Source organism: Ekhidna sp., assembly GCF_965221965.1.
Classification (GTDB): Bacteria; Bacteroidota; Bacteroidia; order Cytophagales; family Cyclobacteriaceae; genus Ekhidna.
In genome coordinates this window covers 1037932-1095602 of the sequence record NZ_OZ244926.1, presented here as the reverse complement: position 1 = coordinate 1095602, position 57671 = coordinate 1037932, and the positions used below count along the sequence as shown (strand labels likewise).

The 57671-nt window shown below is 41.3% G+C and carries 51 protein-coding genes (2 of these 51 only partly in view); 26 read left to right on the top strand and 25 right to left on the bottom strand.

Going from position 1 to position 57671, the window contains the following annotated elements; genetic code table 11:
• Positions 1–2123: the 5' portion of a PD-(D/E)XK nuclease family protein gene (locus ACOQON_RS05385; RefSeq protein WP_420577901.1), read on the bottom strand. 742 nt of this gene lie to the left of the window's left edge; only the first 2123 of its 2865 coding nucleotides appear in the window; it begins with the start codon at positions 2121–2123; the stop codon falls past the left edge of the window.
• A 76-nt stretch (positions 2124–2199) separates the two neighbouring features.
• Between ACOQON_RS05385 and ACOQON_RS05380 the strand changes: the two genes are divergently transcribed.
• The 5 genes from ACOQON_RS05380 to ACOQON_RS05360 all read left to right on the top strand — a co-directional run bounded on the left by ACOQON_RS05380 (position 2200) and on the right by ACOQON_RS05360 (position 6332).
• Positions 2200–2928, top strand: coding sequence for a methyltransferase domain-containing protein (locus ACOQON_RS05380; RefSeq protein WP_420577900.1), 729 nt, complete (start codon positions 2200–2202; stop codon positions 2926–2928).
• Positions 2929–3081: 153 nt separating this feature from the next.
• Entirely contained in the window at positions 3082–4302 is a 1221-nt protein-coding gene (locus tag ACOQON_RS05375) for a hypothetical protein (RefSeq protein ID WP_420577899.1), read from the top strand.
• Between the two features lie 249 nt (positions 4303–4551).
• Positions 4552–5739, top strand: a complete 1188-nt coding sequence (locus ACOQON_RS05370; protein ID WP_420577898.1) for a DEAD/DEAH box helicase — start codon at positions 4552–4554, stop codon at positions 5737–5739.
• A gap of 18 nt (positions 5740–5757) precedes the next feature.
• Positions 5758–5973 carry a cold-shock protein gene (locus ACOQON_RS05365; RefSeq protein WP_420577897.1) on the top strand — a complete coding sequence of 72 codons (216 nt, stop codon included), beginning with the start codon at positions 5758–5760 and terminating at the stop codon, positions 5971–5973.
• 2 nt (positions 5974–5975) lie between these two features.
• Positions 5976–6332, top strand: a complete 357-nt coding sequence (locus ACOQON_RS05360) for a hypothetical protein (protein WP_420577896.1) — start codon at positions 5976–5978, stop codon at positions 6330–6332.
• A gap of 175 nt (positions 6333–6507) precedes the next feature.
• On the opposite strand, the gene ACOQON_RS05355 is transcribed toward ACOQON_RS05360, so the two are convergent.
• The 3 genes from ACOQON_RS05355 to ACOQON_RS05345 form a co-directional block, all read right to left on the bottom strand.
• The gene (locus tag ACOQON_RS05355; RefSeq protein WP_420577895.1) at positions 6508–7107 is read right to left on the bottom strand and encodes a hypothetical protein; all 600 of its coding nucleotides are present in this window, start codon (positions 7105–7107) and stop codon (positions 6508–6510) included.
• A 1-nt stretch (position 7108) separates the two neighbouring features.
• Entirely contained in the window at positions 7109–7324 is a 216-nt protein-coding gene (locus ACOQON_RS05350) for a hypothetical protein (protein ID WP_420577894.1), read from the bottom strand.
• Positions 7325–7416: 92 nt separating this feature from the next.
• Entirely contained in the window at positions 7417–8424 is a 1008-nt protein-coding gene (locus ACOQON_RS05345; protein WP_420577893.1) for a S41 family peptidase, read from the bottom strand.
• A 400-nt stretch (positions 8425–8824) separates the two neighbouring features.
• Here ACOQON_RS05345 and ACOQON_RS05340 point away from each other — a divergent pair, with 400 nt between their 5' ends.
• The 5 genes from ACOQON_RS05340 to ACOQON_RS05320 all read left to right on the top strand — a co-directional run bounded on the left by ACOQON_RS05340 (position 8825) and on the right by ACOQON_RS05320 (position 17671).
• Positions 8825–9862 (top strand): hypothetical protein, encoded by a 1038-nt coding sequence (locus tag ACOQON_RS05340; protein WP_420577892.1) that lies wholly within the window; start codon positions 8825–8827, stop codon positions 9860–9862.
• 461 nt (positions 9863–10323) lie between these two features.
• Positions 10324–11394 carry an efflux RND transporter periplasmic adaptor subunit gene (locus ACOQON_RS05335; RefSeq protein ID WP_420577891.1) on the top strand — a complete coding sequence of 357 codons (1071 nt, stop codon included), beginning with the start codon at positions 10324–10326 and terminating at the stop codon, positions 11392–11394.
• Position 11395: 1 nt separating this feature from the next.
• Complete coding sequence (locus tag ACOQON_RS05330; RefSeq protein WP_420577890.1) at positions 11396–14455, top strand: efflux RND transporter permease subunit; 3060 nt, start codon at positions 11396–11398, stop codon at positions 14453–14455.
• Positions 14452–15747, top strand: coding sequence for a TolC family protein (locus tag ACOQON_RS05325; RefSeq protein ID WP_420577889.1), 1296 nt, complete (start codon positions 14452–14454; stop codon positions 15745–15747). The genes ACOQON_RS05330 and ACOQON_RS05325 overlap by 4 nt, the downstream gene beginning before the upstream one ends.
• Positions 15748–15820: 73 nt before the next feature.
• Positions 15821–17671 carry a cystathionine beta-synthase gene (locus ACOQON_RS05320; protein ID WP_420577888.1) on the top strand — a complete coding sequence of 617 codons (1851 nt, stop codon included), beginning with the start codon at positions 15821–15823 and terminating at the stop codon, positions 17669–17671.
• Positions 17672–17695: 24 nt separating this feature from the next.
• On the opposite strand, the gene ACOQON_RS05315 is transcribed toward ACOQON_RS05320, so the two are convergent.
• Complete coding sequence (locus ACOQON_RS05315; RefSeq protein ID WP_420577887.1) at positions 17696–18103, bottom strand: hypothetical protein; 408 nt, start codon at positions 18101–18103, stop codon at positions 17696–17698.
• An 85-nt stretch (positions 18104–18188) separates the two neighbouring features.
• Here ACOQON_RS05315 and dinB point away from each other — a divergent pair, with 85 nt between their 5' ends.
• Complete coding sequence (gene dinB, locus ACOQON_RS05310) at positions 18189–19265, top strand: DNA polymerase IV (RefSeq protein WP_420577886.1); 1077 nt, start codon at positions 18189–18191, stop codon at positions 19263–19265.
• Positions 19266–19291: 26 nt separating this feature from the next.
• Complete coding sequence (locus tag ACOQON_RS05305) at positions 19292–20164, top strand: cation diffusion facilitator family transporter (RefSeq protein ID WP_420578680.1); 873 nt, start codon at positions 19292–19294, stop codon at positions 20162–20164.
• Here the strand turns inward: ACOQON_RS05305 and ACOQON_RS05300 are convergent, their stop codons facing one another.
• The 7 genes from ACOQON_RS05300 to ACOQON_RS05270 all read right to left on the bottom strand — a co-directional run bounded on the left by ACOQON_RS05300 (position 20165) and on the right by ACOQON_RS05270 (position 25223).
• Positions 20165–21394: a caspase family protein gene (locus ACOQON_RS05300; protein ID WP_420577885.1), complete on the bottom strand. Its 1230-nt coding sequence runs from the start codon at positions 21392–21394 to the stop codon at positions 20165–20167.
• An 85-nt stretch (positions 21395–21479) separates the two neighbouring features.
• Positions 21480–22523: a saccharopine dehydrogenase family protein gene (locus ACOQON_RS05295; protein ID WP_420577884.1), complete on the bottom strand. Its 1044-nt coding sequence runs from the start codon at positions 22521–22523 to the stop codon at positions 21480–21482.
• Positions 22524–22554: 31 nt separating this feature from the next.
• Positions 22555–23265, bottom strand: a complete 711-nt coding sequence (locus ACOQON_RS05290) for a cell division ATP-binding protein FtsE (RefSeq protein WP_420577883.1) — start codon at positions 23263–23265, stop codon at positions 22555–22557.
• A 9-nt stretch (positions 23266–23274) separates the two neighbouring features.
• Positions 23275–23478, bottom strand: coding sequence for a fructose-6-phosphate aldolase (locus ACOQON_RS05285; RefSeq protein WP_420319313.1), 204 nt, complete (start codon positions 23476–23478; stop codon positions 23275–23277).
• Positions 23479–23529: 51 nt separating this feature from the next.
• Positions 23530–24186: a fructose-6-phosphate aldolase gene (gene fsa / locus ACOQON_RS05280; protein ID WP_420577882.1), complete on the bottom strand. Its 657-nt coding sequence runs from the start codon at positions 24184–24186 to the stop codon at positions 23530–23532.
• 177 nt (positions 24187–24363) lie between these two features.
• On the bottom strand, positions 24364–24513 hold the full coding sequence (locus ACOQON_RS05275; protein ID WP_420577881.1) for a hypothetical protein: 150 nt from the start codon (positions 24511–24513) through the stop codon (positions 24364–24366).
• 68 nt (positions 24514–24581) lie between these two features.
• A complete protein-coding gene (locus ACOQON_RS05270; RefSeq protein WP_420577880.1) occupies positions 24582–25223 on the bottom strand; it encodes an NUDIX hydrolase in 642 nt (213 codons plus the stop codon).
• Between the two features lie 71 nt (positions 25224–25294).
• Between ACOQON_RS05270 and ACOQON_RS05265 the strand changes: the two genes are divergently transcribed.
• Positions 25295–26011 (top strand): hypothetical protein, encoded by a 717-nt coding sequence (locus ACOQON_RS05265; protein WP_420577879.1) that lies wholly within the window; start codon positions 25295–25297, stop codon positions 26009–26011.
• Here the strand turns inward: ACOQON_RS05265 and ACOQON_RS05260 are convergent.
• From ACOQON_RS05260 to ACOQON_RS05250, 3 genes are all read right to left on the bottom strand, one after another.
• Entirely contained in the window at positions 25996–27009 is a 1014-nt protein-coding gene (locus ACOQON_RS05260; protein WP_420577878.1) for a tetratricopeptide repeat protein, read from the bottom strand. The two genes, ACOQON_RS05265 and ACOQON_RS05260, sit on opposite strands and share 16 nt — an antisense overlap.
• A 60-nt stretch (positions 27010–27069) precedes the next feature.
• Complete coding sequence (locus ACOQON_RS05255) at positions 27070–27816, bottom strand: head GIN domain-containing protein (RefSeq protein WP_420577877.1); 747 nt, start codon at positions 27814–27816, stop codon at positions 27070–27072.
• Between the two features lie 89 nt (positions 27817–27905).
• Positions 27906–28436, bottom strand: coding sequence for a thioredoxin family protein (locus ACOQON_RS05250; protein ID WP_420577876.1), 531 nt, complete (start codon positions 28434–28436; stop codon positions 27906–27908).
• A 52-nt stretch (positions 28437–28488) separates the two neighbouring features.
• Here ACOQON_RS05250 and ACOQON_RS05245 point away from each other — a divergent pair, with 52 nt between their 5' ends.
• The 6 genes from ACOQON_RS05245 to ACOQON_RS05220 all read left to right on the top strand — a co-directional run bounded on the left by ACOQON_RS05245 (position 28489) and on the right by ACOQON_RS05220 (position 38934).
• Positions 28489–28986: a metallophosphoesterase family protein gene (locus ACOQON_RS05245; RefSeq protein WP_420577875.1), complete on the top strand. Its 498-nt coding sequence runs from the start codon at positions 28489–28491 to the stop codon at positions 28984–28986.
• A 155-nt stretch (positions 28987–29141) separates the two neighbouring features.
• Positions 29142–30035 (top strand): ABC transporter ATP-binding protein, encoded by an 894-nt coding sequence (locus tag ACOQON_RS05240; protein WP_420577874.1) that lies wholly within the window; start codon positions 29142–29144, stop codon positions 30033–30035.
• Positions 30036–30059: 24 nt separating this feature from the next.
• Complete coding sequence (locus ACOQON_RS05235; RefSeq protein ID WP_420577873.1) at positions 30060–33677, top strand: M1 family aminopeptidase; 3618 nt, start codon at positions 30060–30062, stop codon at positions 33675–33677.
• 168 nt (positions 33678–33845) lie between these two features.
• A complete protein-coding gene (locus ACOQON_RS05230) occupies positions 33846–34187 on the top strand; it encodes a PadR family transcriptional regulator (RefSeq protein ID WP_420577872.1) in 342 nt (113 codons plus the stop codon).
• Complete coding sequence (locus ACOQON_RS05225; protein ID WP_420577871.1) at positions 34184–36787, top strand: ABC transporter permease; 2604 nt, start codon at positions 34184–34186, stop codon at positions 36785–36787. Before ACOQON_RS05230 ends, ACOQON_RS05225 begins: the two co-directional genes overlap by 4 nt.
• Before the next feature lie 77 nt (positions 36788–36864).
• Positions 36865–38934 carry a penicillin acylase family protein gene (locus ACOQON_RS05220; protein ID WP_420577870.1) on the top strand — a complete coding sequence of 690 codons (2070 nt, stop codon included), beginning with the start codon at positions 36865–36867 and terminating at the stop codon, positions 38932–38934.
• 140 nt (positions 38935–39074) lie between these two features.
• On the opposite strand, the gene ACOQON_RS05215 is transcribed toward ACOQON_RS05220, so the two are convergent.
• Together ACOQON_RS05215 and ACOQON_RS05210 are read right to left on the bottom strand one after the other, a co-directional pair.
• A complete protein-coding gene (locus ACOQON_RS05215) occupies positions 39075–39890 on the bottom strand; it encodes a DUF4382 domain-containing protein (protein ID WP_420577869.1) in 816 nt (271 codons plus the stop codon).
• Between the two features lie 398 nt (positions 39891–40288).
• Entirely contained in the window at positions 40289–41008 is a 720-nt protein-coding gene (locus tag ACOQON_RS05210) for a hypothetical protein (RefSeq protein ID WP_420577868.1), read from the bottom strand.
• A 103-nt stretch (positions 41009–41111) separates the two neighbouring features.
• Between ACOQON_RS05210 and ACOQON_RS05205 the strand changes: the two genes are divergently transcribed.
• The 5 genes from ACOQON_RS05205 to ACOQON_RS05185 all read left to right on the top strand — a co-directional run bounded on the left by ACOQON_RS05205 (position 41112) and on the right by ACOQON_RS05185 (position 47766).
• Positions 41112–41639 carry an RNA polymerase sigma factor gene (locus ACOQON_RS05205; RefSeq protein ID WP_420577867.1) on the top strand — a complete coding sequence of 176 codons (528 nt, stop codon included), beginning with the start codon at positions 41112–41114 and terminating at the stop codon, positions 41637–41639.
• Between the two features lie 47 nt (positions 41640–41686).
• Positions 41687–42610 carry a FecR family protein gene (locus tag ACOQON_RS05200; protein ID WP_420577866.1) on the top strand — a complete coding sequence of 308 codons (924 nt, stop codon included), beginning with the start codon at positions 41687–41689 and terminating at the stop codon, positions 42608–42610.
• 92 nt (positions 42611–42702) lie between these two features.
• Entirely contained in the window at positions 42703–45135 is a 2433-nt protein-coding gene (locus tag ACOQON_RS05195; protein ID WP_420578679.1) for a TonB-dependent receptor, read from the top strand.
• A gap of 100 nt (positions 45136–45235) precedes the next feature.
• Positions 45236–47155, top strand: a complete 1920-nt coding sequence (locus ACOQON_RS05190; protein WP_420577865.1) for an alpha/beta fold hydrolase — start codon at positions 45236–45238, stop codon at positions 47153–47155.
• 257 nt (positions 47156–47412) lie between these two features.
• A complete protein-coding gene (locus tag ACOQON_RS05185) occupies positions 47413–47766 on the top strand; it encodes a DUF1987 domain-containing protein (RefSeq protein ID WP_420577864.1) in 354 nt (117 codons plus the stop codon).
• Here the strand turns inward: ACOQON_RS05185 and ACOQON_RS05180 are convergent.
• Genes ACOQON_RS05180 through ACOQON_RS05170 form a run of 3 tightly spaced genes read right to left on the bottom strand, consistent with a single transcriptional unit; the run spans position 47756 to position 50614 of the window.
• The gene (locus tag ACOQON_RS05180; protein ID WP_420577863.1) at positions 47756–48613 is read right to left on the bottom strand and encodes a hypothetical protein; all 858 of its coding nucleotides are present in this window, start codon (positions 48611–48613) and stop codon (positions 47756–47758) included. The genes ACOQON_RS05185 and ACOQON_RS05180 overlap by 11 nt on opposite strands.
• The gene (locus tag ACOQON_RS05175; RefSeq protein ID WP_420577862.1) at positions 48606–49199 is read right to left on the bottom strand and encodes a hypothetical protein; all 594 of its coding nucleotides are present in this window, start codon (positions 49197–49199) and stop codon (positions 48606–48608) included. Before ACOQON_RS05175 ends, ACOQON_RS05180 begins: the two co-directional genes overlap by 8 nt.
• Positions 49196–50614, bottom strand: a complete 1419-nt coding sequence (locus tag ACOQON_RS05170) for a serine hydrolase (protein ID WP_420577861.1) — start codon at positions 50612–50614, stop codon at positions 49196–49198. The genes ACOQON_RS05175 and ACOQON_RS05170 overlap by 4 nt, the downstream gene beginning before the upstream one ends.
• Before the next feature lie 196 nt (positions 50615–50810).
• On the opposite strand from ACOQON_RS05170, the gene ACOQON_RS05165 reads away from it, so the two are divergent.
• Positions 50811–51830: a sensor histidine kinase gene (locus tag ACOQON_RS05165; protein WP_420577860.1), complete on the top strand. Its 1020-nt coding sequence runs from the start codon at positions 50811–50813 to the stop codon at positions 51828–51830.
• Entirely contained in the window at positions 51827–52501 is a 675-nt protein-coding gene (locus tag ACOQON_RS05160; protein WP_420577859.1) for a LytR/AlgR family response regulator transcription factor, read from the top strand. Before ACOQON_RS05165 ends, ACOQON_RS05160 begins: the two co-directional genes overlap by 4 nt.
• A 47-nt stretch (positions 52502–52548) precedes the next feature.
• On the opposite strand, the gene ACOQON_RS05155 is transcribed toward ACOQON_RS05160, so the two are convergent.
• The 5 genes from ACOQON_RS05155 to ACOQON_RS05135 all read right to left on the bottom strand — a co-directional run.
• The gene (locus ACOQON_RS05155) at positions 52549–54660 is read right to left on the bottom strand and encodes a M1 family metallopeptidase (RefSeq protein ID WP_420577858.1); all 2112 of its coding nucleotides are present in this window, start codon (positions 54658–54660) and stop codon (positions 52549–52551) included.
• Between the two features lie 82 nt (positions 54661–54742).
• Positions 54743–55099 carry a hypothetical protein gene (locus ACOQON_RS05150; protein WP_420577857.1) on the bottom strand — a complete coding sequence of 119 codons (357 nt, stop codon included), beginning with the start codon at positions 55097–55099 and terminating at the stop codon, positions 54743–54745.
• 76 nt (positions 55100–55175) lie between these two features.
• Positions 55176–56255 (bottom strand): BamA/TamA family outer membrane protein, encoded by a 1080-nt coding sequence (locus ACOQON_RS05145; RefSeq protein ID WP_420577856.1) that lies wholly within the window; start codon positions 56253–56255, stop codon positions 55176–55178.
• Between the two features lie 4 nt (positions 56256–56259).
• The gene (locus ACOQON_RS05140) at positions 56260–56829 is read right to left on the bottom strand and encodes a RidA family protein (protein ID WP_420577855.1); all 570 of its coding nucleotides are present in this window, start codon (positions 56827–56829) and stop codon (positions 56260–56262) included.
• Positions 56830–57021: 192 nt separating this feature from the next.
• Positions 57022–57671 carry the final stretch of a M28 family metallopeptidase gene (locus tag ACOQON_RS05135; protein WP_420577854.1) on the bottom strand. The gene runs 973 nt beyond the window's last position, so only the last 650 of its 1623 coding nucleotides appear in the window; the start codon falls outside the window, past its right edge — the gene reads right to left on this strand; it ends in the stop codon at positions 57022–57024.

Below are 57671 nucleotides of genomic sequence, written 5' to 3'. Positions count from 1 at the left end.
AGGTACTCAAGCGTCATGTGTAGCACGTTCCCGAAGTTTCGTTTGTCCAGCTCATCGCTCAGCTCATCACCAGAGAACAGTCGTAGCACATACTTGAAGTAGAATTGCAACTTACAATTGTAGTAGACATTCAAAGCAGAGGCTGAAAGTTTCTTTTGATCTTTGGGTGGAACCCTATCGGTATAGATCGATAACCGATCCAACACCTCCTGTGTCTTCTCTATGCTAATTGGAAGTCGCTCTTTGACCTGGATGGAATTGGAAAGTTTCTTTCGTTGAATCTTCAGCTCACTCTCTAGCTCCAGCTGTCGTATGAATCGGCTCACCTCTCCGCTCATTCCAAAATCTGCATACATGTTGTAGTAAAAAGACAACTGCTCAGACCGCTGAAAAAGTCGGTAAAACAGGTAGGCATAAATCGCATCCTGAACTTCAAAAGTTGGGAGGCCAAAAGCTTTCCTGATTCGGTATGGAATGAACGACCCGTTTCTCTGAGCAGCAGGAAATATATCCTCATTCATATTCAGCATAAAGACATGCTTGAAGTCCAGATTCCTGGTTTCCAAAACCCCCATAACCTGTAGGCCTTCCACCGGTTCTCCACTAAATGGAATCCTGACGGATCGGGTTGCTTTTCTAAACAGCCCTTTGAAAGTCTTCAAGTCAACTTTTTCCGGCTGCTTTTCCAGAATTTGATTGAGCCGACTCAATAATTGTTGAAAATGATACAGGTATTCGCGCTCCAGGCCGAAACGCTCCACGACCTGCTGCCCCAATACCTCTACAACGCTTCGAAGATATTTGGCATAATCTTCATCCTCATTCACCTGTCTGAAAATGGTGTTTAACAGCGTTGAGCCCACCTCCAGAATGTCAGACTGAAAAACCCGAACCTGATTTTTCTTCTTAATGTCTTTTATCAGTTTATCCAGAGGATTTTTTTCCTCCTTGTAGAGGTATGGATGACTGAGTACATCCAATGTCGGTTTATGATAAAAAGAAAGTCCATTTTCTGCCGAAAGCTGCATATGTTCCTGAACCTCAAGCGATGCTTCCAGCAACCCAAAAAGGGGTGTTTCCTTCAATGGATAACCCATCGTGACATTTAGCTTTTCTACTTGCTCTGGAATGGCATTGAGTACAGGGAAGAGCATATAATCCTGAGGAAGAATAATCACGATTTCCTCCGGAGAAACCCCCTGATCGATCAACTCCTCAACTTGCTCCCCAAGCGCTTTTGCCTGTCCGACCTCTAGTGATACGCCCGTCACGTCAACCTGCTTACCTTGATTGATGGTAGCTGGAACCACTTCCGGAAAACTTTTCCCAAAGACCGGATCTTTTTGATATTGTCTTAAAAAACCTCCCGCCTCCTGCACATCGTTTTCAAGGTAATACGCATCGATATCCCACAGTACTTCTGCGTCATGTTCCACCACAAAGTGTTTGATAAGCACTTCCTCCACGGGTGTAAGCGCATTAAAACCAGCAAATATCACAGGGCCATCAATCGACAATTGCTCATTCTGTATTCTTTCTGCAAGCTCACGATAAATATGAGATGTATATCCGATTCCATCCTTTTTTAGCCGCTCTTTAAAGCTTTGATACACCGAGTCCAGAATCTTCCAGGTCTCCACAAACTGCTCCTGTGATTTGGACGCAGATGGAAAAAATTCCTGCCAGAATTTCTGTATCAACCTTTCCTGCTCCTCGTCAAGGAAGTAAAAATCTTCAGCGATTTGCCTATCGCTTTTTATGTGATGAAAGAGCTGCTTCGAACTCACCAGGTAATGATCTACCTCTTCAAAATCTCGAAGGAGCATTTCTCCCCAGAAATAGAACGTCTCAAATCCTTCGCCACTCGATTGATGCTGCTTAAATGATTCATACAATTCAAAAACCAGCGTTAACGTATCCGCTTTCTTGGTATGCGAAAAACGAAATAAAAAATCTTCCAAACTCAATACCGTAGGTGACCAAACCGGTTTTTCTACCTTTTTTGATAGGTGCTTTTTCAGAAAAAGACCAGCTCTTCTGTTTGGAAACACTACAGTGCAATCACCTAAATGATTGGCATGTTTCGTCAATAAATGATCAGCTACTTCGGAAAGGAACGTCATGCGGCAAGGTTAGTGAATTCTATATAAATCCAACATATTTGAGGCTGATCGAATTTTCACCAGAAACCAACCAACCATGACTCAACTGAATATAACGTTTCCAGACAGTGAGCAATTAGATCAAAATGAGGAATACTTTATTTTAAACAGAGAGGAGAAGATCAAATTCCATGATTACATTAGAATATTCCAGACTCCTCACCTTTATGAAACGGTTTTTCATCAACACCTAAAGTGTCAGTCTCCCACGGTTATAGCCAATCTTTTATTTAAGCAGGTGAAGGCTAATGATTCCATCGAACAACTCAGAATTCTGGATTTTGGTGCCGGAAACGGGCTGGTCGCCAGGGCACTCTCCAAAGGCAATCCTGAACTTATCGTTGGTGTGGATATATTAGAAGAAGCCAAACAAGCAGCCCTTTGTGAACGAGATGATATTTATAAAGACTACCTCGTCGCAGACCTGACCAAGGCAGAATTGGATATCATAAAAAAATTAAGATCGCTTCACCTCAACGCGATGGTGACGGTTGCAGCATTAGGTTTCGACCACATCCCTCCTGAAAGCTTTATTAATGCTTTCAACCTGGTGGAACCCAATGGTTGGATTGCATTCAACCTGCGTGATCGGTTTCTATCCAATAGCGATGACTCAGGGTTTAAGGAAATTCTTGAAGGAAATCAGGATGACTGCATGCAGATTCTTGAAGAGAAAACGTATGTGCATCGATTGAATACGAAAGGAGAACCTATTCACTACACCGCGATTGTCGCAAAGAAATTAAAGGACATTAAACCGCTTTAGCAATTAAACATAGAAGGGCATGACCTGCATAAATAGGGATTAGAAGGCAGCAAGGTTATTATTTAGTAGAATTTTCTCCATACCTCAACTTTCTTTCCAGACTGTTTGTAGAATCATCATTTCAATTAACAAAATCCTCCGTTAGATTGAAATATGAATAAAATCCTAATTACTCTTCTAATCGTAATATTCGCACCCTTCCTTATTGCTGCGCAAAACCTGGATAGCCTTCTGTCCACAGAAATTTTTTCCTATCGAGACAGCAGCCGGATAATTTTAAAAAACGGAAGGCGAATGGTATTTAAATACATTGAGAAAGATCAACCAGAAAAAGTACATCGTCTACTTAACTATATGGATAGAAAACTAAACAGATCCATCTATCCTGTCTTTACAAATAATGAGAATACGCTTTTGAATTTTTATGTAGGTGAATATACCTCCACACTTAATGAACCAACTATCAGGCCCAATGACAGGCTCTATGGTGGTAGTTGTGGATGGAGTGCTGGTTATTCAAATTATGAATATGGAGGTGGTTACCCGGATGTGGACTACCGTTATCCTATCACTTTGAATGAGATTATTATCATGAAGGATGAATATATCCTCTCAAAAATTGATGATTCCAAACAAAGTGTAGAAGACAAAGAATTCCTTAGTTTATACTTTAAGTATTACATAGATCTTTGGAAAGACCATTCCATGGAAGCTGTTAAATTTTTAAATGCCTACCCAGACTATAGACACAATGATTTTATAAAGCGAAGAATCCGGAGTTGGTACATCAGGGGTGATGAGTCATGGAGTATTTATCTGGGAGGAGGAGCTCCACTATTTACAGATGGTATCAAGGAAACGCTTGACTATCGAGGGTCTGTTACCTATGGCATTGATGGCGTTTTCAATCGACTAATGATAGGTCTCCATGGCATGTCAAACTCCGGTGAAGTGATTCAACCATTTACGCATAATGGGGAATCCTTTGAAGAAAATTGGAATATTTATACATTCAATTATACGCTAAATATTGGTTTTTCCATTCTTGATTTTGACTTCCTTAGAGTTACTCCTTCAGTTGATTTTGGTGGGATTTATACTGGAATTCCATCGTTAAAAGAGGACGAATACGATGCAGACCCTTCGGTAGGGGCATTGGCCTATGGTTATGGAGGAGCTATTGATATTTTTCCCTTCTTAAAACCATCCAGTGGTTTTTATCATGATGTACTACATCGGGTAGGTATCCGCTTGCATGGTGGTCGCCTTTATAACCGGCTAGATCAAAAAGTTTCTGCTCTTACGGGTCACCAAGATTATTTTAGCATCTCACTAATTTACGATTTTGGTGAGATGGTTATAGATATGGAATAACACACTTTCAAAATAATATTTGGTAAAGATTATTCCCACGCAGAAAATAGTCGCTACATTTGCACCTCAATTCACAAGCATCTCGCTTAGCAATCCTTCCAAAAAGTATTTCTAATAGTTATCGGCTTTTGAATGACATGGGATGTCCCAGTATTTATGAAGCCGAAAAAGCAATGCATTATCCATTTGATAATGAAGCATCGATTTTATCAATCTGACAGATATCCCTTAGCAGAGAGATAAAATTATATGCATAAAACACACACAAGAAAAAAGAGAAACTTCTCAAAAGGAAAGGGAAGACCATCTCGAAGGAGACAGCAAAACACCCAAAAAGTGGATGTTTCCAGATTTACAAACAAAGGAGCAGTGAACAATGAGCGAAAAGCCTATGTCAACCAGAATTCCTTTGAGGATTTTGAGTTAGATGCTCAGCTCCTTTTCAAAATCAAAGAAAAAGGCTTCAAAACCCCATCAGAGATACAGGATAAAGCAATTTTACCTGCATTGGAGGGCAAGGACATTGTAGGTATCGCAGGAACAGGAACAGGTAAAACATCCGCTTTCCTTATCCCTATTATTCAGCACATGATCGAGCAAAAGCAGGAAAACTATGCCTTGATCATTGCTCCTACCCGAGAGCTGGCCACCCAGATCAACGATGAATTTCTATCATTAGCGAGAGGATTAAACATCTTTTCTACCTGCCTGATTGGAGGATCTTCTGTAGGTGAGAATATTAAGGCACTAAGAAGAAAAAATCATTTCATCATCGGCACACCGGGACGTATCCAGGATATGATGAAAAGGAAGATTTTGAAGTTGAATGACTTCAATGTTTTGGTATTGGATGAATTTGATCGTATGTTGGACATGGGATTCTCGAAGGAGATCCAGGAAATCAACAGACAGATGGTATCCAAAGATCAGACAATGCTATTCTCGGCCACCCTTGACCCAACTCAAAAAAAGCTGGTAGAGGAAATGACCAATGAGCCTGTTCATGTAAAGGCAGAGCAAGCAACGCAGGATACAAATGCAATTGAGCAGGAAGTAAGACATGTAAAGGGACAGGATAAGATCCAAATGGTAAAAGGGCTGATTGATGCGGAACTAAAGACCCGTACCATCTTGTTTTCAGAAACTAAGCGTAAGGCAGAGAAAATTTCCGAGCTATTGTGCAAGGCAGGTATTGCTGCTGACGCCATCCATGGTGATAAATCCCAACGGGCTAGAGAAATTGCTCTGCGAAAATTTAAGCGTGGACAAGTACACGTTCTAGTGGCTACCGACGTAGTAGCACGAGGTATAGATGTGAAGGATGTTGAGCTCGTTATTAATTACGAAGCTCCTCGTAACTATACCGACTATGTCCACCGGATAGGCAGAACCGGCCGTGCAGGAAAGACCGGTCGTGCTGTCACATTAATCGATTAATTCATTTAAAAAGTTTGTATGGCAAGATCCCAGAACAGTTTTATCAAAAATCAAAAAGCACAGAAAAAGAAGAAGAAGCGACAGGAAAAGCTTCAGAAAAAAATCGACAAGAAAGACCAGGAGACCAGTGGTAAGCTGGATGATATGATTGCTTACGTTGATGAATTTGGAAACATTTTGGATGAGCCGCCTGAAGAACCTAAAACGAAAAAAGAAGATAAAAAAAGTGATTGATTATGATTAGAACTGCAACGTACGAAGGGAAATACACACATCTTTGGCAAAAATATAAGCCGGTACTTTTGAAGCTGATGGTAGATGCGGAGAAAGAACCTCAAACGTACCAGTTTCAGCAACACGAGTTTTCAGACCTGAACAATCAGAAGAGAACAGGGTATACCTTTAAAATGGAGATCCACAAAAATCAGAAGCAAAATAAGCTGAGCTCCAGCGTAGCAACTGATCTTTTGAGTATTCTTCAATCCTCTGAGAAGTCGGACGAACTTACGCGTGAACACGCCTATCAATTTCAAATGGACAAGAAATTTGTCCTGGAGGTGAAGCGCCTCGATAAAGATGAGGAAGAAGAATAGCTTTTTCTGGAAGTATTAAACGAAAACTCCTTCTCAGTAATGGGAAGGAGTTTTTTTATTACCTCTTTATCTAGTCGTCCCACCACTTGAAGTGGTAGGACGACTGGCTCTCAATGTCGCAACAAAAAACCCTGACCATTGGCCAGGGCTTAAAATATCTAAGAAGCGCCAGAACTTACTGATCGTCTTCCTCTTCTTCTTTCTTTTGCTCCTCCACCATGGCTTTTGCTTTAGCTTTCTTCTCAGCAATTAACTTTTCCATAGCCGAGACACGCTCCTCTACTTTCTTGATTGCTTCTTCCTTTTTAGCGATTTCCTCCTCGGAAGTTTCGCCTTCCTCTTTCATTTTAGCTACTTTTTCTTTTGCAGTCGCCAGTCGCTCTTTACGCTCATTAAGCTTGGTCTCATTCTCAGCAATCTCTTCATCCAGTTTAGCTTTTTGTTCTTTTACTTTGTTGCGAGCTTCCTCTGAACGCAGCTTGCCGAATTCCTTACCGGACATGTCGCCTTTATTTTTTCCGTAAGCATTGCCGTTATTCGACTTATCCTTTTCGGCTTTTTCAGGCTTTCCTTGCTTCGCATCATCGTCATCCACTTCACCTTCCTTCATTTCATCCTCGTCATCGTCTTCATCCTGATCTTTATCCTTGGCCTTTTCGGCCTTCTCTTTCTTGTCTTTTCCTTTCCCTTTGTCATCGCTCTTACCCTGAGCGATTAGCTCAGAGGAGCCGAAGATCAAAAGGAACATTATCATAAACCCTATTAACTTCTTCATATTATTCTATGTCATTTAGTAATGAATCGATTTCGTTTAATGCCTCGTCGGCTGTGGCGTCCAGCTCCTGAGTTTCAGCTTCCAGATCCTCATTGATGGACTGGACAATTTCCTCCTCCTGCTCTGCAGACAGTTCCTCGTTTTGTTCGCTGGAGGAGCCTCCCCCACAGGCGGCCATAAACAGTACCGCCAATAATAGACTGATTGATTTTTTCATACGATTAAGTTTAGAAGTTTAACTAAAGGTAAGAAAACAGATAGAAAGATGGAAGAGGAACGAAATATCCATTAACAATTAAGAAGTACTACTTAATCTTCCAGTAGCTCAATGGCCTTTATGATCACCTGATCTTTGGTGGTATCTGTGCTTTCTATGTAAACGTCCGGCGGAATCCCTTTGCCTTCATAAAGCACCATATCTCTCGAATAGGTACGCTTATTTGAATAGTTAAGCCTCCAGCCGTTCTTCAGTTGCTCGGAAGCAACATGCGACATGGCACCCATGGTGGGCGTGCCTACGATGGTTACATTTTCTCGTCCCTTCAGGGAAAGTGTAAACACATCACTGGCGCTGGCTGTAAAGTCACTTGTCAGAAGAGTTATTGGCTTCAAAAACTGAAAAGGACCTTCGGGCTCCACTTGCCAGCTTCTCAATTCGGTGTATTCATCTCTCCCTGCCAGGCGTGTTTCTTTATAATGTGAAATGTAGGTCTCATCGACCAGTCGCCCTGCAATCCGATGCAAGGTCTCATCATTTCCCCCGGGGTTGAGTCGGATATCCAGGATAAGGCCATCTTTTTCCTTCACTTGCTCAAGCGCTTTGGCAAAACCCCAATATGTTCCGGCCATCAGGTTTAGTCGGATATATCCGATCTGCTCATTCCAACTCAGGTAGACATGCGCATCCATTTCAAGGAGTTCGTTAAAGGCATTTTCTTTTAACGTCGCGTCTGACACCTTCCAAAAGGCTTGCTTGCTTTCAAACGCCTTTAGTATCGCCGGAGAATTAGAAAAGCTAAAGCTGTTGCAACTCAAATCATTTTTTATGTCAATCAAAGAGGTATGACCGTCATGTAGCTCAGAGAGCATCTGACAACATAAGTCGAACAACTCATCCTCTGTATCAATATCCTTCAGCTTTTGTTCATACGTGCCTTTGACCTCTTGCCAGTCTACTCCACGTGCTTCAAAAAGTGAATATCGCTCATCCATTAGCGTCCACAATTCATTGAATGTCTCCTGATGGAGGTTTGGTTTTTGGGAACAGGAAAGGATTGGAATGAAAATTAGATAGATAGTGATTCTTATTAGGCGCATGATTTTTGAAAACGAGTTTGGTACTCATACGATAGAATGTTGCGATAGGTGCTACCGTTCGTGGAAATGGTAAATAATTGTTTGTGACGATCTCCTGCATCTCCTGCATCTACTTGGTATTGTAGAAACGAATTAATAAGGTGATTGTACATATTACTTTCTGAGTAACGTTCGCACTTGTGTATGTTTTTTTGAGTAAATTGAATAAAGCTTTAATGTTCACCACAATGAAAAAGTCAATATCAACTTTACCTCTAGTTCTTCTTTTATTATCAATGTTGCGTTCTAATGACAGCTGTTGTCCAACTTCTAATTGCAGCGACATTTTTTTACAGCAAGAAGTTCAATTTATGATTTTATCAGTGTGTTTGAATCAAACCATTACTAATTCATATCAATTATGGTAAATAAAAAGGAACGTTCATCAATTATTGAATCAATCAGTAATTGGCTTAAGCTTTTGGCCTTAATTGTATTAGTGGGAGAGGCTGTTATAATATATGCAATGACACAAACTACACCAAATAACGCTATTTATCCTATATATCCAATTATTATGATTTTCCTCCTTTGTCTAATAATTGTTGGACTGTTTGTTGATAGATATTGGGAAAGAAAATCAGAAAAACTATCAATATCTATTGAGAATAAAGATATTACCTTAGACCCATCTCATTCAAAGAGGCCACAAATAAGCGAATCAAATAACTATGCTGATAGCTTACTGGGTTACTCTTTTGAAAAGCCTGATGGGGAAGGTTGGGTTGAACCGTACAAAAGTTCTTACAAAGAGGTTATAAGCGATATTTTTCTTCTTGATCCAAATAAAATAAGTGATGAGGAATTGAAATCATTGGTGGGACTCAATCCAATAGGATTAGTTCTTGCAGAATCTGATGTATTAACTTTTGGGTATGAAGATCGGTCGGTTATCGAATTAGACGAACAGTCGACCACAGAACATGTTGAATATCTAATTGATCAATCAGTCAAAAAATCTATAGAGGATGGGCAGGAGTTAAGTGAAGAAGAGATTAATATTCTTCGTAAAAAACTAAACCAAACAGAAAACCTTTCAAACATTGGTTTTAGAGTGAATATGGTTATAGTTACCATAGATAAAGAATTACTAAAAAGAAACTACATTAATGGATTACCAAACTTATTTTTGAATATTTCCCTAGGAGCTAGAGAACCAATTGACTCTTTAAAATCGACTGATGATTTAATTCTGTGGACAACCAGCAATAAATTAAAGCATGTAAAAGTTGATGGAGAGTTCTACAACTCACTTAATATTTATAGACTATACCAAATATTGCAAAATGACAAATATGCTTTTTTTTGTCAAGCCCAATGGTCTCCACAAGTAGATGAAGCAGTGCTTACTTGGGAAAGTTTAAAAAGATCGTTTCAATCATTTCAAATAAAGGTTTAGGCTCCAAACTAACACATCCCCCAACCCAACAGCCTCGGTTCGAGTCCACACGATACGAAAGATAAGTGGTTTGTAAGGACACAAACCAAGGTATAGGAAATCCATTCACCTCTAAACTCTTCCGAAATACTCGTAGAACCACGAAAGGTCTTTTTTACTTCCAGCAGCACTAAGGATAGGTTTCAAGCTTTTGGAAAGTCTCAAACTTTCCAAAAGGTAACTTTAAATGTTGGGATGAAATTGCAACCAGCATCTATTAAAGAAATACTCAATGAGATGCTTAAACCCATTCATCTCTCAACTCTTTCCAAACCGCCGAACTCACATTCGCTTTTTACCACTCATCAAATTGCGGTTTTCAATCACTCTTTACTAATTGAAATTTATTGAACTTCACCGATCACAAATCCAGTTGTTAATCAATCAACACTTTTTGGTCCAGCTAATAATTAAGGCCCACAATGAAAAAACCTGTTAAAAGAATTCTTTATATCGTCATTGTACTGGTAATCATTGGCTTAATCGCCTATCCTAAACTTCCAAAGAATACCGGAGATGAAACCGACGCTGAGCAAGCTGCCTCATCGCAAAGCCAGGTGCTCACGGTTAATGCCATGGTGGTAAATGCCGAATCGCTCGAAAATAAGGTAAATGTGACCGGTTCACTCATCGCAGATGAGTCGGTTATTCTAAACTCAGAGTTGGCAGGGAAAATTGAAAAAATTTCCTTTTACGAAGGACAAAGGGTTAGTAAAGGAGCCACCATCGTTACCCTAAACGATGATGAAATACTGGCTGAAATTGAGAAGCTCCAGTACACCAAAAAGCTGAATGAAGACAATGAATACCGGCAGAAAGTCTTACTGGAAAAAGAGGCTATCAGTCGGGAGGAGTATGAAACCGCACTCACCACATTGAATACGGTAAAGTCCGAACTAAAAGTACTGCAAGCCAGACTTGAAAAACATTATATCAAAGCTCCGTTTTCAGGCATTACAGGTTTTAGGGATATCGCCGAAGGCAGCTACCTAAACCCCGGAGCTCGCATCACCGAACTATACAAAATCAACCCAATAAAGCTGGAATTCAATATTCCCAGTAAATACATCAGCCTGGTAAACAAAGGGGATCAACTATCTTTTGATGTGGATGGGTATGATGAGCAGTTTGCTGGTGAGATTTATGCGATTGAACCATTGATTGATCCGCAAACGCGGAGCATCAGTATCCGGGCCAAAGCAAAAAATGATGAAAGCAAACTTTACCCTGGTCAGTTTGCACGAGTGAGTCTCATCCTGGAGACCATCCCGAATGCCTTGATGATCCCGACCGAGTCAGTCATTCCCGAACTAAGTGGAAAAAAGGCATTTCTTTATAAAAATGGTAAGGTGAGCGCAGCGCAAATCACCACCGGTATTCGAACCGAGGATCGCATACAGGTCACCTCGGGTATCAGCAAAGGTGATACGGTAATTACGACCGGTATTTTACAGATCGGACCTGAAATGCCGGTAAATGTAACGATCAAATAATATGGCAAGTCTTTCCAATATCAGCATTGATCGGCCGGTTCTGGCGATTGTGATGTCCATTGTCATCATTCTTTTTGGAGTGATCGGCTTCAATTATTTGGGTGTAAGGGAATACCCCAGCGTAGATCCACCGGTGATTACTGTTTCCACCAGCTATACTGGCGCCAGTGCCGATGTGATAGAGACACAAATCACCGAGCCGTTGGAAGAATCGATCAACGGGATTGATGGAATCAAAACCCTTTCCTCTACATCTGCAGACGGACGGAGCACGATAACCGTTGAGTTTAATCTGGAAATCGACCTGGAAGCTGCTGCGAACGATGTTCGTGATAAGGTCTCCCGTGCCATCAGGAATCTGCCGCCGGATGCTGATCCACCGATTGTAACCAAAGCAGACGCAGACAGTAGCCCGATCATCGCCCTGAGGATTTACAGTGAGCAACGAAACCTGCTGGAAATGTCAGAGATTGCTGACAACCTGTTCAAGGAGACGTTTCAAACCATTCCCGGCGTAAGTGAGGTGCGAATCTGGGGAGAAAAGAAATACTCCATCCGATTGTGGATGGATCCGGATAAGCTGGCTGCCTACAAACTCACGCCACTGGACATTCTGAACGCGGTTGGTGATCAAAACATCGAGCTCCCTTCCGGCCGCATTGAAGGAAGCGCGACGGAACTTACTGTAAGAACTTTTGGTCGTCTCTCCTCTCCAGAAGAGTTCAATGACCTGATTATACAGGAATCTGAAAATGATATAGTCAGATTCAGAGACATTGGACGTGCCGAGTTCTACCCTGAGAACGAACGTACGTCACTACGCAATAACGGCATTCCATTGGTACTTAATGCAATCGTACCTCAGCCCGGCACGAATAATCTGGACATTGCGGAAGAGTTTTACAAACGACTGGAGGCACTGCAGAAGAACATCCCTGAGGATATTCAAACGGAAATAGCCTTCGACAACACGGAGTATATCAAAGAATCCATCGCTGAGGTAAAGCAGACCATTTTCATTGCTTTTGGCCTGGTGGTGCTGATCATCTTTGCCTTCCTTCGGGACTGGCGTACTACGTTTATTCCGGTGATCACCGTTCCCATCGCGCTGATCGGTTCATTCTTTGTCATGTACCTGCTGAACTTCAGTATCAACGTACTTACACTCCTTGGAATCGTGCTGGCCATTGGTCTGGTGGTGGATGATGCCATCGTGGTGCTTGAAAACATCTATTCCAAAATAGAAGATGGAATGGATCCGGAAGAGGCCGGAAAGAAAGGAACGAAGGAAATCTTCTTCGCAGTAATTTCTACCACAGTGGCGCTTACTTCTGTATTCTTCCCGATCATTTTCCTTCAGGGACTCACCGGTCGGCTTTTTAGAGAGTTTGGAATCACCGTGGCTGTGGCCGTGATTATTTCTTCCTTCGTGGCGCTAACTCTCACCCCCATGCTTTCCAGCAAAATGCTGAAAAAGAGAGAGAAGAAACAGTGGATTTATGAAGTTACAGAGCCATTTTTTGTTTGGCTTAATCGACAATACAATCAAGCACTGGATCGGTTCATGGGTAATCGATGGATCTCCGGCCTGATCATACTGGTAGCTGCAGGGTTGATTTACCTGTTTAGCACCGTTCTCCCATCGGAGCTTTCACCGCTGGAGGATCGGGGGCAGTTCAGAATATTTGCCACTGGGCCTGAAGGCGCCACATTTGACTATATGGACGGATATGCGACGGATATGACAAATATGCTGATGGAAAGTGTTCCCGAACATCAATCCATTATTTCCATAACCAGTCCCGGATTCTCTTCCTCTGCCGCCACAAACGCGGCTTTTGTTATCGTTAAGCTGAAGGATATTCAGAACAGGGACCGATCCCAACATGAAATTGTAGAAGATATTCGGCCAAAAGTCGCAAAGGACACGAGAGCAAGAGCCTTTATTTCTGAGCCCGAATCAATCGGAAGAAGTTTTGGAGGGCTGCCCGTAAGCTTTGTGATCCAGGCGCGTACCTTGGAACAATTAAAAGACGTGCTCCCTGAGTTTCTGGAGAAAGCACGTGCCAATGATGCTTTCAGCTACATTGACCTCAACCTCAAATTCAACAAGCCCGAGCTCGGCGTTCGCATTGATAGAGAAAAAGCACAATCGATGGGCGTTTCCGTTCGGGATGTGGCGCAGACATTGCAGCTAAGTTTGAGTGGAAACCGATTTGGCTACTTCATCATGAATGGCAAACAGTATTATGTCATTGGCCAGCTGGATCGATACAACCGAAACGAGCCGCTGGATTTGAAATCCATCTATGTGAAATCGAAAAACGGTGATCTTGTACAGCTGGATAATTTGGTGTCGCTGGAAGAACGCTCCACTCCTCCTCAGTTGTTTCACTACAATCGGTTCACCTCTGCTACTGTGAGCGCACAGCTGAGTGAGGGTGTTTCATTAGGTGAAGCACTTGACCAGATGGATATTATTGCCAACGAGGTACTGGATGATCGATATCAAACTGCCCTTTCCGGTTCTTCATTGGAGTTTCGACAAAGCTCCAGCAACCTTTACTTCGCATTTGCCCTTGCATTGGTGCTGATTTACCTGGTGCTCGCAGCTCAGTTTGAAAGTTTCAGAGATCCACTCATCATCATGTTTACTGTACCGCTGGCACTTCTGGGCGCGATGTTCAGCTTGTGGTACTTCAATGAAACACTCAACATCTTTTCGCAGATTGGGATGATCATGCTCATCGGTCTGATTACAAAAAATGGAATTTTGATTGTGGAATTTGCCAATCAGCAAAAAGCGACAGGTTTAGATATTATGGAATCGATTAAAAAAGCATCAAAAATGCGTTTTCGACCCATCCTTATGACAAGTCTATCTACCATATTAGGCATTCTTCCGATTGCATTGGCGTTGGGTGCGGGATCAGAAAGTCGGGTATCCATGGGGATCGCCGTAATTGGGGGGATGATCATAGCCACCTTCCTGAGTTTGTTTGTTATCCCTGCGATCTATTCATTTCTAACTAGCAAAGAAAAAAGACTGGCACGAGTATGATAAAGCTTCTTTTATTATTTACGTTGTTTCAGCCAGGAGACACTGTTCTTACTGAAGAGAAAGCCATTGAGCTTGCTTTGAAAAACAACTTTGATATCAGGCTGGAAAAGTACAACCTGGAGGTAGCTGAAAACAACAACACGATAGGTAATGCAGGAATGCTTCCGACTATTGGGGTAAGTGGCAGTGGACGACAGACCATTCAGGATACTGAACAACAGTTTATCAATGGTGAAGGGCAGAGCAGAGATGGTGCAAAAACCACTGTTTACAGTGCAGGTGCCAGCCTTGACTGGACACTCTTTGATGGCTTCAAGATGTTCGCAACCAAAGATCGGTTGGAAGAAATCAGCAAGCTTAATCAGATGGCCTTTAAAAACCAGGTTCAAAATGCTCTGTCTGATGTACTAAAAGCATTTTACAATACGGCTCTAGAGCAGGAAAGACTGGCATTGCTGGAAAGCACGCTTAAGCTATCTGAAGAGCGAGTTACCATAAGCAAGGAGAAGTATGAGGTAGGAAAGGCTAGCAAACTGGAGTATTTGCAAGCTCAGGTAGACTATAATTCTGATCAATCTGCGCTGGTCCGACAGCAAGAGATCATTGCGATTCAAAAACTTCAGCTGCTGCAACTCATCGGTGTACAGGAAGGATACGATTCGTTTGAGTTATCGTACACGCATGAAAGCTCTGAATTGCTGAAAGATCTGTCAAATATCGAAACGGAAGCGATTCAGCAAAACCCAATGCTACGGCAGCTTAGAAGTCAGCAGGAAGTGAGCATGCTCACGATCAAGGAAAACGAACGAGAACGACTCCCTACACTGGACTTTAACTTAGGTTACAATTACTCTAATCTGAGTGCGGAAGCAGGTTTCTTACAAAGCAATATTTCCAGCGGTGTAACGTACGGACTTACTGCTACGATGACAATTTTTGACGGAATGAACAGAAACAGAAGCATTCAAAACGCAAAGATTCAGAGTGAGCAATCCTATACTGCTTATGAGCAGGGCGAAGCTCAACTACGCACATCCGTAAGGTCCGGAATACTGACATTGCAAAATGCACAAACCCTCGCTAATTTGGAGCAAAAAAACCTGGCTGTAGCTGAGGAGAATGTAAGTATTGCGCTGGAACGCTATCGGGTTGGAAAGTCAAATCCCATTGAAATCAGGGAAGCTCAAAACAATGCTGTAGACGCTCAAATTCGATACATCGAGGCGCTGAACACCATCAAAATCGCTGAGATTGAACTGCTAAGGCTGACCGGTGGTCTCCTACAGGACTAGAAAGCAAGTTGGTTGGCAAAACCCATGGCATCACTTTAAAAATATTCTAGATTCGCGCCGATACACTTGCGAAATGATGGAAGAAAATAAGGTACTCAATTTCATAAAAGACATTCTGGATCATACCCCAGCCGACTGGTTGAATCTAACCACCCACCGTCTGGATATTTATCATGAAGATCTGGCTAAAACCGAATTCCTGGATCGTTTTGAGACCATGTATGAGAGTAATAAAGTCGAGACATCTGTTCTGAGCGAATTGCCTACTGCTTACGATTATATTCGCCTGGGTCATCCGTTATCTTCAGTATTGGAATGGACAATCGCTAAGCTCAACAATCTGCCATCGGAAAATATCATCTCCTTTTCATCCAGGACGATTCCCATCTTGGCAGTACTTCGAAAAAACCTATTCGAAAAGAAAAGTACTCGGGTTGTTTATACAGGAGAATTACCAAAGGAATTTGACGAGGAAACCATAAAAAAGGTATATGGCTACAACTTCGAATTAAGGCAAGTAGACCAAATAGAAGACATTTCTGCTTTTGATGGCAGCACAATTTTCGTCTCGGCCAAAGGTGATTTGAGTGCCTTTGACCTCCGCCACAATGTTGACTTTTTCATTAATCTTCATGCTGATTTTGGAAGTATTTTGTTGGTGAATGGTAAAAAAAACAGCCACTATGTTTCTGAAATACAGCATGTAAGAAGAAGAGAAACCATAGCCATGACGCCTGTCAATTGCTTTACAGCATTGGAGCAGATGGTGGGTAAGCCTTCACAAAAAAAGCAAAGCAATGTGGAGGCGGACAAGTCAGTTGTCATTGACACCATCAAAAATATCACCGGCACAAATACCAATGCGCTACTTGGCTCCGGCGGATTATCTGTGCAATACGCAATTATGATGGGGCTGATTCATCATGCGAATGAAAATCATCCCGGAAAAGACATCAAAATCATCATTCCTCCTAATTGCTATGGGGGTACAAACGATCAGGCCAGACGAGTAGCAGCTTGCCTGGATCATGTAGAGGTTCTGGATCTGCCCGTGGATGGTGAAAATGACATGGTGCAAAGCACCGATCGGGTGCTGGCGCAGGTTGCAAAAGAAGATGCTGTCCCGTACATCATCGTGGAAATCCCAACGAATCCCAGAGTGGAAGTTCCGGATCTGAAAAAGTTAAGAGATGTTTTAAGTGAAAAACGAAAAACGGACGCTGGCAATGTAGCTATTGATCCGGTTTTCATCATCGATCAAACATTTTGTCCAAACGTACGATTTCTGAGCGAAAATGGAATATTCGCTTCGATCAAAGCCCTCTCCTATGTAAGTGGGTCGAAGTTTCCAAGCGGGGGTAAATGTACAGCCGGCTATTGTGTGGCGAATGATGAAGCTGCGGATTTAATGGGGAAAATTGAAAAGCATCTTCGGCTATGCGATAACGAAGCTACTGATCTTCAGGTAGAAATATTAGCTGAGCAATTGCCTTCAATGAATCAGCGGATCAGTGATGCCTATAAAAACACGCGTGAATTTGTAAACTTCATCAAGGAAACCCTTCCATCAGCAAAAATCAATTTCGTTTCTGAAGAGCTGGCGGAAGAAGGGTTTACACCGTCGGTCTTTTCATTGGACCTCCCCACAAAAGGTGATACGGAAGAAGAAAGAGAAACTTACAAAAGGACCTTAAACAACAAGCTGATCAACCTTATGATCAGTGAAATCCCAAATGACAGCAAATACTGCGTAAGCTACGGTCAATTAAAAGGTTGTTATTGGACCATACCCGCCACCTCTACTCAGGGAACAACCAAAGAAGACGATAAAGACTACATCGCCCGTGTGGCTCTATCTCCAAATATGGACCTAGAACTCCATAAGAGAGTCTTTTTGAAGTTTGTAGAAGAGATTGATTCGTAAGTAAAACTAAGAGCCTTACTTCCTCTACTGCTCATCCTTTATTACCTTCAGCTCCTTTCTCACTTCTTTCATAGCCTTTTCTATCAACTCGTTATAGTTGAGGTTGTCGTTTAAGTTTATTTGCATCTCCTGAAGATCATTTTGCACATCGATACTGATATCAGTAAGATCAATCATAAAATCTTTATCAGCTAGTTCTGAGAGTTCCGCTAATTCAGATAATTCTGCCAGGGAGGACAGTTCAACCAGACTTCCTAACTCTGCCAAGTTCCCCAACTCAGCCAGGCTCGCCAGCTCACTTAAGCCAGCCAATTTCTCGAGATCATAGATTTCTGATCCTGAGATCTTTTTCAGTCCTTCGGTGCTTTTACTTTGAGCAAATAAAGAAGTGGCAAATACCATAATAGCGAGGGATAAAATCAGTCTTTTCATTTTTTCGTTTTTCTAAGGTTTAAACAAATTACTACTGGCAGATCGAAAGGTTACAACCTACCTTCATTTAATTTACCACATAGGTATGGCACACCGCAAGATCATACATATTGATATGGATGCATTTTATGCATCAGTAGAGCAGCTGGACAACCCGAAACTAAAAGGAAAACCAGTAGCTGTGGGCGGCAACTCCCAACGCGGTGTTGTGGCAGCTGCCAGCTATGAAGCCCGAAAGTTTGGAGTCAAATCTGCTATGCCTTCTGCTAAGGCAGCCAAGCTTTGTCCTAACCTGATCTTTGTACCGCATCGCTTTCCAAGATACCGTGAGCTTTCTCACATAATTCGAGACGTATTCTTCGAGTATACAGACCTGGTGGAGCCCTTGTCACTGGATGAAGCTTATCTGGATGTCACCGAAAATAAAATAGGACTGAACTCTGCAACCCTGATAGCCAAAGAGATCAAACACAAAATCAGGGAACGAACCGGATTGATTGCATCGGCTGGAATTTCATACAATAAGTTTCTGGCAAAAACAGCTTCAGACATGGATAAACCCGATGGCTTATTTGTCATCTTGCCGGAAGAAGCTGAAGAATTTGTGGCTAAACTACCCGTTCATCGCTTTCATGGGATTGGAAAGGTAACGGCTGAAAAGATGGTGAAAGCAGGCATCTTCACAGGGAAAGATTTACGGAAAAAGTCACTTGAGGATCTGAAGCTTCGCTATGGGAAATCAGGACTGTACTACTACAATATCTGTCGAGGTATTGATTACAGGGAAGTACAGCCCGTTCGTGAGACCAAATCGGTGAGTGCCGAGCGGACATTTGATCATAACATCTACGAGATGGAGGAGATTAGAGAAGAGGTGCAGCGCATTGCACAGATATCCTTCGATCGATATGAGCGAAGCAAGGCGAGTGATGGACATACCATCACTCTTAAATTGAAGTATGGGGACTTTCGTCAGATCACACGCAGCAAGACATTGGAAGAGGCTATCAATGAAAAATCAGCATATGTTTCTGTTGCCACACAACTGGCCACTGAGGATTTACTGGATGAGCAAGGCATCCGATTGATCGGGGTAGGAATTTCTAATTTTAGGAAGGAAGAGGAAGACTCAAAGGATCATCAACTAACGCTTTCCTTTTAAACCTTCCCAATTGAGTTAATTTCGCCATTGTGGATACACACTCGAAAGCAATACGCACAACCTACTTAAGTATTGCAGGAAGCTTTTTTCTTGCCCTCATCAAAGGGCTTGCTGGCTTCTTCGGTCATTCATATGCGCTCATTGCAGACGCAATTGAATCCACAACTGATATTTTTTCGTCCGCATTAGTCTTGTTTGGATTCAAGTATGCACAAAAACCAGCTGATGAAAACCATCCGTATGGTCATGGTAAAATAGAGCCGTTAGTTACGTTTGTTGTCGTCGCATTTTTAGTTACATCCGCTACCGTCATAGCTTACAAAAGCATTCTTAATATTCAAACTCCACATAAAGTCCCGGAATCATGGACACTTTGGGTGTTGGCTGTAATCATTGGCTGGAAAGAAATTTCGTATCGCGTGGTGATAAAAAGAAGCAAACAGCTAAATAGCTCTTCGCTCAAGGCAGATGCATGGCATCATCGAAGTGATGCGATTACATCCATCATGGCCTTTATTGGTATTTCAATTGCAGTCACCTTTGGTAAAGGCTATGAGACAGCTGATGACTGGGCGGCACTTCTTGCGTCAGGATTCATTCTCTACAATAGTTTCCTGATATTTCGTCCAGCTTTGGGAGAGATAATGGATGAACACTTGTATGATGATTTAATTAATGAAATTCGGACGAAATCATTAGAGGTGGAGGGTGTGAAAGGAACAGAGAAGTGCTTTATTAGAAAAGCTGGCATGTATTATCATGTGGATTTACATGTGATTGTAAATGGAGAAATCTCTGTAAAAAAGGGACATGAAATATCGCACCGACTGAAAGACTATTTGGAATCAAACATTTCCAATATTGGTCATATGCTCATTCACATAGAACCAGACAATTAATCATTCCTGTCTTTTGAGAAAGATGAAATCACCGCCTTCGTCTCCGGCCTGAGTTATTGGACCGTATTGTGGTACTTGTCCATTCGGACTATTGTTAATCACCGCCACTTTAAAGTTTCGAAATAGCTGATCAGCTGACATCAAGGGTGCCTGATTGTTTACGAGGTTTTTAAGCAGGTATTCAATGAATACGCTTTTATCTGGTACAGTCTTCAACGTGCCGCTGGTCATCGCCTTCCGACTGGGAAGCTTATACACCTCCAGGATGGCCCTGCTGTTTCCAAATACTGCCCGCTCTTTAAGGATGCCGCCACTGAAGCAAGCATCTGATATAAGCAGCGTGTGTTTTGATCGAATTCCTCCTACGTAATCACGCAATGTGCTGTTTGATAGCCAGTACGACTTGGAATCCAAGCTGGCATCACTGGGCAACCAATATCCCTGATTGAGTTGCTCATTCCAGATACCATGACCGGCATAGAAGATCAGGAGATTATCCTTTTCCGTTACCAACCCGGTCAGTTTATCCAGTGATTTAATTATCTCCTCCCTGGTTGGATTTTCAAGCACGGTCACATTTTCCTGATCAAACGAGTAGTGATACGTAAGCACACCTGCCAGTTGCTCTGCATCGTTGATAGGATTGTCCAGATCCTGTATTTCATCATCTTTATATTCATTAACACCAATAATGAGCGCATAGTATTTTCGCTTCCCTAACTCAGTGATCAACGCTTTCCCAACTCCATCTTCTTCAGCCACAGTTTTTGTGGTCATAACAGGTGATTGAGCAATTGAAACCGTTTCCTGCTGTAGAGATTCCCGAAACAGGGTGACAGTACCGGAAACCATTGGCGGACAGGTATTGAGTTTCATATCTCCCTTCCACTTTCCGATGAGGGTTTCATTTCCATTATTCATGCTGTACGAAAGTTCATTCTTCGCCATACATGCTATCCCGGATCGATAAATAATTTCCTTTCCTTCAAGCTTTACCGTTCCGTTTTTGAATTCTCCCTGAACCGTGGCTTTAATTGAATCTTGCTTTTCCAGGTTTTTAGCATATAAAAATCCGGTAATCATATTACCCTTTTGAGTAAGCTCATACTTTAGCTGGGTGTGTTCTTTAAGAAAAGTTGAACTTCCGATCCAGGTGCCTGTAAGATCAGGGGTTTGAGCCTGCATCTGAAAGCACCAAATGATCATTAGGGTGATTAACGTACGTTTCATAAAATGAATTTACGCATAATAGGTTTGAACGCTGTTTCCTTTCGATCAATGAAAAGCCGATAAACGATCAAAGGAGTGAAAACAACTATAAGAAGGTACAACCCTCCACTTCCATAATCAACCCTTCACCATAAGCAGAAGATGGCGTTTGAAAGCCGGATTTAAAATCACCCTCCATGATTTTTCGGGCAATAAGAACAGAGGTGAGTGCCGTCAGCGTATATCCGTTAGGGGTTTTCATGCGTGCTTCAATGGTCTTCTTACCATCACTAACTTGTCCCCAGAGATACATAGTAGCCTCTTCTCTTTTCTTCTCCTTCGGCCCATCGGGTCGTTTCTCCATTTGTCGCATCAAGAAGTTTTTGATTGTACGAGAACGAAGCATGAAAGACAACCGCATGGCGCGTTTCACTTTTGACAATTGTTGCTCTGTGGTCCCGGAAAAAACTTCAATATTCGGAATGCCGGTACTATGATAGGCGGTGGAAATATCTCCCCATGAAATCCCCATGGATATTTGCTTGAAATCCCCATAGTCAATTTCTCTGGCCGATTTCCCCATTGGGACCCCTTCATAGTCTCCATCTCTCCGTACCGTTTGTGGCTCTCCCAGATTCTCAATCATGGTCTTAGCCGTACCCCTGGACAGCTTCCCTCCTTTGCTCACAAAAGCCAGTTTCAAATCCGTAGCAGTGGGTAATTTATTGTGAAGATGTTTGGCCAGACAATCAGAAGGAACCACATCAAAACCTGCGCCAGGCAGCAACATAATTCCCTTTTCTTTGGCCTTTTCACCATACTCCTTTACAAGGTCAAAAACCTGGAACTCACCGGTAATGTCCAAATAATGCGTATTTGTGGCCAAGCAGGCCTGAACCATGCTTTTGGCTGTATGAATGAACGGTCCTCCACAATGTATGACCACCTCCCCTCGCTTTAGCCAGCTTTCTAGCTTTTCACGATCGGTGACCTCAAATACATCGTATTCCAATCCATGCTTATTAGCAAATTTCATTGCCTTCTCAGGATTTCGCCCGGCAATAATTGGCTTTATACCATGTTTTAAGCATTCTGCGACGATCAATCGGCCGGTGTACCCATAGGCACCATAGACTAGGAGGTTGTTCATTTCGTGAAGGTAATCATTAAGGAATTAAGCACTAAAACCAGCCGCTTAATTCAAACTTTTCTTTTGATGAATCAAGAATCCTGCCTTTTTCACATTTGAGGACACGATGTGGGAATTTTTCAATGAATTTGTGGTTGTGTGTGGCCATCAGAACGGCTGTACCACTGTTATTAATTTCCTCAAAAAGTTTTAAAATCCCTTCGCTTACATCCGGATCCAGGTTCCCGGTTGGCTCATCTGCGAATAAGATTTGTGGTTCATTGATCATCGCTCGTGCAATGACCACACGCTGCTGTTCCCCTCCTGAAAGCTGATGGGGCATTTTCGCAGAAATCGCACCTAAACCTACTCGCATCAGCACTTCTGCAATGCGATTTTTCATCTTGGCAGGATCTTTCCAACCTGTGGCTTTCATGACGAAAGTAAGATTTTCAGCCACAGATCGATCATAGAAAAGTTCGAAATCCTGAAAGATAATACCGATCTTCCTTCTGAGGTAAGGCACCTCCTTTGTCTTGATACTATTAACGGGGAAACCCACTACTTCTGCGTGTCCAAGCCGTAGCGGTAAGTCCGCATAGAGGGTCTTTAATAATGAGGATTTGCCACTTCCTGTACGTCCAATGAGGTATACAAACTCACCTTTATCAATGGTGAAATCTATCCCACTTAAGACCGTGTGGTCTTCTTGAAAAACAGATGCATTGGAAATTCGAACAATAGGTTCTTCAGAAAATGACATTTAGATTACTTATAACTCCAATTTTTGAAGCTTACCATAAGGCAGCTCCTGGATCAAATGCTTGAGCTCCTGATCCTTACCTTCAAGGCCGAACTTATCCATTCGTTTGAGTGGACGATCTGTTCTGAAATAAGCAACAAGAACAAAGTTCTGATCCCTGATCTGAATGTAGTCAGGGATTTTCGCTTTACCCTTTACCTTGATGATGTACATTTCTTCTAAATTAAGTAAATCTAATGCCTCCATCATCAACTACGTATTATCTTATTTGTTTGATTTTTTGTAATCTGCCAGAAACTTCTCCAGTCCTATGTCTGTCAACGGATGATTAAGCAGCCCGGTTATTACTTTTAGCGGACAGGTAGCTACATCTGCTCCTATCTCTGCACACTGTATCAGGTGCATGTTATGCCTGATCGAAGCGGCCAGCACCTCAGTCTCAAATCCATAATTATCGTAAATACCCACAATCTGCTCGATCAGTTGAAGACCATCGGATCCAACATCATCCAATCGCCCGATAAATGGTGAAACATAGCTTGCTCCGGCTTTCGCGGCTAGGATGGCCTGACCTGCATTAAATATCAGGGTACAGTTTGTTCGGATTCCCTCAGCAGTCAATGCTGAAATGGCTTTTACACCATCCTTGATCATCGGAACCTTGACCACAATTTTATCATCAATTTTAGCAAGCTCTCTTCCTTCAGCCACCATTTTATCAAACTCTGTGGCAATTACCTCAGCACTTACATTATCATCCACTATATCACAGATGTCTTTGTAGTGCTTCATGATATTCGACTCTCCGGTAATCCCTTCTTTGGCCATTAGGGATGGGTTGGTCGTTACACCGTCAAGCACGCCTAAATCTTGCGCCTCTTTTATTTCGTCAAGGTTTGCTGTATCAATGAAAAATTTCATCTGCTATGGATTAATGTGTAGAATCGGAAAGAAAAAATGGCAAACGAAGCATCGCACCGCTACGACCGCCTACCCTTGCTACCGTCAGGTCCTGGGGGATTCAGCAGGAGCTGGTCGTACCCGTTTGCCGCTGCAAAATTAGTAAATAGATTAGAAGGATGTATGGATTATTTTGGATTAGTATTCTTCCAGGTGACGGTAGAAATCTTCTTCCTCCTCTAAAGGTTCATTTTCGTCCTCATCCTCTACAATATTATCATCTTCTAACTCTAACCGATCGTCAAAGTCAGAAGTGTTGTCGTGATATTCTCGCTCTAAAGCATCCATGGTTCAAATGTACGTTAAAACCCACCTCAGGGTTGAAGTTGAGCGGTTAAGCTTCAGTGAATTTTATGTTATCGGACGGGGTATTCATTGAGGATATCAACAAACTCACTTAGCATCATGGCGGTTGCCCCCCACACTGTTCGACCTTCCAAATCAAAATATGGGCATATCATTTTGAAGCCACTCCGGACTGTCATTTCCTTTTCTTTCAGCCTGGAAGGATCGATGAGATGCATGACCGGCGGGGTAATAATATCATCCACTTCCCGTGGTTCAGGGATAAATGAAGGTTTATGGTCTATTTTGCCAATGACAGGCAGTACCATATGGTTACTGGCTGCAACAAAAAACTCAGACAAGCTCCCGATAATCTCTACTTTGTCTTTCTCCACTCCTATCTCTTCCTGGCTTTCTCTCAGTGCTGTATGAAATTGATCCAAATCTTCGTTTTCATACCTTCCCCCGGGAAGCGCCATTTGACCACTATGGATCCCTTCATAACTGGGGCGTTGAATAAGTGGAAATCGTACGCCTCCTTCATCTTCATATAATAATATGAGTACTCCTCCCTTTCGCGGTGGTGTGCTATGCTTCAACCGTAGGGGTGAGCCATCCGCCATTTTTGGCTTCATCCGCTGATGTGCAGCCTCACCCGGCATGGGTTGTTGCACACGCTTCTCCAAGAATCTGGTCAGTTCATCGAAATTCATTTAGCTGCAAATTAAGCATGTCTATTTCATTTCATTTTTCTACTTAAATTGGTGATTACACCCTGATCACAATGATGGAAGACATCCCTGGATATGTAGCCGGCACCTTTATCGCTATCGTAATAGCCGTTCTTGGCTTTATTTTCTATAGTGTCAGTGTTGCCACAAACGGTAAAAAGAATCTAACACCTTCATTTGTCCTTACGCTACTGATCGGATGGATATTTTTTGTATCTGTCCTTACCTTTAATGGTTACTTCACGAATCTTTCAGGTGTACCAAGGCTCCCAATGTTTGTTGGAATAGCTGCTGCCTTCATTTTACTTCTTTTCCTGTGGCCAAGAACCAGGTCAATTTTGATGAAAATGCCCATCACCACCCTTCATTATATTCATATTGTGCGTGTTCCTGTAGAAATGGTTCTCTGGTGGCTGGCAGTATCCAGAGCTATTCCTATGGATATGACATTCGAAGGAAGCAACCTGGATATTTTGTCAGGAATATCTGCACCCTTTGCTGCGGTTTTTATGGTAGGCTCTCGAAGTAAAAGTAAACTGGGTGCTATTATCTGGAATCTGATTGCGATGGCCCTACTGATCAACATTGTCTCCATAGCTATCAGCTATCTCCCGTATTTCTATACTCCAACAGGTGGTAAAGTAGGCAACCTGGGTGTATTTTATTTTCCTTACGTGCTTCTACCAACATTTATTGTTCCTGCCGTCCTATTCAGCCATCTGGTTTCACTCTACCAGCTAATCTTCAAAAAAGATCAATCGCAGTTTTGATCCAACATTTGCTTGCTTTGCATCTCATTCTGTTCTTCGCCCTTGCTCCAGGCATCACAGGCAGCTTCATTGTTTCCAAGCTCTAAGTGTGCATCACCTAAGTATGAATATAGTTCGTCAATAAACTCTCCAGTCTTGATCGCACGCTCAAATAGGTTGATGGCCTCTTGAAAATCTCCTTTCCTCATCTTATAGATTCCTTTATTTCGATATGCCCAGCCATTTTTTGGATTTAAAACAATGCTTCTGTTAATGTCTTCGATTGCTGCTTCCAGTGAATCCATTTGCAAATAGATATATCCCCGATTATTTAGAAAATAGGGCTCACCCGGAATAATATCCATGGCTCTGTTCACTTCCGTCAAGGCACTTTGGTAGTTCTTCTTTTCCAGCTCAATCAAACTCAACAGACTATATGCATTAGCATTTTCAGCACTCAGCTCCAAAGCTTTATCAATCAGGTTTACTGCTGTATCATAGTCTTCCTTGAAATAATAGATGGTAGCAATGTTGATGAGTGTTTCAGGGTTCATTGGGTTTAGCTCATCCGCTATTTGAAAGCTCTCTAATGCATCATCGTAGTTTTTCATTTTAGTTTGAACCAGACCCTTGTAGAAGTATACAAAAGCCGAATCATTGACTAGGGTTTGGATTGTATTGACATCTTTCAAAGCATTTTTGTATTGACCAATTTCTTCGTATGCATAGGCCCGGTTAAACAATGCATCCAAATAATTTGGATCAATTTGGATCGCCTGATTGTAATCTAAAATTGCTTCGTAAGGGTGATCGGATTCGATTCTTGCAACACCCCGATTATTCAGGGCCGGAGCATAGTTTGGTGTCTCTTTTAGGGATTGATTATAATACTCGATGGCTTGTTCATAATAGCCATCGTTCAGGGTTTTGTTTCCCATGTTGAAAAACCGCTCTCTTCGTTCCTCGGATGACTCACAGGCAATAAATAAAACAGAAAGAATTAGGATGAATTTTCTCATGGTTAAAACAAAAAAGCCTGCACAAATGTATGCAGGCCTTCATGTGTTTTTTTGAGAAAATCAGGATTTCTTCACTGATCCGCCACTACTGGAACTGGCGTCCAGATACTGTGGAGATCCTTTATATCTGATGGATCCGCCGCTACTCGCTCTAGCATCCAGTTTCTTACTTACGTTTACTTTGATGCCTCCACCGCTACTCGCGGAAGCATCCGCTTCTTCACTTTCTAGTTCATAGCCATCATAATCACCTGAGCTGCTAACCTCTACATCTTGTTTTCTGGCCCTTCCTTCCACTTCAATATCTCCGGCACTGGAAACATCGGCTTCAATTTCATTGCATGACAATTTTAATCTGGCATCTCCAGCACTTGAAGCATCAATAGTCACCTCATCTGCATTTTCAATAGTTGCATCAATATCTCCGGCACTGCTCACATCCACATCAAAATCTGATCCGCCCGCATCAATTATCCCTTCTGAGGTCAAAGAGGAAGCAGAAGAGGAAGAAATGGCTCTTATGGATTTGTAAGTCACATAAACTTCCACATCAATATTGTTATGATTGTTTCCTTCCAGATGGATCTTAAGTCTGCCTCCACTTACTTCTGTAAGTACCTCATCCAGATCATGGCTATCTGATACAATGCGTGCTTCTTCCTTATCTCCTTTTCTAATAAAAACGTCGATCCCTTCGTGAGCGGAAATTTCAGAAAAAGAAGACAGGTTTCTTGTTTCTTCAGATTGAGCAAAAGTGGCACCCGCTATCAGGATACCTAGTATGGTAATTAAGAATGATTTTTTCATAGTCCTTTTATTTTAAAGTTAGGTAAATATGAGGTCCATTTAAAGACTCACTATCCCTATAGATTATGAAAAAAAAGAAAGGTTGCAGCCTAGAGTGAAGATTTGTGATTTTTCTTAAAATCTTCAAAAGGAATCGTCTTAAAGTGATCCTCTCCAATAAATAGTAAGATGGGCTCCATCTGCTGGGGTTTCAGGTAGCCCGCGATCGGCTGTATGATTCGTAGCTCTTCATCCATAAAAACAGTGGTAGGATAGCTGAGCTTATTTCGGGTGAGTGCCGCAGCTAATTCATGAACTCCCCTTCTGCCCTGCGCGACAAATTCAAAGGTATGCCCCCTGAATTCAACGGGTTCCTTTTGCTCCGCATTAAATTTGACCGGATAGAAGTTCTCATTGATGTAATCAGCGATTTCTGCTTTGCTGTACGTTTCCCTGTCCATCACCTTACACCAGCCACACCAATCTGTGTAGAGGTCAATCAATAGTTTCTTAGGTTGCTTTTCGTGAAGTGCTATAGCCTCCTCAAATGTGAGCCATTTCACTTCAGCTTCCTCAACCGGTCGGAATGATGAAGCGATAATTATTATTCCGAAAACAAATAAATACTTTAGTGATCGCATGACCATTAAACGGATATGCCCATTGTTTTAGTTTCAATACAAAAATAATCGAATGAAGATAGGTCTGCTATCAGACACACATGGTTCCCTGGATCCTAAAGTTTTCAAGTATTTTGAAGCGGTAGATGAAATCTGGCATGCTGGAGATATTGGGACAATCGAAGTATTGGAAGAGCTCAGAAAGTTCAAACCAACTATTGCAGTGTGGGGGAATATAGATGGTGGAAAATTAAGACAAGAATGCAAAGAAGGTGAGATTTTCGAACGTGAAGGCGTTCGTGTCATGATTACACACATTGCTGGTAAACCTCCCAAGTACAATTCCAAGGTGTTGGGGTATGTAAAGCAGTATAAACCAAAGCTTCTGGTTTGTGGGCATTCCCACATTCTGAAGGTTATGCCTGATAAGCAAAACAACCTACTCTTTATGAATCCCGGAGCTGCCGGTAAAAATGGGTTCCATAAAGTCAAAACGCTACTTCGCTTTGATCTGGAAAATGGAGAGATCAAGAATTTGGAGGTGGTAGAGATGGGGCCGAGGGCAAAATAGTGGTAAGAACTATCAAGATGACTTGCTGACAAATCGAAGGTCATCCAACCCTACTCATCAACCGATCATCCTATTTGAAACCCTTGTATCATTTTTTTAAAATAAATTGATACCTGTACCTAGGTAACTGCATCAACTAGATAAAAAATAGCACTATGAATCTCATGATTAAAAATCTTTCTAAGACCTACTCAAATGGAGTAAAGGCTCTTAATGATGTTTCACTGGATATTCCAACCGGAATGTTTGGATTACTGGGTCCCAATGGAGCCGGTAAATCAAGTCTCATGCGCACCATTGCCACGCTACAAGAACCAGATACCGGTAGTATCATGCTTGGAGATTTAGATGTCTTGCACAAGAAAGATGAAGTAAGAAAAATCCTTGGTTATTTACCTCAGGAGTTTGGTGTCTATCCGAAGGTTACCGCAGAAGTACTTCTTGATCATTTGGCTGTATTAAAAGGAGTATCCAATAAAAAAGAACGTAAAGAGCTGGTGGAGTCATTGCTGCACAAAACCAACCTCTGGCAGTCACGAAAGAAAAACCTGGGTGGTTACTCCGGTGGAATGAAACAGCGGTTTGGTATTGCACAGGCACTGCTTTCCAATCCTAAGCTGATCATAGTGGACGAACCAACGGCCGGCTTGGATCCAGCCGAAAGAAACCGATTTTTAAACCTTCTGAGTGAGCTCGGTGAAAACACCGTCGTAATTCTAAGCACTCATATAGTAGATGATGTCAAAGAGCTTTGCACCAACATGGCCATCATCAACCTGGGAACCGTGCTTTATCAGGGAAGTCCTTCTAAAGCTTTGGATGAAATACAGGGTAAAGTGTGGCGCAAAAAGATAGAGAAAATTGAATTGGAACAGTATCAATCCAACTTCACGGTCATCTCCGACAGATTAATTGCCGGAAAACCGGAGATTCATGTGTTATCTGAATCCAAGCCAGATGCTTCGTTTGAAAGCGTAGAGGCAGACTTAGAAGATGTGTATTTCTCACATATCCTTTCTTCCACAAACAAGGAAGCGGTACCTGCTTAATTCCTAACCAAAAAATTTAAAATCATGTGGTTTAAAATATTAAAATTCGAGCTTCAGTACCGTAAAAAGCGGCCAGCTACTTACGTGTACTTTGCTATTTTATTTCTCATGGCCGTACTGACCATGAGCACTGATATCATTCAGGTAGGTGGTGGATCCGGTCTGGTAAAAGAAAACTCCCCTACTACCATTGCTAATATGATGGCAATCCTTTCAGGTATCATGATGATGATTACCTCTGCGATTATGGGCGTTGCTGTTTTAAGAGATTTTGAGCATAACACAGAGTCCATGCTCTTTACAACACCCATCACCAAGTTTGATTATTTACTCGGGCGATTTCTGGGATCATTTTTAGTCGTGCTATTTGTCTTTTCAGGCATGATGCTGGGATTCATGCTGGGCGAACTATTTAATCCGGATAAGGATAAAATGCTGCCTTTCAACCTGTATCATTATTTACATCCCTTTGTGACCATCGTTCTCACAAATCTCTTTTTCTCAAGTGCATTGTTCTTCATCACAGGCGCGCTTTCAAGAAAAATGGTCACTGTTTATGCACAATGGATCTTATTATTTGCGGTTTATCAGATAGCCATCATCCTGACACGAGAAGTAGACAATCGTACGCTCGCAGCGTTAATCGATCCATTTGCAATCCGTACCATAGCCAACAAAATCCAATACTGGACGGTGGCTGAGCAAAACAGCATGGTCGTTCCTATGGAGGGCGTAGTTCTTTGGAACCGCCTACTATGGATGGGCATAGGTCTTATAACGCTTGTTGTAGGTTATTTTTCTTTCAGTTTCAATGTGGTTCGAAAGTCCTGGTTTAAGAAGAAAACAGCTAAAGCAGAAAGCGCATCCAAAATCAACATTACTATTCCTTCGGTGAATTTCAATTTTGGTTTTAGTACCTATTTCCTTCAGCTAAGGAAACAAACGTGGTTTTACTTTAAGACCGTGCTAAAAGGCATTCCTTTTCAGGCAATCATCGCTTTCGGCTTGTTCATAATGATTGTGAATTCCTTTTTCATAGGTAGGGTTTTTGGAACGTATACCTACCCCACCACCTATCTAATGCTGGAATTAATTACTGGTTCATTCGGACTATTCTTCTTGATTATTCTGGTGTTCTATTCCGGGGAACTAGTGTGGAGAGAAAGAGACGTTAAAATCAATCTAATCCAAGATGCACTTCCTATGCCTGACTTCATCAGCCTGGTCAGTAAGTTTCTGGGACTGCAACTCATTTTTGTTGTTCTCAACCTCATTCTTATTGCTTCAGGTGTATTGATACAGGCTTTCAAGGGTTACTACAAATTTGATTTAGCGGTCTATTTCTACACCATGTTCACGGAGACATTCTCTTTCGTGATCCTGTTTTCCTTGCTTGCTTTCTTTGTGCAGGTATTGGTCAATAATAAATTTCTGGGTCACGCGGTAGTCATTGTTTTCTTTATCGCGACAGGCATTCTTGACCTACTCGGGTTGGAGCATAGCCTCTTTCAGTTTGGAAGTGCAAGTCTAGGAACATACTCTGAAATGAATGGTTATGGCCACTTTGTCAAAAGCTTCAGCTGGTTTGATCTTTACTGGTTAGCTTTTAGCATCTTTTTATTTGGAGTGGCAGTGGTTTTTGCGGTGCGCGGATCAGAAGCTGCCATGAAGTGGAGATGGCATATTGGGAAGATGAGGTTGTCACGACCTATTCTTACCTTAATCATTACCACCTTCCTCACTTTTGTCATGTCCGGGTGCTACATCTTCTACAATACGAATATTGAAAATACGTATCGAAACTCGGATGATCAGGAAGCAATTCAGGCGGAATATGAACGAACGTTAAAGAAGTATGAGTTCGTCAAACAACCGAAGATTACGCGGATGAGCGTGAAGTCTGAGCTGTATCCTTATGAAAGGGATTACAGCATGGAAGGCACTTACACACTCAGGAACTATGAGGATCAGGCCATAGACAGCATCCACCTGCAGTTAGGATTGGATGAAGACCTTACATATGAAGAAGTAACTTTTAGCAGACCCACGACAATCGTGGAAAGCTATGATGAATATCGTTACTATGTGCACCTGCTGGACAGTCCGCTTCAGCCGGGTGATTCATTGACCATGCGTTTCAAATACTTCTATGATACCAAAGGGTTCAAGGAGTCAGGTTCCAATACCAGCATTGTCTTTAATGGCACCTTTCTAAATAACTCAAGCTTTCCAAGTCTGGGATACAATGCTGGAAATGAGCTAGGAAGCGACGATGACCGGAAGGATAATGACCTGGAGCCCAAAGCGCGCATGATGGAGCGTGACAACCCCATTGGTCTTAGACAAAACTTCATCAGTGACGACTCGCACGGAATTGACTTTGAGATTGTGATAGGCACAGTACCCGATCAGATTGCCATAGCGCCAGGATACCTGCAGCGAGAGTGGGAAGAAAATGGCAGACGCTATTTCCATTACAAGATGGATCAAAAGATGATGCCTTTCTTCAACATTGTATCTGCGCGATATGAAGTAGTGAAGGATAAAACTACCATTGCAGTGAATGATTCCACAGACAGAGAAATTGATCTGGGTATCTATTATCACAAAGGGCACGAATACAACCTGGAAAGTATGATGAAAGGCATGAAAAATTCCTTCAAGTACTTCTCTGAAAACTTCAGTCCTTACCAATACCGACAGATGCGTATTCTGGAGTTTCCGCGGTATGCTTCGTTTGCTCAGTCTTTTGCCAATACAGTTCCTTTCTCTGAGGCCATCGGTTTCATGGTCAAGGTAGAGGAGGAAGATGATGTAGACGTTACGTACTTTGTAACAGCACATGAGTTGGCACATCAGTGGTGGGGTCATCAACTCTTTCCTGCCAATGTGCAAGGAAGTGCAGTGCTTTCGGAAACCCTATCGCAGTATTCAGCACTTATGGTGATGAAGCAGGAATATCCGCATGAGCACATCAAGGAGTTTTTGAAAGAAGAACTCAACAGGTATCTAAGCGGCAGAACCACCGAGCAGAAAAAAGAAATGCCATTGGCATTGGCAGAAAATCAGGCTTATATCCACTACGGTAAAGGTGCAAACATCATGTATGCTCTTCAGGATTACATCGGTGAAGATAGTGTGAATGTCGCATTGAATCGACTCATAAATGATTGGGGGTATGCGTCAATAGAACGAAATGGCAGGTATGCTACCACGATCGATTTAATTGGATACCTCCGGGCAGTTACCCCCGATAGCTTGCAGGGTGTCATAACTGATTTCTTTGATAAAATCATCCTTTATGAAAATAAGGTAGATGAGGCTACATACCGGGAGATGGATGAGAATAAGTATCTGGTGACACTAGACTTAAACACCAAGAAAATGGAATCAGATAGTCTGGGATTCTCCACACAGGTAACTATCAATGATTGGATCGATGTTGGGATTTATTCCAAAGACGAGAAGGGAGATGACAAGTTGATTTACTTGCAAAAACATAGGTTTACCAAGGAAGACAACTCCATAGAAATAGAGGTTAACCAAAAACCCTCTTCTGCCGGTGTAGACCCATTGAATAAGTTGATTGATCGTAATCCGGATGACAACATTAAAAGGGTGTCCTTAACTGAGGAATCCTAAAGCTTGATCAGGGCAACCCTTCTGGGTTGCCTTTATTATTTCCCTCTGATTTTCTTTCCAAAAAATGCAACCCTTTTCATTTTATTTACATCTATAAAAGAAATAAAGTTTAATACACTAATTATTTCATTTACATTTATGAATGAAACTAATTGGTGAAATCACACAATGAAATTAAAATCATATCAATTGGGAGAACTGGAAGAACTCGTTTTGATGATTGTAGCGATCCTCAAAGAAGAGGCTTATGGTGTTAAGGTGATGGATGAGATTGAGCGACAAGTTAACCGAAAGGTAAATATCAGTGCTGTGCATACCGTCCTGGATCGTCTGGAGAAAAAAGGTTATGTCTCATCATACATGGGAGGTGCCAGTGCAGAGCGAGGCGGCCGTCGCAAAAGGCTATTCAAAATTGAAGCTGAAGGGTCCAGAGCCATCGAGTTTGTGCACGAAACTCGTAACTCACTTTACAGCCAGATTCCCAAAACAAGTTTAGGATTTACACAATGAATCAGAAACATCCACCAAAATGGGCCTTACGGTTCCTTCGGTTCTACTGCAAGGATCGGTATCTCGAGCAAATTGAAGGAGACTTGTTTGAACTTTTCGAACGAAATCAATCGAGATGGAAATTTTCGCTCAACACCATACGCTTTTTCCGATGGAGATATTTGAAAGGACTAGAAGATTTTGAACAATTAACCACACTTGCCATGATCAAAAACTATTTAAAAGTAGCAATGAGAACCTTGCTTAGACAAAAGTCATACGCAGGAATTAACATAGCTGGATTGGCAATAGGACTAGCCTCTTGTCTGCTTATCATGATGTATGTATTTCATGAAAGAAGCTACGATAAATTCTACCCTGATGCGGACAGAGTTTTTCGGGTTGCCAATGGAGAAAAAGGTCGGTATACACCAGAACTACTGGCGAGTACCATGATGGAAGAGTATCCTCAGGTAGAGGTGGCAACTCGTATTTCCGGGCTATGGGAGTCGCACTTTAAAATCGGAGAACAAGGTTTCTTTCAGGATGGCTCAGCTTGGGCGGATGAAAATGTATTCAAGGTATTTCAGATGGAATTTGTAAGTGGAGAGCCCGAAAATGCGTTAAAAGACCCTGATAATCTTGTCTTAACAGAATCACTAGCCAATAAATTTTTTCCGGGAGAATCAGCTATTGGGAAAACCATTGTTGTGGATGACAACAATATGAAAGTTACTGCAGTGGTAAAAGATCCACCGAAAAACACACATTTCCCCTTCAAATTCATTGGTCGCGTGTGGGATAATGTGACTGCCAATCAAAACTGGACTGGAAACAATTTTTGGACTTATACCAAAATCCAGGAGGGCGTATCAAAGAATGAAGTAAATCAGAAGTTGGTAGATCTCTATAAGAAATACGTCGGTCCGCAAATGATCGAATATTCAGGTCATGAAACATTTGAAGACCTTATGGTGGATTATCCCGACAGAATTTATGGTTTTACTCTTCATCCACTTGCCAGTATTCATTTGGAAAACCCCCACTTTTCCATGGGTGTCCGTGGCGATCAAAAAAATGTGATTGTATTCTCTTTGGTGGCTTTATTTATCCTTTTGATTGCCTGCGTCAACTACATCAATATGGCTACCGCCCGTTCTGCTATACGGTCAAAAGAAGTTGGTATCAGAAAGGCGTTGGGGTCTTACAGAAAAAATATCATCTCTCAGTTTTTGATCGAATCAACATTGATCACCCTTATCGCTATAATTCTGGCCATTATCATTTCTGCATTATCATTATCATATTTCAATGTCCTCACGGGAAGAGCATTTGAAATGACAGACCTTTTTTCTCTTACCAACCTGATATCCATTTTCGTAATTCTTGTTGTCGTAGGACTATTAGCTGGTGGATACCCAGCCTATATCATATCAAAGTTTACCCCCTTGAAAGCATTAAGAGGTCAAATGCAGCAGGCAGGAAAAAGAGGTCTAAGAAGTGGGTTGGTTGCATTCCAGTTTGCTATATCGATTTTCCTGGTGGCAGCCACTTTTGTGATTTATAAGCAGGTAATGTTTATGCAATCCCAGAACCTGGGAGTGAACACCGAACAGACTCTCATCATAAATAATGGAAGACAGCTTGGAGAAAAGTATGATGTCTTTAAAAGTGAGTTGGAGTCTCTCGCGGACGTCAGCATTGTATCAAGATCGAGTGGAATACCTTTTCATGGATTTGGAGACTGGACCTATCAGGTGCCTAATGAGGACAATCGTCGGGTTAGTCCTAATAATAACTTCGTATCACCTGATTATGAAAAAGTACTTGGTTTGGAAATCATTAGAGGTCGTTTTTTTGAACGAAACAGGGTTTCTGATACAGCATCTGTAGTGATCAACGAGTCGCTGGCGAAAGAATTGGGATGGGACGATCCAATTGGAAAAGAACTAGCCAGACCAGGCGGTTACAGCTATTCGGTTATTGGAGTCATGAAAGATTTCAATTACGCCTCACTTAAAAGGGAAATCTCTCCAATTATTTTCAGGTACGGGCCGGGCAATAACGAAGTTGGAATGTTTCATCAAGCTTATATCCTGGCGAAAGTCAGCACTGGAAATATTCTAGGAACCATGAATCAAGTAGAGGAGGCTTGGAATAAACACGTTCAAGGGTATCCTTTCGACGCACACTTTTTAAGTGATTCATATGAAAAACAATATGAAAGCGAACTAAAATTCGGTCAGGTTTTTACCACGTTTTCCCTTTTAGCTATTCTTATTGCTTTCCTGGGTTTATTTGCTCTAACCACGTTCGTTCTGCAAAAACGATTCAAAGAAATCGCAGTAAGAAAAGTACTCGGCGCTACAGTTCCTTCCCTCCTACGCATGATGATCAAAGACTTTACACGGCTGGTGGTAATTGGGGGAGTAGTAGGGATTGGTGCGGCATTTTACTGGCTAAATGATTGGTTGGAGGGTTATAGCTACCGAATAGAACTAAGTTGGTATCTATTGGTACTTCCAATCATCCTGATCTTAGTACTCACATGGATTGTGGTTAGCGCTAAGTCATACAAAGCTTCTGTGGCCAACCCAGCCAACGCATTGAAAGAAGAATAAACTTTTCACTTCCTGAGCTGATTATTCCTTACTGTCAGGAATGATCAGCTATTAGTATCTTCATGTAAAATCTCAATATGCCTTACAGGATTCAAGCATTTTTCAAATACGTACCTTTCATCCTGTCCATTGGGCTTGCCAATCAGACTGCCGGACAGTTCAACCCATCAGAAATTGAAATCATTAGGGATCAGTGGGGTGTTCCTCATATTTATGCTCCAACGGACGCTCAGGTTTCTTATGGGTTAGCCTGGGCTCACGCAGAGGACGATTTTAAAACAATTCAGCAGATACTACTTGCTGCTAAACAGATGATGGGCCGCTATCAAGGATCTGATGGAGCACCCATTGATTACGTGGTGGGATTGCTCAGATGCGAAGACATTGTAAACGAACAAATAGAAAAAGTAGATCCTGCCTTCATGAAAATTGTGGAGGGGTATGCTGCAGGCATTAATGCCTATGCAGCCAAACACAAAGATGAAGTCTTGATTAAAAGAGCCTTTCCCGTATCTACTAATGATTTATTTAAAGCTTATGTTCTACAGCTAGCAGTTCAGGATGGAGCAGACAGGCTGATACAAAACCTATTTAGTGGACGCATTGATATAATTGATTTTGAAGCTCGTGGATCGAATGCTTTCGCTATCAGCAGAAAGAAAACAATCGGTGATGAAGTCTTCCTAGCCATTAACTCGCACCAGCCTCTGGAAGGTCCGGCGGCCTGGTATGAAGCTCATCTTGTCAGTGACGAAGGGTGGAATATGTTAGGCGGACTTTTTCCCGGAGGACCTGTGATCTTCCATGGAACCAATGAATACCTGGGATGGGCTCATACCGTCAATTACTTTGATAAACAAGACATTTTCCAGCTGGAAATGCATCCGGAAGAAGATAATCTTTATCGCGTAGACAATGAGTGGCTGGAGCTGGAAAAACGAAAAATTAAACTGAAGGTTAAAATTTTCCTGGGAATCAAAATTGGTGTAAAAAGAGATGCTTACTATTCTGAATACGGTCCTGTAGTCAAAAATGAAAAAGGGTTTTTCGCTTTCCATATGGCTGTTTTTGATGAGATCCGAGCCATTGAACAATGGTACAAAATGAATAAAGCCAGGAGCCTTACTGAGTTTAAAGAAATTTTATCTATGACGGCTATCCCTAGCTTTAACATTGTCTATGCAGACAGATTCGATAGTCTTTTTTATGTAGGAAATGGAAAAATTCCAATGAGAAACCTTAAATATGATTGGAATACAACTCTTCCCGGAAATACAGAAGAAACACTCCCGGGAGAATATCATCCCTTCTCTGATTTACCACAGATCACTAACCCATCGTCGGGGTATTTATTTAATACCAATAATGGAGCGTTTAATGCAACTGCATCATCCGATAATCTTAAGTTTGATGATTTCGACGCTACCATGGGATATCGAAAATTTGATAATAACCGCAGCTATCGTTTTATGGAATTAATTGATCAGTATGACAAGCTCGGCTGGGATGACTTTTTAGACATCAAGTACGACGCGACTCTTCCGGACTCACTCGTTTACCGAATTGATCTCAACCCTGTTTTCCGCCTTGAACCTTCACTCGACGACTCTGTAACTCAAGTCTTGGAGATAATCCAAAGTTGGGATAAGTCTGCTCGGGTAAATCAGGTTGGACCTGCACATCTGAATATTCTTTATCGTCACTTGGCCAGTCAGTCAGATAAAATCGACATTAAGAACTTAACTACTGACCAGTATATTCAGGCTTTAAAGTATGTGAAGAAATATCTGTTACATTTCTTTGGGAAAATTGAAGTAACGCTGGGTGAATACCAAAAATTGGTAAGAGGAAATAATGAATATCCATTGGGAGGTTTACCCGATGTTATTGCGGCAATGAATAACAACTATATGGGTGATGGAAAAGTGAGGGGTAGCTCAGGTGAGTCCTACATCATGATGATCAGATATCCTAAAGATGCTCTGCCAATTATTGAGACCGTCAACGTATTTGGTGCTTCTAATCGACCAGGAAGTCCACATTATGACGATCAAGTTCCCTTGTTTCTTAATCAAAAGCGCAAAAAAATGACATTGGATATTGATGAGGTTCGGAAAAATGCAGAAAGGATTTATCATCCTGAATAGCTTTCGAAATAAAGAATTAATCTTTGAAGACTCTCTATTACCAGAACCTAGCAATTATAACAAAAAAAGGATGCCTTTCGGCATCCTAATTAACCACCTGTAGTCACCAAACTAACGTATTACGTATAATATTCCGGTGATTATTCTTCTAGCACAACATCTAATGTCGTTGCGTTTCCTGCTACTATTTCTACATTCTCTACCGTATCAGCTACAAAATCCGTATGCTCGAACACAACAGAGTAAGTACCCGCTTCAAGACCAAGTACAGTGTAATCTCCGGCATTATCAGCTACAGTTCCTGCTGATACTGTATCTGCAGCAATTACTGAAACAGTAGCTGCCACACCCTCCTCTGCATTGTTTGATATTGCACCTATAAGTCTTCCTGAAGTTGAAAGATTTGCAGCTCTTAAAGTAGGTGAAAAGGTGAATCCAGAATATCCTGACTCAGAGCTACCCTGCGGCACAAAAGACTTACTAACATCAAAGTCGAGTAATAAGTCAGCAGAGAGTCCACCCGCTACTTGAACGGCGGGATCAATAAAAATCTTGATTCCTGTTTGTGCTCCGCTTGGCACATTTAAATCAAAAGTTGTTCCGTCATTTAACTCAACGCTTGCCTCAGATACATAAAGCCTTATTAAGTCATAGGTACCAACCGGCACTTCCATATTCACAAGACTAGCTGTTACACCATTGGTTAAGTCAAGAAGGTTAAATGACATTTCATCTTCTGACAGAATGATAAATGGATTACCATCTACTTCACTTTTATTTCTGGCATCAATTTTTGAGATTGTTACATTCGCTTCCGCTACATCACTGGTGGGAAAAGGTGCATCTGTCAGGGAAAGACTCAATCTTCCTGTTGACGTACCTTCAGATGAATCACCACAGCTTACACCAAATAGACCTACCATCACTATCAGCATCAAGGCTGTTAACTTTCTCATATTCTTCATAATTGGATTCTTAATTTTTTTGTTGAAAAGATCTTGCTGTTGTGTATGAAACCGGTCACCTACGGAAATTCCTACCAGGAATACAGAAATAATTTGAAAAAATTATTCTTTGTGTAGCAAAGCGTTGATTTTCATTGAGATAGAGACAATTATGTAAATACCAGAAAGCTGGAAAATAATGGTCACGCTTTTCAAGGGTGCTTTCAGTGATTATTGGAAATGCATAATTCCTCCAATCACCATTGGGGCCTTCAGGATTTTACATTGGTCGATCCATCAAACTAGGTTCGTGATCTACTTCAAATCGGTCAATTTGAATTTGTATTTCATCCACCAAATCATTCAGAAGAAAGGCGTCAATTACCAGCTCTTATCTGTCCTGCGCGAAGCTACTTGACGTATGTGCTGTCCCCTTCCACGCAAGAGTTCCTATAACTTTCTATGGCATCAGTAAGTGCGTCATTCGATTCTGCAGTAAGTGTGTTTCCATTAAAATCGAGCAATGTAACCGGGTAAGTTATTTCCAGGATCTGAGAGTTGTCTGGATCATTAGCTTTTTCCATCAGATGATAAAAAGATTCATCAAGATAAACTTCGATCACGTTTGCGACCTGATTGAGCGTGTCTAATGACGAAATGTTTACAGGATATACAAAATCCACACATTCGATATCAGGATCTTCTCCACCTTCCACACATTCAGCTTGCAACTGCTTCATTTCTCCTGAATTACTCACTTCTACAATGCTGTAGTCAGCCTTGCTTACCCTAACTGGGTAGATTATCTGAAATTGATTAGGGTTAGTTATTTCCTGCTCATATAGAGATTCAAGTGCAGGAATATCATCAGGTGAGTTCAAATCTACTCTTACCCCTCTTACACGAACAGAATAGGGATACATTGCGGTAAGACAACTTGAATTATCCAGGATATTATCTAAGGAGCCGTCCTGTGAGGTGACATCCATTATAGCATGAACCAGATCAGCTTCCAGGTTGACAATTTTACCATCGTCCACAGGTGTTTGTACAATGTTCTTCTCCTCCAGACATCCCAGCAGGATGAGAAATAAAAAAACACTTGCAAATTGTCTTACTACTTTCGCCATTAAATTTGGCCTCAATTCAAAAATACAACCACTAAATAAACAGATTGTAAATAGAAATTCCTACCTCAATCTAAATCAGATTACAAATTAGCCTGTCTAATTAATGAAAGCCGACAAGGAAAACGTATGTGAACAAAAGGTATTCAATGAGCTTTTCAAGAAGCTATCTTCTGACTTGTATCGGTTTTTGTATTACAAATTTGGCCCAGCTAATAACCCAAGGGATATAGTGCAGGAAGCATTTGCTGCGCTATGGCAAAATTGCGAGAAAGTCACAATCTCTAAAGCTAAGTCATATCTTTTTACAGTAGCCAATAACAAGGTGCTAAATGATCTGGATCGTAAGAAGACTGCTCTCACTTATCGAAACGAGAACCCTACGGACAAAGATCATACTGACACAGAAAGCCCCGAATTTGTGATAGAAGAAAAGGAGTACATGAATCGCTTGCAAAAAGCATTAAATGAGCTTTCAGAAGATCAACGGGTCACATTTATGATGAATCGGGTGGAAGGTAAGAAACACAAGGAAATTGCTGAAATTCTAGGTATATCGAGAAAAGCAGTAGAGAAAAGGATTTATAAAGCTTTAGATGTATTAAGAGAAAAACTTGGTGATTTTGACCGATAAGGTAGGAAAAACGGAAGATTACCTGTTTTATAAATATCGAAGGCAAAATGGATGCAGATAAATACATAAAAAAATGGCTTGAAGGCACTTTAAGCGAATCAGAAAAGGCTGAGTTTGAAAAATCAAACGAGTATGAATTTCTGAATCGTCTGGATAATGCTTTAAAGCAGTTTAGAGCGCCTGAATATCAAGTAGACGAAGAGTTACGTCACTTGAATCAATTACCTAAAGCCAAGCCGGCAAAAATGATCAGCTGGCCGACTGCACTTTTGAAGATTGCCGCTATTCTGATTTTACTTTCAGGTCTTACTTTTATTTTTATTACCAATTTTAGCTCATCAGAAGATGTTCAGCAGTTAATCTCTTACGATGATACCTACCAGAGTAAAATTTACTTACCTGACCATTCATCAGTACAATTAAATACTGACTCCAGGATTTCTTTCAATAAGAAAGCATGGAATGATCAACGAAGCATCTCCTTAGTTGGAGAAGCCTTTTTCTCAGTCGAGAAAGGAGAAAAATTCAGCGTAACGACAGCAATCGGAGAGGTAACGGTTCTTGGGACAGAGTTTAATGTCAAAAACAGAGATGAATTTTTCCAGGTTTCGTGTTTTGAAGGCAAAGTTGCCGTTTCATTCGATGGTAAAGAATTTATTCTTGATGCCGGTCAACAAATACAGGCATTTGACAATCAGGTATTCCAAAATGAAATCAAAAAAGGTAAAGGACCGTCTTGGATTAACGGTATAAGTGAATTTGACAGTGTGCCTGTAAAAGAAGTTTTCGCAGAACTGGAAAGACAATTTGACATCTCAATCAGCTATGGAGATGATACTCTTAACCCAGATCGTTTATTTACTGGGGCATTTTCCCACACAAATTTAGATTCCGCCCTGAAATCGATTACTATTCCCTTAAATTTAACTTTTAAGAAGAGTGGTAACACGATTACACTGACTAAAAATTGATATTCCAACGCCTGGTCGTATATTTTTCTTTAGTTGTTCTTTTTTCACTTCAATCCCACAGCCAAACCTCGCCAGAGGTACGGCTATTGGAAGTGCTGAAAGATCTTGAAGAAAGGTTTGATATTACCTTTTCGTATGCTGATGATTTGGTCAAAGATCGAGTGGTTCCTGCAGACTCCTCTTTTACATCAATCAAAGATTGGCAGGACTTTCTCGCCGAAAATACCGGGTTGGTATTCCAAAGAATTTCAGGAAGCATTATTACAATCAGTAAAAATGAAACCTTCGAACCTTATGAAATATCAGGCACAATAACAGATGCGGAAACCACTGAAACAATTCCATTCGCTACAATTTCAACCCGATACAGTTATACCATCAGTAATGAGAGCGGTCAGTATGAGCTGCCCATAAATCGAAATGGCATTGACTCCATATATGTAAGTCACCTGGCCTACATGCCCTCGTCATTTGCAATACCCGGAGTGGCTTCACAAAAATTCAACCTGAATCTGATTCCCAGATTTAAAACGCTCCCGGAAATTGTCGTTAGCAACTACCTCGTGGGGGGTATTTCACGTGGAGTTAGTGGGGAATATGTCTTTAAACCAAAAAATCAGCAAATCCTTCCGGGTTTATCTGAACCCGACATTCTTTTCACCATTCAAGCTTTCCCAGGCATACAAAGTGTGGGTGAGTCAGTGTCTGATATTAACATCAGAGGAGGAACCAACGATCAAAATCTCGTATTATGGGATGGAATGAGGTTATACCAATCAGGACATTTTTTTGGACTTATTTCAGCCTTCAATCCTCACGTAACCAGTCAGGTTACATTGGTTAAAAATGGAACAAGTGCAGAGTTTGGCAATGGTGTTTCGGGTACCATTTTGATGAAATCAGCATTCGATCAGCCTGAAAAAGTAACAGGTGAAGCCGGTAGTAACCTTCTCCATTCAGATGTCAATGTAAAGGTTCCTATTGGGAAAAAGGCGGCTTTTTCGATCGCGGGTAGAAGGTCTTTGACAGATTTTTTTGATACACCTACATTCAATAATTATTTCGATCGGGCCTTTCAGAACTCTCAAATAAGCACCTCTCAATCTTCGGACACCATCCTTCAATCCACCAATGACTTTTACTTCTATGATCTAAATGCAACCCTCAGGTTCAAACCCTCTCCTAAAAATGAAGTGAGAATCAGCGCTATCCACATATTCAACCAGCTTTCATATACAGAAAGTAAGTTATCCAATGACATCCTTCAGGAAAAAATAAGTGAATTAGGTCAGAACAGTACAGCTGGTGGGGTCTTCTTTGATCGTTTGTGGAGTAAGAAAGTAAAGACCTCTTTTAGTAGCTCCCTTTCAACCTATAACCTCAATGCCTTCAATCAAGATATAACTAATGAGCAATCATTCAATCAAAAAAACAACGTTATAGATATTACCTTGTCCGGAAAAGCCAACATCGCTTTGAGTCCACGACATAACCTGAACACTGGTTATACCTACAACGAATCAGCTGTTGGGGTTTCCCTTGTCATAGACAACCCAGCCTTTAGAAATGAGATCCAGGAAGTACTTACCAGTCACATCCTTTTCTTAGAGTCAGACGCCTCGCTTCCAGACGAAAAGACTGATCTGAAAGCCGGGGTTCGCTTAAACTACTACCCGAAACTAAATGATAAATTTATTCCAGAACCACGGGTCTCTGTCAGACATCAACTAGATGATCGCTTTGCACTTGAGTTCACAGGAGAGATGAAAAATCAAACCAAGACTCAAATAATTGACTTGCAAACAGATTTCCTGGGGGTTGAGAAAAGAAGATGGGCACTTAGTAACAATCGTGACATCCCGGTTTTAAGAAGTGGGCAAGTTTCACTGGGAATCAGTTATGAGAAAGCACATTTAATTACCCAGATAGAAGGATATTTCAAAAAAGTAAATAACATCATTACCTCAAGTCAGGGGTTTCAAAATCAATTTGAGGGCATTCGAAGTGCTGGAAACTATGAAACTTATGGTGTTGAAACACTGATTCAGTACACTGGTGGTTCTTACTCAATATGGACCAGCTATGTTCTGGCAAAAAATCAATATAGATTTAACAGTCTAACCCCATCTCAATTTCCTAACAATCTGGACATAACGCATAACCTATTTTTAGGTGGTAGCTATCAAACAGGAAGTCTTGAGCTATCCACCGGAATTTATTGGCGTAGCGGAAGGCCAATTACACGTCCTCTCACAGAACAACCCATCAATGCTGGAAGAATCAACTTCAGTAGTCCAAATAGTGATCATTTGCAGAATTACTTACGAATTGATCTTTCTTCTGTATATCATTTAAAATTAAGTGACCAAACCAAAGCTGAAGTAGGATTCTCAATCTGGAATCTGACCAATCACTCCAACATTATCAATGAATTCTATCAGTTGGGTTCTGAAAATGAAACAATAAAGCTTGTTCGAGAGGCTTTAAAATTTACACCAAACTTCATGGTGAGAGTTTCATTTTGATTAGCTCATTAAAAATCTCGCTGACACTATTTTAGAATCTATATCATCCAAGATCAGGCTATTTATATTATCTTGATAGAATAAAACCAACCAAAATCCCATGAAATCACTTAGCAAAATTTTAGCTGTAGCCATTCTAGCCGCATGCGCGACATCAAAAGATGAAACCCCTGAAGTCCAGAAGTACTCAATCGGACAGTTCTATGAAAATGTAAGTGTGAGCGGCGGTAGCTTCTCTCCCGATGAAAGCAAGCTTCTTATCAATAGCAATGAAACCGGAATTTTCAATGTGTATGAAATAGATATAGCAAGTGGAGAAAAAAAGCAACTAACAAACTCATCCCAAGAATCCTATTTTGGACAATCATATTTCCCAAATGACGATCGGTTTATCTTTTCATTTGATGAGGGAGGAAACGAAAACTTTAAGGTTTTTATGATGAACCAGAAAGGTCAATCGAAAGATTTAACACCCGGAGACAGTGTCAGAAATGGCTTTTACGGATGGAGTAGGGATGAAGAAAGCATGTATCTGATGTCCAATAAGAGAGACCCTCGCTACATGGATGTTTACGAAATGCAGATTTCCTCTATGGATGATGAGATGCCAGTTAGTGAGATTATCTATCAAAACAATGATGGCCTTGATGTAGGCGCAATTTCACCAAATGAACGGTTTTATGCCCTTACCGAAACCATCACCAGCGCTGATGGTAAAATGTACCTCTACGATCGGGAAAGTGGAGAAAAGACCGATATTTCTGTACATGAAGGGGATGCTACTTATAGTCCTCAATTCTTTAGTCTGGATAACAAAAACCTGTACTATACAACCGACGAAAATTCTGATTTTGTATATCTGGCTAAAAGAGATCTGGAATCCGGAGAGGTTGAGACAATATTCGAAACGAACTGGGATGTATGGTACGCATATGACTCCTGGAATGAGAAGTATCGAGTTATTGGCATCAACGAGGATGCAAAAACAGTAGTGAAAATCTTCAACCAGGAAACTGGTGAAGAAGTACAGCTACCTGAAATTGAAGGAGGTAGCATTTCATCTGTAAACATTTCTAAAAGTGAGAATCTAGCCCGACTAATAGTGAGTACCTCTGCATCTCCAAGCAATATTTATGTATACAATTTTGAAACAGGAGATCTGAAAAAACTTACGGATACGCTTAATCCTGAGATTAACTCAGATGATCTGGTTGAGGGTAAAGTGGTGCGCTACGAATCATTTGATGGCCTCACAATTCCTGCTATTTATTATCAGCCGAAGCAAGCATCAGAGAAGAATAAGGTCCCGGGACTAGTGTGGGTGCATGGTGGTCCTGGTGGACAGTCAAGGCTTAATTATTTCGCATTGGTACAGTATCTGGTTAATCATGGATATGCCGTTCTTGCTGTAAACAACCGGGGAAGTAGTGGTTATGGCAAAGAGTTCAATCATCTGGATGATAAAAACCACGGAGATAAAGATTTAAAAGATTGTGTTGCAGGTAAAAATTTTTTCGCATCAACCGGAGTTGTTGATATGGAAAAAGTGGGAATCATTGGAGGCTCTTATGGTGGCTATATGGTAATGGCTGCACTAACTTTTGAACCAGAAGCCTTTGATGTGGGAGTGAATATTTTTGGAGTTACTAATTGGTTGCGAACGCTCAAGTCGATCCCTCCGTACTGGGAAAGTTTCAGAAAAGCACTATATGATGAATTAGGTGATCCTACCACAGAAGATTCGGTAAGACTTTATGAGATTTCACCCCTTTTTCACACCGAGAATGTCACTAAACCTTTAATGGTTTTACAAGGTGCCAACGACGTACGTGTACTGCAAGTTGAGTCAGACGAAATTGTAGAAGGCGTTCGGGCAAGTGGAGTACCTGTGGAGTATATCGTTTTTGATGATGAAGGACATGGATTCCGTAAAAATGAGAATGCAATTGAGGGATATGGACAGATTAAAGAATTTCTGGATCAATATCTAAAAGGTGAAACACCTGTTGATAAAGAATAAGGTCAAGCTGGATCACTTTAAAATTCAATTTTAGACACTTAAAAAGGGCAGGTAATACCTGTCTTTTTTTGACTTTATTTATTCTGATTATTCAACTTTAGATGGTTTTTTTGATCAATGCGTATCCAATACCTTAATTGATAGAAATTAAACTAACTGCCTGCTAATGAATATGAATCATATTTTTCTCAGGGAGCCACAATCTGATAAATTTGAGGAAATGAAAAACGAATAGCATTCAACTAAATCCACCACCCATGTCAGAAAATGAAGATGTAATACCAAGTGTACGATTCAACCCAACGACAGGCCTACTAAAGATCGAGGGCAGGTCTGCAATGCGGGATGTGCAGGACTTTTACCTCCCTATTATCCAGCAGGTTGAAAGCACCACTGTTCCCACATTCATAGTTGAAATAAAGCTGGAGCACTTTGATACCGGCACCATGAAGTGTCTGTTTCAATTAATGAAAACTTTGAAAGGCAAACAAGAGATGGGTGCCATGATCATGGTTCGTTGGTTTAGTGAAAAAGGAGATGAAGATCACAAAGAGCTTGGTGAGGATCTTGAGAATCGATCCGGCTTGAAATTCAATTACGTTAATCATTGAATAGCGTATCCATTTTCACGGTTTTAATCTCCCCATTCAGTTCATAAAAGAAATACTTGCTATCAGGAGAGAAAGTTGGAGTTAGCTCCCACTCTCTCCTTCTATTGATTCTTTTTAGGGGAGTCGGAGTTGTCCACTCACCCTCCTTTCTATGACTGAAATACATAGAAATCTCATCTGAATCAAAGTGGTATCGGTTCAGAATCATAAACTGCCCATCCGGAGTAATTGCTAAATCATTTTCACTGTCAGGAGAATTAAGCTCCCCAACCAAAACAGGCTTTCCGAATTCAGATCCTTGATCTTCGGAGCGGTAAATATCCATTGAACCCAGACCACCAGGTCTATCCGAGTTGAAAAACAAATGCCCTCTACTCGTGATAGATGGATATGACTCGTGATTCGCTGTATTGATTGCTACAAGATATTCAGGCACTCCAAACTCCCCCTCCTGGAATGAGACTCTCCAAATATTCACTTTCTCAGATGGAAGACTATCCCCCTGCGCTGGCCTGTTTGAATTAAAAAATATCCATTTTCCATCGGGTGAAAACACCGGATGATAGTTGTTGTATTTGCTATTAAAAGACACTAGCATTGGGTCTGACCAATGATTTTCTATCCATTCCAACTGATAGATCCTATACAGGTATTTTCCTGTTCTTTGATCCAATTCATCCGAAGGTTTGGAAATCAAAAGAAGTCGACCGGTTGGATGAAAGGCTAGTCCATTGCCAACGGAAACATTTTTTAAGGCTTCAATTTGCTTTACGGATAAGGTAGTACCCGAGCATCCGATTGACCAACTTAGAACTAACAGAAAACCAACCTTATAAACCTTATTCATTCAGCAGACTAAAATCAGATAACGTATTCTTCCCTTTCAAGATAAGGTTTTTCTGATCTTTTATCTCCGGACATTCAGGGAGAAGTTCTACATAAGACAATACTACTTCTGCTGATTTTTCATCGTTCAGCAGGATGAATTGAACCATATTCAATCCCTGTTGGAAATCGAATCCTTCTCTTTTTAAAAATCGCAGATAAGCATTCTCCCTAAGGTCTTGCTCTGTTTCATCGAAGAGATTAAAGCAACCAACCCTCCTATAGACATTCATTCCATTCAGTGTATCCACTGGGAGGTCATAAGTAAACCGGCCTTTTGGATCCAGATGCTCTTCTGCTAGTAAAATGATCATCTCATTCGATGAAAGGAAAGTTGCTGTGGAAACCTTAAAAGGCACTCCATCATGCGATTCCACAAAATCATGTTCACCGAAAGGTTCAAAATCGTTTCGCAACTTAAGACTTATCGAAAGACGATGTGTAGTCGCCACTACAGATCGATCAACAGAAATAAAATCAAAATTAGGTTCTGATTTATTGCAGCTAACCAGAATTAAAACGCAAACAATTACACAACCAAATTTCATGATTTCCCTTCCAGTTTTTTTATTGCTTCCCTGGCGGACGGTAGATCAGGCCGGATACTCAATGCCTTTTTATAAGCGTTGAGAGATTCCTTATCTCGGCCTTTTTTCATTAGTGCCTCTCCATAGCTATCCCAGCAGTTTGCAATATCCGGAAACAATTCCGTATTCAATTTAAAGACTTCAATAGCTGAATCTACCTCCTCATCGAATAGTAGATTGTATCCGATCATATTGAGGATCATATCCTTTGGATCCTGCGGGTGAAAATTCATCGTTAAATCCTCCCAGTTTTTCTTCACAAACTCCGCTCCTTTTTCGGAAAAGGTCTGATAAACATTTTGAACAGCTGGAAGTGAAGGCTTTTGGGGCTCCTGCCCACGAATGATAGCCAGAATTCCAGCTCCCAGGTTCTCCGCTACAACTTCATCCATATTCGCAAACACTAACACTGATATCTTGTCTCTTAATATTTCATAATGCACCGTGTTTGATCCTTCAAACCCTCCGGCATGGCTCATCGCTCCTCCGGTGGTCATGTGTTCCTGATAAAAAGGATAATACATATCCAATCGCCGAGTTTTTTCATCCCAAAGTTTATCTCCATAATGATACGCCCGATAGAATTTGAGCATATCAGAAGTAGTGGAGTAAAAGCCTCCTGCCGGTGTACTGATCTCCTGAAGCTCATCATTATTCATCAACTCACCCTTCATGCTCTTGTAATATCCTACAGCTCTTTTTGGGGTGCTATACTTTTCTGTTAAGTAAGTTTCCTTCATACCCATTGGCTTTGTGATTCGCTCCTCTATCAGATCGAAATAAGACTGTCCGGTTGCCTTTTCTGCAATCAAGCCCAATAGCACATAACCAGCATTACTGTATTCTTGTCCATCTCCGGGAGGAAACATAAGTGGCTGCTTCTTGATATGCTCAAGAGCTACTTCCATGCTCTTCTTTTCGTAAGGTATCTCCCAGTATTCTCTGGTGTGATAATCTGCATATCCAGATTGGTGATTCAATAGGTGTTCGATAGTAATATTTTCAGCTGCCTCTTTCGGGAAACCACTCAAATAATCTCCTAGCTTATCATTCAAGGATAGCCTGCCTTCATTCACAAGCTTCAAAATCAAAACCTTGGTAAAGGATTTGTTCATACTACCAATATCAAAATGGGTATCTAATGTATTTAGAATACCCTCCTCACGATTGGCCAAACCGAAGGCTTTATGATAAACCGGCTTACCATCATCTGCAATAAGTACAACCCCTGAAAAAATATCAAGCGCCTGGTACTCGTTTACCAGCTCTTCTACTTTGGATTCAAAATCTGGAGATCTCAAAATCTGCGCTCCGCTGGACTGTCCAAATCCTGTGAGCGCAGGTAATAGGAAGAAGAGTAAAAATGATCGTTTCATGTCGTTTTTATTTTCAGTTTATTTCAATGCTACGACTTTAGATCATGAACTTTTCATCCATGGTAAGAAGATGCTCAGTGGTGGGACGAAACATTAAAAAAAAGGTATAAACCAAAATGAATAGGTTTAATCACGGCAAAAGAGACATTCATAACATCTTACCTTCAAAACCTGCGAAAGCAGCTATTTTTAAATCATGAATTGGAAGACGATCATAATCCATCTCTTTTTTTGGATAAGTACCGGGTGGTTAATCACCAGCGGGTTTTCTATAGAGCGACAGGAAATGGAAATTATCAATGGAGTGGAACGAGTGGAGACCATCAGAAACGCACAACTCATTTTTAAGCTGATTTTCTGTGTTTTTATATCAGCTATCATTAGCTATATCAATGTTTGGAACCTGAGCAAGCTTAACTCATCTGCACATCGTCCAACAATCATTTCCCGGTCAGTTCTTATCTATCTGGTAGGTCTTGCAGTTTTGGTTATCTCCAACCAATTTTCTAATACACTACGCTTACCTCTAAGCCTGTTAGCCGGCATCACTTTATTTTACTATACTATTTCCATTGCTTACGGACTTACACGTATGTGGATCAAAACGGACCGCAACCAACGCCAGCTACAATTGGAAAAGAAGCAGGCCGAAATCAATCTAATGCGCAATCAACTGCAACCTCACTTTTTGTTCAACGCGTTGAACAATCTGCTTTCTATGGTAGATCAGCAGTCTGCGCCAAAGCTTGCACGTTCTTTCGAGGGGTTATCACAATTGCTCCGCTACGTCATTGACGAAACCAAATCGGATGAGGTAAGCATTCAGCAGGAGATCGATTTTACAAAAAATTACATCTCCCTTCAACTGCTTCGGTTTGAAACAGATGAGGTGAATGTCGATTTACAAGTGAGCGGCGACTATAACAATCAAAAGGTAGAACCTGGTTTATTCATTTCATTCGTAGAAAATGCGTTTAAATATGGGACTGAACCAGAAAAGAAAACTTCTATTGAAATCCGTTTTGATATTAGCCAATCAAATCAAATCTTCTTTTCTACTATGAATGAAGTATTAGATAGTGTGAGCAAAACAGGCAATGGAACGGGTATAGAAACTGTAAGAAAACGATTAGCCCTTGTTTACCCTGAAAGACACAGTCTGGAAATTAAGTCTGAAGATTTATTTGAGGTAAATCTAAAACTGGAAACGACATGAGAGTCATAATCGTAGACGATGAACCCAAAGCAATAGACCTATTATCAGGTTATCTAAACCACTTCAAAGGCGTAGAACTGGTCGGTGCTTTTCGCAATGGACTCAAAGCTTTTGAATTTCTTTCAAACGAAAAGGTAGATGTCGTTTTTCTGGACATTAACATGCCACACATCACAGGTATTTCTTTATCCAAAATGATAGATTCAGACACAAAGGTCATATTTACAACAGCCTATTCCGAGTATGCAGTGGAAAGCTACGAAGTGAATGCTATTGACTACTTGCTAAAGCCCATTTCATTAGAGCGATTTACAAATGCGATGAGTAAGCTGCTCAAAAAAAGTGAAGTAAAAAAAGAGGATACCAATTCTACCATTGCCATCAAAAGTGGAGCATCTACGTATCTAATCAACACGGAATCCATTCTGTATCTTGAAAAAGATGGCAACTATATGACTTATCATACCTCCAATGAAAAAATCATTGCACGGGAATCGGTCAGTGAAGCATTGAGTCGTCTGCCCGGTTATTTCATGCAAGTGCAGCGCTCCTTTATCGCTAATACAAAAGCGATAACCAAACTGAATAATGATACCATTTACATTGGAAAACAGATAATTCCAATTGGAGCAAACTTTAAGGAAAGTGTCTTTAAAAAACTGACGCTATAAAAAAAGCCCCACTTTTCAGCGGGGCTTTATATTTTATCAACTGTTACTTAGTCATGTGTGCCCTGCACAGTCACACCAAATTGTTTCAATTCCATTGACATGCTGGTTTTATCACCACTATCTTCAAATTTGATAACGACCTGACCATCGAGTGATTGCCATGTATCTTCATTTGGCAAAACAACCATGTTCATTCCGGCGGCAGGTATTTTCACTTTTACCAGACCCTCTTCCTTTTCCATTGTTGCACTGATATTAAAGTTGGCAATGGTATAAGACCCAAGAATTGATTCCGGTACTTCTACGCCCGCCATTCGTTCCTGAAGTGACGGATAGAAGTTATCTGTATCATCAAGGTCAGGAACACTGGCATTTACGGCTATGGTTTCAATCTTTTTGTATTCAGGAATGGATACTACAAACTCATTCTTGCCATAAATTTCTTTACCTGAGAGAGTGGTTTCATAGTCTGTTCCATCATTATATTTCACCTCTACTTTCACCGGCACAGGTCTGCTACCTGCATTAATAACCGTAAGCTTATCTTTCTTGATTCCCCCTATCTTTAGATCCGGAGCACCAAATTCAAAGAACCAAGGCTTCCACAGCCAGCTTAGGTCTTGTCCACTGACATCCTCCATGGTGTAAAAGAAATCATAAGGAATTGGAGACTTAAGTGCCCATCTGTTGATGTACTCCTTGTACGCTTTGAAAAACACTTCATCACCCAAGTGCTGGTGAAGCATTGAGTAAATAAATGCCGGCAATGGGTAAGCAGAATATCCATAGTTGGTGCCATCCATGAATTGAGAAGACGCAAATAATGGCAAGTCTTCATACTGTCCCTGCATCCCTCCTACACTTCCTTTGAAAGTAGTGAAAAGCGGAGAGTCATCATTTTGGAAAAATCGATTCGTCACCAATGAGGTAATGTAATCTGCCCAACCTTCATCCATCCAGGCAAAACGTCTTTCATTGACACGCACATACATTGGGAAGTACATGTGGTACATTTCATGGACGGTAACCCCCAAACCAGGGCCGCCATTGTAGGCCATCATTGGAAACTCCATTCCACCCCCTCCTAGTCCAATGAAGGTGGTAAATCTTGGGTACGGATAAGGAACACCCGGAATATCTTCGGAGAAGTGCTTCATGGTCTTCTGCTGATTTGGAGTCATAGCAGCAAAAGCTTGTGGGTTACCCATGGGATATACTGAGCTAATCAAGACGTCTTCTCCATCTACTTTTTGAGAGGCTGCATTCCACTCATAGTGGTCACTCATCGCGAAGGCGAAATCCGGTACTTCATCGGCCTTAAAACTCCATATCCCTGACTTGTGTGAGAAGCTATCATTTAGATCATCACCTCCAATAATATCCATTGGTTCAGTCGCAGTAAGTGCCGTATTGTAGCGCTCCAGAATTTCCTCATTGAACACTTTGTCCGGGTTCTGTAGGACTCCAGTCGCCCAGATAGTGAATGAATCAGGAGCTGTAAATTCCACATTGAAATTTGCCAGGTTATTATAAAACTCCGTTCTAAACGTGTAGTTCTGTGTATCCCAGCCAAATACATCGTCATAAACGGCAATTTGTGGATACCAATAGGCCACAAAAAATGAAGTACTGTCTGCCACCCCGGTTCTTCGGTTGGTGTAAGGAATAACTGTTTCCCAGTTTATTGCCAGATCAATGCTTTCACCGCTTTTCACTGGCTCTTCCAGACGGATAAAAAGGTTAGTTCCATTTCGGGTTACAGATCGGCTGTCAAGATCAATTGAGTCGCCTCGTACTTGCACCATGTTTAATGTCATCCCGTCATTTACATCACGATCATCGATAGTGGTGAGTCGGGTGTTTCCCTTCTTATATACATCATTGTATAAACGAACCACAATAGCCGAAAGATCATCCGGACTATTATTTTGATACTTGATGGTAGACTTTCCATTGATCCCACGAGTTTCTGGATCTATGGAGGCTTTGATATCATAGTCTACAGTGTTATGCCAGTAATTAGGTCCCGGCTTTCCATCATAAGATCTGGTTCCTTTTTCGTATGCTTGTCGCATCTCCTTTGGCATGAAGAATCGCTTCTCCTGAGCCATCAAAGTGACACACAGCATGAGTGTGATAAGTGAAAATACTTTTCTCATAGTGATTTGATTTTTGAATAAGATGATGCGCAAAGAAAAGAAATTGTTGCAGGAATGTTGGTACCGTTTATGGAAACAGTTATTAACCGACTAAATAATCCTTGGCCTCTTCCAGGTCATCAAAGACCTTAATGTTGCCTCCAACCATTTTTGTGTAAGCTTTAAGAATCAATTTTTTCAAGCCCTGTATACCTACAAATGCTCGTCTCTCTGCTTTGTCTTTAAAGTAGGTTCGACCGTATTCTTTCATCTTAGAGCTTACGACCGCATTCACAAATGCACCATCTGAGTTTACCAGCACAAGTAACTTCCCCGGAGCTTCAAGGTACGCCATTTTGGTTTCCTCTAACAATTCTAACGATTGCTTCTCTGATTTAGATTCTGTAAGATCCACATACAAAATCTCCTTCCCTTTATGAGTTATGTAGCTTACCGGCATAAAGATGGATATTGTTTGCCTATAAAAGTTAACAAGAAAAAACGAATATTCACTTAATCAGTGATTATCCTAAACCCTAAAAAGCCTCGCTCACTCCTATGTAAATCCCAGTCTGCCCACCTCTTCCAATCCCTATATCCAATCTAGCATTAAGTTGCTTGTTGGGTATTAACGAGAGACGCCCACCAACACCGGCAATGTATTTAAGCTCCGAAAAGTTAAAATCACCAGGGCTATAAGCAACATCTCCTACTCCTGCAAACACAGTCATCCCGAAACGCCAGAAAAGTGGTCTGCGATATTCAACTTGCGTATACATCATTTGCCGATCGCGATAAAGACTCGCATTGGAAATTCCTCTCAGACGTTCATCTCCACCTAACTGAGATAGCTTGTAAAACGGAACGTCTGTTCCAGAGGTAAACTGTGCCCGTAACTGAAAGGCCAGAATGTGCTTTTTATCCTTTAGATTAATGAATTTCCGTGCATCGGTGATATAAGTGGTGTAGTTAAAATCTCCGGTATTTAAGACAATACGACTTGAAATGAAGTATCCGGAAGATGGATAAACGGTGTAGTCCCGGGTATCATATCGAAATGCAGGACCAGCCCCAAAGAGATTTCCTCCATTAATCCCAACAGGATTTTGCGCTTCTAATAAACCCCCTACTTCCGTATTAACAATACTGGTGAAATGTGCATCATAAGCTCCACCCACAAACACTTTCTCATTAATTGGTATTAGGTATTGTCCCTCAACCTGAAAAAAACGATTGGTGTACTGCTCGGAAATATCAGGATCATTATCATTTCCTATACCAAAGTATGAATCAGGAAAATTGTAATACCGAACAGCCGTATTAAGATTTTGTCCCTGAGGAAAATAATAGTCCAGATTGGCTACTGCTATCGATTGCTTTTTGAGGGTGTAAACAAAGTAGGGAGTAAGTGTAGATTGTCTTCTGAAACCTGATTCAAAATCATCTGTATTGTTCAAAACCCAGATTCCTATCGCACCAAGTTGCAAATCTGTCTCAGGGGCGTAGCTGATTACAGGAAATACCACAAATGAGTTCTTCTTAATAGTCGTATCAGACTCTTGTGCATGTAAGAGTAATCTGCAAATAAGAAAAATAGAAAATAAACCTTGTCTCACTATTTTATTCTTGCACCTCCACAATCATTTCAATTTCCACAGCTATGTTTCTTGGAAGCGAACCCATTCCCACAGCTGCTCGCGCATGCTTACCACGCTCACCAAATACCTCCACCATCGTATCAGAAAACCCATTGATCACTTCCGGTTGATTGCCGAAATCCGATGTGCAGTTTACCATCCCTAACACTTTCACAATTCGAACGACTTTATTCAGATCACCAACTTCGGCTTTTAAAGCTGAGAGCTGAGCGGCTGCTACCAGCTTTGCTGCTTCATACCCTTCCTCCACAGTCAGATCGGCTCCTACTTTACCGGTTACATACCCACCCTCAGGAAGATTGGGGCCTTTACCTGCCATAAAAACCAGATTACCTGTTCGAACTGCATTCACATAGTTGGCCACCGGTGCAGATGGTTCTTTAAGTTCAATGCCAATAGATTTGATTTTTTCCTCTACATCGTAATCATAGAGCTCAATAGTCTCAGAAGCATCGCTAACCTCTTTTTGCTGAGGCTGGTCACATGAACTGATCAGAAGAATGGCCAGAATGAAAAAAAAATGAGTTCGCATAGTTGTCAGGTTTAATTCGCGCATGAAGTTACATGACAACCGCGAACTCATCGATTGGATTATGCTACTAAATCAAAATCCAATCAGCATAGCTAGTTGAAAGCTTCAGCGAGTTTAACAAGGAATCAAATAAAAAAGCAGTGCCGTTTTCGATAGCACTGCTTTGTTCACTTTTTGTATACTGTTTCCAGTCTATTGCTCCCGGATCGCTTTGAACTCAGATCCTTCTTTCCACTTGGGCCAGTCATTCGAGTTGGCAACTTCTAAACCTACTTTCATAAGTAATTCTCCATCCAGTGCCATACCATCAAATGTCCAATAATCCGGATTGTATTCATCCTGCGGTCGATGATACTGTGTAGAAAGATACACCTGGTTCAGGCTGTCCACATAGTCCACACCTTTGGTCATGTGCTCATATCCACCCGATGCATACAGCGCTGGAATGCCCACTTTGGCAAATTGAAAATGATCCGAACGGAAGAAGTATCCTTTTCCCGGATCGGGATCCGGCATGATGTATCGCCCTTGCTGCTCGGCCACCTTTTGCGCAATATCTTCTAATTCAGATTGGCCATAGCCAACAACTGTAAGATCTTTCATTGGACCCCATGCGGTAATACCATCCATGTTGATGTTGGCGACTGTTTGAGATGGTGGATAAACTGGGTTTTGAGCGTAGTGCTTTGACCCCAATAAACCTTGTTCTTCGGCCGTTACCGCCAGAAAAACAACTGAGCGTTTTGGCTTAGTTTCCATTTTTGACATGGCTTCAGCTATTCCAAGCATGGTCGCTGTGCCGGATGCATTATCATGAGCACCGTTGTAAATGCTGTCACCAT

What these genes read in the sequence shown, in the direction of transcription:
- ACOQON_RS05255 (WP_420577877.1), bottom strand. Translation starts at nt 27,816, where the DNA reads ATGAAAAAATCATTCTTAATTACCATACTAGGTATCCTGATAGCGGGT.
- ACOQON_RS05285 (WP_420319313.1), bottom strand. Translation starts at nt 23,478, where the DNA reads ATGTACATCATCAAGGTAAAGGGTAAAGCGAAAATCCCTGACTACATT.
- ACOQON_RS05355 (WP_420577895.1), bottom strand. Translation starts at nt 7,107, where the DNA reads ATGAAGAAGTTAATAGGGTTTATGATAATGTTCCTTTTGATCTTCGGC.
- ACOQON_RS05230 (WP_420577872.1), top strand. Translation starts at nt 33,846, where the DNA reads ATGAAATTAAAATCATATCAATTGGGAGAACTGGAAGAACTCGTTTTG.
- ACOQON_RS05270 (WP_420577880.1), bottom strand. Translation starts at nt 25,223, where the DNA reads ATGAATTTCGATGAACTGACCAGATTCTTGGAGAAGCGTGTGCAACAA.
- ACOQON_RS05370 (WP_420577898.1), top strand. Translation starts at nt 4,552, where the DNA reads ATGCATAAAACACACACAAGAAAAAAGAGAAACTTCTCAAAAGGAAAG.
- ACOQON_RS05210 (WP_420577868.1), bottom strand. Translation starts at nt 41,008, where the DNA reads ATGGCGAAAGTAGTAAGACAATTTGCAAGTGTTTTTTTATTTCTCATC.
- ACOQON_RS05350 (WP_420577894.1), bottom strand. Translation starts at nt 7,324, where the DNA reads ATGAAAAAATCAATCAGTCTATTATTGGCGGTACTGTTTATGGCCGCC.
- ACOQON_RS05325 (WP_420577889.1), top strand. Translation starts at nt 14,452, where the DNA reads ATGATAAAGCTTCTTTTATTATTTACGTTGTTTCAGCCAGGAGACACT.
- ACOQON_RS05225 (WP_420577871.1), top strand. Translation starts at nt 34,184, where the DNA reads ATGAATCAGAAACATCCACCAAAATGGGCCTTACGGTTCCTTCGGTTC.
- ACOQON_RS05140 (WP_420577855.1), bottom strand. Translation starts at nt 56,829, where the DNA reads ATGCGAACTCATTTTTTTTTCATTCTGGCCATTCTTCTGATCAGTTCA.
- ACOQON_RS05235 (WP_420577873.1), top strand. Translation starts at nt 30,060, where the DNA reads ATGTGGTTTAAAATATTAAAATTCGAGCTTCAGTACCGTAAAAAGCGG.
- ACOQON_RS05345 (WP_420577893.1), bottom strand. Translation starts at nt 8,424, where the DNA reads ATGCGCCTAATAAGAATCACTATCTATCTAATTTTCATTCCAATCCTT.
- ACOQON_RS05150 (WP_420577857.1), bottom strand. Translation starts at nt 55,099, where the DNA reads ATGCCGGTAAGCTACATAACTCATAAAGGGAAGGAGATTTTGTATGTG.
- ACOQON_RS05375 (WP_420577899.1), top strand. Translation starts at nt 3,082, where the DNA reads ATGAATAAAATCCTAATTACTCTTCTAATCGTAATATTCGCACCCTTC.
- ACOQON_RS05320 (WP_420577888.1), top strand. Translation starts at nt 15,821, where the DNA reads ATGATGGAAGAAAATAAGGTACTCAATTTCATAAAAGACATTCTGGAT.
- ACOQON_RS05330 (WP_420577890.1), top strand. Translation starts at nt 11,396, where the DNA reads ATGGCAAGTCTTTCCAATATCAGCATTGATCGGCCGGTTCTGGCGATT.
- ACOQON_RS05290 (WP_420577883.1), bottom strand. Translation starts at nt 23,265, where the DNA reads ATGTCATTTTCTGAAGAACCTATTGTTCGAATTTCCAATGCATCTGTT.
- ACOQON_RS05240 (WP_420577874.1), top strand. Translation starts at nt 29,142, where the DNA reads ATGAATCTCATGATTAAAAATCTTTCTAAGACCTACTCAAATGGAGTA.
- ACOQON_RS05275 (WP_420577881.1), bottom strand. Translation starts at nt 24,513, where the DNA reads ATGGATGCTTTAGAGCGAGAATATCACGACAACACTTCTGACTTTGAC.
- ACOQON_RS05220 (WP_420577870.1), top strand. Translation starts at nt 36,865, where the DNA reads ATGCCTTACAGGATTCAAGCATTTTTCAAATACGTACCTTTCATCCTG.
- ACOQON_RS05340 (WP_420577892.1), top strand. Translation starts at nt 8,825, where the DNA reads ATGGTAAATAAAAAGGAACGTTCATCAATTATTGAATCAATCAGTAAT.
- fsa (WP_420577882.1), bottom strand. Translation starts at nt 24,186, where the DNA reads ATGAAATTTTTCATTGATACAGCAAACCTTGACGAAATAAAAGAGGCG.
- ACOQON_RS05155 (WP_420577858.1), bottom strand. Translation starts at nt 54,660, where the DNA reads ATGAGAAAAGTATTTTCACTTATCACACTCATGCTGTGTGTCACTTTG.
- dinB (WP_420577886.1), top strand. Translation starts at nt 18,189, where the DNA reads ATGGCACACCGCAAGATCATACATATTGATATGGATGCATTTTATGCA.
- ACOQON_RS05315 (WP_420577887.1), bottom strand. Translation starts at nt 18,103, where the DNA reads ATGAAAAGACTGATTTTATCCCTCGCTATTATGGTATTTGCCACTTCT.
- ACOQON_RS05260 (WP_420577878.1), bottom strand. Translation starts at nt 27,009, where the DNA reads ATGAGAAAATTCATCCTAATTCTTTCTGTTTTATTTATTGCCTGTGAG.
- ACOQON_RS05245 (WP_420577875.1), top strand. Translation starts at nt 28,489, where the DNA reads ATGAAGATAGGTCTGCTATCAGACACACATGGTTCCCTGGATCCTAAA.
- ACOQON_RS05190 (WP_420577865.1), top strand. Translation starts at nt 45,236, where the DNA reads ATGAAATCACTTAGCAAAATTTTAGCTGTAGCCATTCTAGCCGCATGC.
- ACOQON_RS05200 (WP_420577866.1), top strand. Translation starts at nt 41,687, where the DNA reads ATGGATGCAGATAAATACATAAAAAAATGGCTTGAAGGCACTTTAAGC.
- ACOQON_RS05160 (WP_420577859.1), top strand. Translation starts at nt 51,827, where the DNA reads ATGAGAGTCATAATCGTAGACGATGAACCCAAAGCAATAGACCTATTA.
- ACOQON_RS05185 (WP_420577864.1), top strand. Translation starts at nt 47,413, where the DNA reads ATGTCAGAAAATGAAGATGTAATACCAAGTGTACGATTCAACCCAACG.
- ACOQON_RS05180 (WP_420577863.1), bottom strand. Translation starts at nt 48,613, where the DNA reads ATGAATAAGGTTTATAAGGTTGGTTTTCTGTTAGTTCTAAGTTGGTCA.
- ACOQON_RS05300 (WP_420577885.1), bottom strand. Translation starts at nt 21,394, where the DNA reads ATGAAACGTACGTTAATCACCCTAATGATCATTTGGTGCTTTCAGATG.
- ACOQON_RS05250 (WP_420577876.1), bottom strand. Translation starts at nt 28,436, where the DNA reads ATGCGATCACTAAAGTATTTATTTGTTTTCGGAATAATAATTATCGCT.
- ACOQON_RS05380 (WP_420577900.1), top strand. Translation starts at nt 2,200, where the DNA reads ATGACTCAACTGAATATAACGTTTCCAGACAGTGAGCAATTAGATCAA.
- ACOQON_RS05335 (WP_420577891.1), top strand. Translation starts at nt 10,324, where the DNA reads ATGAAAAAACCTGTTAAAAGAATTCTTTATATCGTCATTGTACTGGTA.
- ACOQON_RS05205 (WP_420577867.1), top strand. Translation starts at nt 41,112, where the DNA reads ATGAAAGCCGACAAGGAAAACGTATGTGAACAAAAGGTATTCAATGAG.
- ACOQON_RS05170 (WP_420577861.1), bottom strand. Translation starts at nt 50,614, where the DNA reads ATGAAACGATCATTTTTACTCTTCTTCCTATTACCTGCGCTCACAGGA.
- ACOQON_RS05265 (WP_420577879.1), top strand. Translation starts at nt 25,295, where the DNA reads ATGATGGAAGACATCCCTGGATATGTAGCCGGCACCTTTATCGCTATC.
- ACOQON_RS05165 (WP_420577860.1), top strand. Translation starts at nt 50,811, where the DNA reads ATGAATTGGAAGACGATCATAATCCATCTCTTTTTTTGGATAAGTACC.
- ACOQON_RS05295 (WP_420577884.1), bottom strand. Translation starts at nt 22,523, where the DNA reads ATGAACAACCTCCTAGTCTATGGTGCCTATGGGTACACCGGCCGATTG.
- ACOQON_RS05360 (WP_420577896.1), top strand. Translation starts at nt 5,976, where the DNA reads ATGATTAGAACTGCAACGTACGAAGGGAAATACACACATCTTTGGCAA.
- ACOQON_RS05365 (WP_420577897.1), top strand. Translation starts at nt 5,758, where the DNA reads ATGGCAAGATCCCAGAACAGTTTTATCAAAAATCAAAAAGCACAGAAA.
- ACOQON_RS05175 (WP_420577862.1), bottom strand. Translation starts at nt 49,199, where the DNA reads ATGAAATTTGGTTGTGTAATTGTTTGCGTTTTAATTCTGGTTAGCTGC.
- ACOQON_RS05215 (WP_420577869.1), bottom strand. Translation starts at nt 39,890, where the DNA reads ATGAGAAAGTTAACAGCCTTGATGCTGATAGTGATGGTAGGTCTATTT.